The following is a 53602-nucleotide window of genomic DNA, read 5'->3' as shown; positions in this document are numbered from 1 at the left end:
CAGGGCTGTTACATAGAGTTACAAATGTTTGATTTATAATATATTAAATTCATAAGTTCTTTGAAATTAATGATACTCCATTCCATAGCTGACTTGATAGAGTCTTTTCCATTAAGACGAAATAGGTTAATTGATATATTTCTCATTATTGAAAGATTCTCAGGAGCATTACCTGATTTAGTCTTACTCTTGTCCTCTTTCATTTGTACATCTTTCACCCAGTGCAAACGATTTTCTATACCCCAATGAGAACGTATGTGATTAGCAAAGAAATCAGCCTTATTCTTAGCTACACTGCTAATATGGTAAACTATCTCTATTGTCTGACCTTTCTTTGTTTTGACATAACGTGTTGTTTCTATAATTCGCTTTATACCAAACCATTCAGGAGAAATACCCTCTAAATTTTTATAAACTTTGGTAATACGCAATTCATCACGACCTCTTAGCAAAGAACACTCTTGGTAAGTGTGCATTAAATACTTTTTTGTAGCAACATTTGCTTTTATTTGCTCAAAAAGCTTTTTTTGATTACCTTTTACTTGTACTATGTAGTCATTTTTTGACTTTATAATAGTTTCAAGAGTTTTTTTGACAATGTAAGGCATCTAAAGTGATTATTTCACCTTGAATGTCTAAGGCTTGTAAGAGTCTTTGAACGGTATAAATTTCAGATTCTTTTTTGTTCTCTAATTTATCACAAGCTAATACAATGCCTCTTTGTGAAGCAAAAACACTTATCAATGAAACAAAATTCTGATAGTTATTTTGAGTGTCTTTAATAGTTCCTGCAATAGCCTTTCCATCAACAGCAAGTGTTTCACCTTGACACATTGGTAAAAATTGGGCAGTCCACTGATTGAATTTTTGGGCAAAATCATCAAAATCAATTTCCATAAATATCCTTCTAATAGAGCCATATGTAGGTACTTTACAGAAAGTTAGATACTTTTTAAACTCCCATTGGTTTTCTTTGAGGAAACGGCCTATTTCTCGATAACCAGTATAACCTGACATTATTGCTGTTAGGCACATAATCAGGAAGTTAGGCATTTTATGGCGGATACCGCGTCTTTTTCTAGTATCCTCTATACTAGATAACATTTCTATCAGTGTCATAGACTTTTACATTTTATTGGAATGCAAAAATAGTAATTTAAAATAACTTACAAAACTTTGTAACAGCCCTGCTCCAAAGGGGGACAATCCGCAATCATACCTATTTAAAACTTTTTGCATATTCTCAATGGAGGAGAATCCGTTAAATGTAAATGCTATAAGGATTATATGGGTGATTTTGGTAAATTAGTTTTTTTTGTTACCTTTGTGCTTTCATTGCTTATTAGCTTTCGCTTTTACTTATAAGTTATGGTATCAGAAAAAGATTTAGAAGCCTTAATGGCTCAGGTAGATGGTGCTGTGGATAGGCAGTACGACTTCATTAAAGAGATGAAGCAGATAAAGCAAACGCTTTGGGAACTGAAAGCCCAAATGCGCGCTACTTCGGTATTAAGTTCGGCGGTACCCGCAGAAACGGCAGTGCCTGAGGGTACACGTGAGGCAGTAACAGAGACTCCCCCTGTGGAAACGGCAACTCCTGTTGAAGAACAAACCGTAATAAATACTGTGGCTGAGGAAATGACGGCAGCTGTTGTAGAGAAGCAAACGCCTATTGCGACGGTTGCTGAACCGGTGCAAGAAACTTCGCAACCGAAACAAGAGACCCCTCCGATTACCTTTACACCAAAAACGAATCCGTTTGCGCCTAAAAAGAAGGTGAGAAATCCGTTTGAGCCGAAGCAATCTACTAACTGGGAGCGATTTATCGGTGAGAATTTGTTTGGCAAGATAGGGATAGTGATTATTATTATTGGGGTGTTTATAGGGGTGAAATACTCTATTCAGCATAACCTTATCAGCCCTGCAATGCGCTTGGTTTTAGGTTACTTAATGGGTATAGGGCTTTTTGTAACGGGGGCTATGCTCAAGAAAAAATATGAGAGTTTTAGTGCTATCTTGGTGAGTGGAGCAATGACGATTTTTTACTTCGTCACCTTTATTGCATATGCTGTTTTTGGTTATTTCCCGCAATCTCTTGCCTTTGTGCTGATGTTCCTCTTCACAGCCTTTACGGTACTTGCTTCGTTGAGCTATAACCAAGTGGTGATAGCTATTATAGGGCTTGTGGGAGGCTATGCGGTACCTTTTCTTTTGAGTAATAACTCGGGTCAGGTAGAAATCCTATTTGCGTATACAGCAATTATTAATATAGGTGTGCTGATACTTTCGTTTTATAAGCAATGGCGTTCACTGTACATTTCGGCGTTGTTCCTCACTTGGCTATTGTTGTTCTCGACGTGGGCATCGGCTTATCAGTACGACGATTTTGTGCCTTACTTTGTATTTAATTTGGTAACGTTCCTCACTTTCTATGTTGCTTTTATAGTTCAGAAAATACACAGGGTACAGGAATTGGAAGCGGTAGATGTACTTTTGTTCTTGTTTAGTAGCTTGTCGTTCTACGCGATGGGTGTTTGGCTTATATTGGATTATTATCCTAATAATCGGACTTTTGTGGCGATGTTTACATTGCTTAACGCTGTATTTCACTTTTTGGTGGGGTATTATTTTCACCTCAAAAAGACGCCTTCTCAGGCTTTGAAATACCTAGTTTTGGTGTTGGCACTCTCATTTGCTACTTTGGTAATCCCGATACAGTTTAAAGGAACGTGGATAACTATTTTCTGGATAGCCGAAGCAGCGTTACTCTTTGGGTTTGGGCGTACTAAAAAAATGCCTGTGTACGAGCGAATTTCATACGCAGTAGTGATTTTGGCTACTTTCAGTTTGCTGATAGATTGGGGGAAAGGCTCTTATAGTATCTTTGATATGGAAGACGCGAGTGCGTATATCACGCCTTTTGCTAACTTGCTTTTTATTACAGGGTTACTTTATAGTGTGGCGGTAGGAGCAATGGCTTATATCAATGATAAATACAAAGAGATAGGGACGCTTAATAAAGTGTTGAGCTTTTTGTTCAATATTTTTTCGGTACTTATTTTGTATTGCACTTTTTACAGAGAGATAAGCGTGTTTTGCGATATGAGGGCTTTACATCAAGACCCTGAGATTTACAGCCATTATGAGGCATATCAAGACCTGAACACTTTTAAAGGGGTATGGCATATTATATACAGTGTGTTGTTTATCTCGGCTTATAGTTTCTTGAATGTGAAGTATCTGAAAGAGAAATTGTTGGCAGAACTACAAATAGGATTAAACTTCTTCTTACTGACTATATTTATGACCTTGGGGCTTTACTATTTCAGTGAGTTGCGTGAACGTTATATGGAAGAAGCGCAGAAAGGAGGACAGTTATCACTTTGGTTTTTAAATATTAGATATGTGGGCTTGCTCTCGCTGGTGATATTAGGCAATAGCATTTATGCCCTCAGTAAGTTTTTGGAATTTAAAACAAGGGCAAGGCGTGTATTGGAAATGTTGTTGCATCTGGTTATTTTGTGGGTTGCTAGCAGTGAATTACTGCACTGGACAGATATATATGAGTCGGTAGCTAATTATAAATTAGGTCTTACAATTTTATGGGGAGGTTATGCTATTTTATTGGTAGTATTGGGTATTTTTAAAAGGAAGAAATACCAGCGAATATCGGGTATTATACTGGTAGGTTTTACGCTCTTGAAGTTATTCTTTTACGATACTACCCACCTCGATACGCTACATAAGACCATAGTGTTTGTACTGCTTGGGGTATTGCTACTGATAGCATCGTTCCTCTATAACAAATATACCAAGGAGATAGAGGGAGAGCAAAAATAAGAGGGTGGAAGATTAAAAAGAGAGAGAAAAAATGCTAAATGTATATTATTTTTCCAGAGAAAAAGAGAGAGATTAGAGGAGTTAGTTTTATTATAGTAAGCTGTAAATCAAACTAATAAAAGGCGAAGATTGTTGTAAGAAAAATTTTTTGATAAAAAAATACATATAATTAAAATAAAAGCATTACTTTTGTGCCATAATAACCAAAATTTAATTTTGTAATGATTAGAGATTATAGAGACATTAAGCTTACTGTACAACGTCCTACTCCTATTGACAAGGAGGTGAACTGGAATAAATCGTTGGTAGTGATTAGTGAAACTGATATTTATGGTCGTATTACCAATGTAAACGATGTGTTTTGCAATGTTTGTGGCTATAGTGCTGCGGAAATGGTAGGGCAACCACATAGTATCATTCGCCACCCTGATATGCCTAAACTGATTTTTAAACTGCTTTGGGATAATCTTAAATTGGGGAATAACTTTATTGGGGTGATTAAGAACTTAGCAAAATCAGGAGAGTATTATTGGGTAATCACCGATTTTGAAATGCGTAGAGATGCGGATGGGAATATCACACACTACATTGCACGCCGTAGATCGGTGCCCAAAGGAGTAATAGACAACTATGTAGCACCGTTTTATGATACGCTTTTGAAACTTGAGAAGATAGGAGGAATGGAGCTTAGCACCCGTTTTTTCAAGAACTACTTAGCTAAACAAGGCAAAGATTATATTGATTTCATTATAGATATAATGAATGAAAATAGAGAAAATGTGTCTTTCGAAGAAAATCAAGTATCATCAGTAGATACTACACAAGTGATTTCAGATGATATTGTAACTATGAATGAGGCTCAAAACGAGAAACGCAAGAGTTTCTTTGGTAGATTGTTTGTGCAATAACTATCTAGCAACTTATGTGATTAACTAAAAAATTTAAAATAATATGTCAGAATTTAAAAGTGCTGTACCTACAATTGCAAGACCCACTCCTATTGACCGTGAAGTACAGTGGGATAAGACCAAAGTACTCATCAGTGAAACAGATGCGATTGGTACTATTACCAAAGTGAATGATGTGTTTTGTGAGGTATCACACTACACTGCTGAAGAACTCATAGGACAACCTCATAACTTGATACGCCACCCCGATATGCCAAAACTTATTTTTAAGCTTCTTTGGGATAACTTAAAGGCGGGGAATAACTTTGTGGGTGTGATTAAGAACTTAGCTAAAACAGGAGAATACTACTGGGTGGTTACTGATTTTGAAATGCGTCGTGATGCATCGGGTAATATTACACATTACATTGGCAGAAGAAGATCGGTGCCTGAAGCAGCGATTAAAGACTATTTGGCACCTTTCTATGATTCACTTTTGAAAATGGAGAGAATAGGAGGTGTAGAATTGAGCAGTCGTTTCTTTAAAAACTATTTGGCTAAGCAAGGGAAGGACTATGTTGACTTTGTGATTAGTATTATGTCAGAGGGTCAAACTAAATTTACAGCTGAAACTGTATCGGGTGTTGATAATAACAACGTGACAGTATCTGACGATATTTACCAAATGGATGACTCGAAGAATGAAAAGCGCAAGAACTTCTTCGAGCGTTTGTTTAACTAATAAAAATATTAGAGAGAGATAAGAGAGGAATAGAGGTAGACTCTATTCCTCTTTTTTGTGGCATAGGATTTGTTATTTATTGAGCGTGGATTGTGAATTGAAAATTATTTTATACTTTTGCCCCGACTAATTAATTCAATAACGAAATGGACTTAACAGCCTATCACTTTGTATCGCTGTTTCGCAATAATGTACAGCAATACCCACAGAAAGATGCTTTGATGGGAAGAGACGCTTCTTCTCATTGGAAAGGTATTACGTGGGAGACCTTAGGCAGTACCACAACCCTTTTATCTAAATCTCTGCTTTCATTGGGTATCCAACCCCAAGAAACTGTAGGGATTCTTGCACAGAACACCCCACAATGGTCGCTTGCTGACCTTGCTTGCTTGCAAATACGTGCCATTCCGGTACCCATATATACTACAAATACCGCTGAACAAGCCCTCTACGTGATGAATCACGCTGAGGTGAAAGTGCTGTTTGTGGGCGATGAAAAGCAGTACCACAAAGCTCTTGAAGTAGCCTCTCAGTGCCCCACCTTGCAAATGATTGTGGTATGTGATAACGAAGTGCCTCTTACTGAAAAACAGTATTCCATTCACTGGAATGACTTTTTGGCACTCGGTAATAGTCCGCAGTATGATACAGAGTTAGACAAGCGCATTGCAGAACGCAATTTAGACGACCTTTTTACGATTATCTACACTTCGGGTACTACGGGTGAGCCCAAGGGAGTAATGCTCACTTATGAGAATTTAGCTTTCCAGATGGTAGGACATACCGAGCGCTTATCTACCGTAGATAACACTGATACGTCATTGGCTTTCTTGCCACTATCGCACGTATTTGAACGCGCGTGGACGTACTTCTGCCTTTACAAAGCAGTTACTGTTTATTACTTAGATGATACTAACTTAGTGCGCGAAGCCCTTGCTGAGGTACGTCCTACCTTGATGTGTGCTGTACCGCGCTTCTACGAAAAGATATTTGCCACCGTACACGACCGAGCTGGCGCATCGTCATTTGTAAAGCGTAAGCTCTTCCGCTTGGCAATAGCTACTGGTAAACGAGTATTGGCATTACGCGAACAAGGTAAGAAACCCTCGTTTGTCTTACAGAAAGCTTATAACCTTTTTGATAAAATGGTGTATAAGAAACTGAAAGAGGCTCTTGGTGGACGCATTAAGTTTATGCCTTGTGGAGGGGCAAACCTCGAACCTAGTATCGGACGTTTCTTTCAGTCGATAGGAATTAACCTAAAATTAGGTTATGGGATGACCGAAACGACTGCTACTATATCTTGTTGGGGCGACGATCGTATCAACCCACAATCGGTAGGGAATGTGATGCCTAATGTACAAGTGCGGATAGGAGAGGAGAACGAGATATTGGTAAAAGGAGGAATGGTGATGAAGGGTTACTACAAGAACCCAGAAGAAACCGCCAAAGCTTTTACTCCTGATGGTTATTTACGCACGGGAGATGCGGGTAATTTGGACGGGAATAACAATCTCTTTATCACCGAGCGCATTAAAGAACTGATGAAGACCTCTAACGGCAAATACATTGCTCCACAGATGATTGAAGGCAAGGTTGGGAAGTATAACCTTATAGAACAAATAGCCGTGATTGCTGATGGTAAGAAATTTGTTTCTGCCCTTATTGTACCTAATTACGAGATGCTCTCACAAGCACTAAAAGATCTCAATATTAAGTGCAAAAACACGGCAGATATGATAAAGCATAGCCAAGTGATTGAGTACATAGGTAAGCAACTACAAAAATTTCAGAAAGACCTACCCGACTACGAGCAGATTAAGAAGTTTACGCTTCTGCCTTCGGCTTTCACTATTGAGCGTAATGAGATTACTCCTTCGCTCAAACTCAGAAGAAAAGTGATTTATGCCAATTATAGTCGTGAAATAGAGGCAATGTACAGATAAAGATATTAGAGACTATCCGTAAAAGCATCGTTGTATTTTCTTATTTTGTACCTTTGCGCCCGATTTTTAATATTATCTGCTAATCGAAGAACAATTTTTATGAAAAGATTTTTATTTATGGCAATATTAAGTTGCCTTGGTCTTGTGTCTGTACAATGTACCAAAGTCGACACAGAACGTGTAGAAATTAAAGGAGAACGCGGTGAGCGTGGCAACTTAATCCTCTCAGGAATAGGCGTGCCTGATGCTTCTCAAGGAACGATAGGCGATTATTATCTCGACCTATCTACAGCCAATCTTTATGGAGCTAAAACAGCAAAAGGCTGGGGAACTCCTATTTCTTTAAAAGGCTTAAAAGGTGATGCGGGAGCCGATGGTGCCAATGGTACCAACGGTCAAAACGGAAAAGATGCTCCTGTACCTCAAATAAAAAATGGCTTTTGGTATATAGGTGAAACGAATACTCATATTAAAGCCCAAGGAGAAAAAGGTACTGATGGTACTAATGGCACCAATGGTCAAAACGGTCAAAATGGTATTACGCCTCATATAGGAGAGAATGGTAATTGGTTTATAGGCAATCAGGATACTCATATAAAAGCTCAAGGAGACAAAGGAGAAACAGGTGCTACGGGTGCTACGGGAGCACAAGGGCTTCCCGGTAAAGATGGCTCTAAAATATATTCAGGACAAGGCAAACCCGTGAGTCAAGGAGTAGAAGGCGATTACTATATCGATACTGAGGCTAAAATATTCTATGGGCCTAAAACTAATATAGGTTGGCCTTCTACCGGTATTTCTCTTACCGCTCAACAAATGAGTGACACAGACTATGAACTTAGCACTGACGGAAAGACCTTAGTAAAATGGAAAAATGAGAAAACACTTTTTATCGATATGAATACTGACCCTAAGCTAAAAGATGTAGAAATCATAGCTGACAATGCTTTTAACGCAGAAATAAATAAACTCACATACCAGTTGAGAACTTTCGTCATTGGGGATAAAGTAAAAGATATAGGGGCTAAGGCTTTCTATCTATGTACTAAATTGACAAGTGTAGAAGTATCGAATGAGAATATAAGAAGAGAGATTACAAAAATAAAAACGCAAACCTTTGCTAATTGTACTCATCTACAAAATGTAGATATTCCTTCAAGCGTTACTACTATTGAAGCAAGAGCTTTCACAGGTTGTAATAGACTTACAAGTGTTATACTTCCTGAAACAGTAAACAATATAGTAAATAATGCCTTTGCAAAGTGTGACAATTTGCATACCGTAATCATACGTAACCCTAATGCTTTTAGTATAGGCACTATGGCATTTAATCAAACTCTGTTACGCAACATTTATGTCCCTTCCGGGAAAGTAGAGGAATATAAAACATTAAACCCTCAATACAAAGATTTTATCAAATAAGATATAAACAAAAAAAGCTACCAATTCGGTAGCTTTTTTTATTACCTTTTATTTTTTACCTGTTACCTGAATAAACGCTTCTTCCAAATTAAATGCTTGCACTTCGGTAATAAGGTTTTGAGGTGTGTCTTCTTTTAGCAATTGTCCTTCATTTAAAATACCTACACGGTCACAAAAATCCTGTGCCTCTTGTAAATGATGGGAGGTGTAAAGTATCGACATTCCTCCTCTGTTCAATTCCTTTAAATAATCGATAATAATATTTTTGGATTGCACATCCACCCCCACCGTAGGTTCGTCTAAGAAAAGTACCTCAGGGCTGTGCAATATACCCGCCACCAAGTTGATACGGCGTTTCATTCCTCCCGAAAAATGAGCAATCTTCTTATTGGCAACTGAGGCTAAGGCTACTCGCTCAAGAGCTTCGTCAGTGAGTGCTTTTAGTTGTTTGCCTTTGAGTCCATACAGGCTACCGAAATAATGCAAGTTTTCGCGAGCGGTAAGCGTAGGATACAAAGCGTATTCTTGCGGAACCACCCCTATTTTATACCTAAGGCTTGTATCTTTATAAGTAAGTCCTACAATAGAAAAACTCCCCATCGTAGGTTTGATACTCCCAAAAAGAATAGACATCAAGGTAGTTTTCCCCGCTCCATTAGGTCCTAAAATACCATAAATTTCTCCTCTTCTCACCTTAAACGACACATCATTCAAGGCAAGGCTGGTGGCTTCTTTATATTGTTTGCTGAGGTGGGTTACCTCGATGGCATTGGGGGGTGTACTCATATTCTCAAAAGCTGAAAAGCGGGGCAAGATAGTCAAAATATTGCAATTAGCAAAGTTTTTTGTACATTTGCAGGGTTTTAATAGGTAACAAGTAACACAGTGAACGAAAATGTAACGCTTAGAATAGCAATGCCTGAGGATACTTCTGCTATTTGGGCAATCCTATCTGCTGCTATTGAGCGTCGCAAAGCCGATGGCAGTAACCAGTGGCAAGACGGCTACCCTAATGAAGAGGTTATAGCTAATGATATCGCCCATCAATATGGCTATGTACTCACAGAAGACAACGAAATATTAGGCTATGCTGCTCTCCTCATCAACAACGAACCTGCTTATGAGGCTATTAAGGGCAAATGGCTTACCAATGCCGACTTTATGGTATTTCATCGCGTAGCAATTTCGTCTGACCATTTGGGGCGTGGCTTAGCAAAGTTTCTTCTTCAAAAGATAGAAGAAATAGCTCACAATAAAGGCATTCCTTCTTTGCGAGCCGATACTAATTTCGATAATGCCCCGATGTTACACCTATTCGAAAAATTAGGCTATAAGTACTGCGGTGAAGTTACTTTCAGAGGTACTCCCCGCAAAGCCTTTGAGAAAAAACTATGAATCAAGAATTACTCACCTATTTAGAACATTTTATTACCGAAGAACGCAAGGAACGTTTTTTACAGGTAATAAGCGCGCGTACCAATCACTTTACGGTAGCGATGGAAGATGTATTCCAAATGCATAACACCAGTGCCGTAGTGCGCACTTGCGAAGTCTTTGGCGTACAACAAGCACACAGCATAGAAGGACGATTTGGCAAACGCATCGATGCCAAAATAGCAATGGGTGCTCAAAAATGGGTAGACGTCTTCCGCTATAACGACACCCAAAGTTGTATCGATGCCCTCCGTGCCCAAGGTTACCAAATTGTGGCAACAACCCCACACAAAGACGCTTATTTCCTCAACGACTTCGATATTAGTAAAAAGAGTGCTTTCTTCTTTGGTACAGAAAAAGAAGGGCTCTCCCAGCAAGTACTCTCACAAGCTGACACATATTTAAAAATTCCAATGGTAGGTTTTACCGAAAGTTTAAATATCTCGGTAGCGGTAGCCATTGTCCTGCAACAGCTTACTGATAAACTCCGCCGTAGCCAAGTAGCTTGGCAACTCACCGACGAAGAACGCCTCAGCACTCTTATCAATTGGACAAAGAAATCCATTCGCAACGTAAAAGATGTGCTAAAACGCTACGAAGAACTCACCGCTCAAAAATAAAAACCTTCAATAAACTTCCTCCTATCTTCGCATTAACTACAAGAAATCTTCATCATTTCTTTGTTCATTCTTTTCCTACTTGCCTGCCCTGCTACGACTGCCCGTGTGGCTCGCATCGTCTTTTGTATGAACTTTGCCTAAGTTTCAAACATTGCCAAAGTTGAACTCCACTAATAACCTTCTTTTTATCTCTATCTTAGATTCGTCTTACCTTCATCGTAGGTTCGTTTTCTGTTCGTCATTCCTTCGTCTTTTGTTCGTTGTAGAGCCACTGTAGACCCACTGTAGAGCCACTGTGGAGCCACTGTAGAGCCACTGTAGAGCCACTGTAGAGCCACTGTAGAGCCACTGTAGAGCCACTGTAGACCCACTCATCATTCGATTATCCCATAAACTTTGTATAATCCTCTCCCAATTTCACCATTAACCATTCACCATTAATCATTCACCATTAATCATTAACCATTAATCATTAATCATTAATCATTAACCATTAATCATTAATCATTAACCATTAATCATTAACCATTAATCATTAACCATTAATCATTAACCATTAATCATTAACCATTAATCATTAACCATTAATCATTAACCATTAATCATTAACCATTAATCATTAACCATTTGCTAATTTTCTGATTTTTATTTCGCATTTCTGGTATTTAAGGTATTACAATTTCTTCACTCATTTTTTTCATAATTCGTAATCCGTAATTCGTAATTATTTTTTACCTTTGCACCGAGAAGAGATTTTTAACCATTTACAGAAATGAATACTATAACAAAAACAAACTTTAAATTCCCTAAACAAAAATCCGTTTACAGAGGGAAAGTGCGTGATGTGTATCAACTTAAAGATGATACCCTCATTATGATTGCTACCGACCGTATTTCGGCTTTCGATACCATTCTACCCAAAGGTATTCCTTACAAAGGTCAGATATTAAATCAAATGGCTGTAAGTTTCTTGCAACAAACTGAAGATATTGTACCTAATTGGCTTATTGCTTCTCCTGACCCTAATGTTTCTATTGGTCAAGTGTGCGAACCACTAAAAGTGGAAATGGTCATTCGCGGTTATCTTGCAGGGCACTCGGCTCGTCTCTACAAAAATGGCGTGCGCAAACTATCGGGCGTCCCCTTACCAGAAGGCTTGCGAGAGTTCGATATGTTCCCACAACATCCCATTATTACTCCGGCTACCAAAGCCGAACAAGGCTTGCACGACGAAGATATTTCCCGTGAAGACCTCATTCGCAAAGGAATTGTAAGCGAGGAAGACTATCGATTGATGGAAAAATACACCTACGCACTCTTTGCTCGCGGTACTGAAATCGCCTCTAAACACGGACTCATCTTGGTAGATACTAAATACGAATTCGGTAAAACTCGCGATGGCGAAATAGTGCTCATCGACGAAATTCACACCCCCGATTCCTCTCGTTATTTCTATAAAGAAGGCTATGACGAACGACAAGAAAACGGTGAACCCCAAATACAACTCTCCAAGGAGTTCGTACGCCAGTGGCTCATTTCGAAGGGCTTTCAAGGTGAAAAAGGGCAAAAAGTACCTACGATGACTGATAAGTATGTACAATCCGTTTCTGAGCGTTATATAGAGCTCTACGAGAATATTATGGGTGAGAAATTCCTCCCCGCCGATACTTCCGATATAGAGAACCGCATCTACGACAACATAATGCGATTTTTGCAGAATCGATAATCAATGAAAAAAGGTCGCTTTTGCGTCCTATACTTTGCCAAAGTTGAATAGCGCTCGTTAATTGTTAATTGTCAATTGTCAATTGTTAATTGAACCACGATGTCTACATATCATTAGGAAGTAACTTAGGAAATCGTAAAGCTTACCTGCAACAAGCCATTGAAGGCATTGCGATGCGGGTGGGTACTATTGTCGATATAGCCCCTATCTACGAAACACCCTCGTGGGGTTTTTCGGGGGAAGCTTTCCTAAACACCTGCTTGCTATGTCGTACCTTTCTATCACCTGAGGAAGTATTAGTACAGTTCTTGCAAATAGAACAAGAACTCGGGCGAGAGCGTATGCCTCATTCCAAAGGCTACCAATCACGCACTATCGACCTCGATATTCTTTTCTACGACGATAAAGTTATTAATACCGAAGTGCTCACCGTGCCTCATCCTCTCTTGCACCGCCGTAAGTTTGTGCTGAAACCTTTAGCAAATATCGACGATCTCAAAGTACACCCTGTACTCAAAAAAACGGTTGCCGAACTCCTCCGCACTACCGATGATACTTCACCCGTGCAACGTCTTACCGACCAGCTGTCGTTTCCTGCACAAAAATCGCCTTTCTTGAATTATAAGTACATTGCTATTGAGGGAAATATAGGTTCTGGAAAGACCACTTTGGCGACTAAAATAGCCGAAGATTTCAATGCAAAGCTCATCTTAGAGCAGTTTTCTGATAATCCTTTCCTGCCTAAATTCTACGAGAATCCCAAACAATACGGTTTTACGTTGGAGATGTCGTTCCTTACTGAACGCTACCAGCAAATGTGTGAACAGTTGGCACAAATGGACTTGTTCAAGGAGTTCGTCGTCTCCGATTATGATATCTTCAAATCACTTATCTTTTCTAAGGTAACTCTTACCGATGATGAATTTGTGTTGTACCGCAAACTCTTCTATATTCTCTATAGCCAAATCATCAAACCCGATTTGTATGTATTCCTCTATCAAAATACCGACCGTCTTATTGAAAATATCAAGAAACGTGGTAGAACATATGAGCAAAACATTTCTCCCGATTATCTGAAAAAGATACACTATGGCTATTTAGATTTCATACAGAAGAATACCGCTATGAATTCTCTTATCATTGATGTAACCGACCTCGATTTTGTAAAACACTACACTCATTACGAGTATATTATAGAAAAGATACGCGAGAATTAATTTTCAGTATGTACTTTGCCAAAGTTTTAAATTTTGGCAAAGTTGAATAACTTTTATTTTGATAAATCTACTCTAAAAATACGGTTTTCTATGCATTATAAGTATCCAAATGAAGAAACACAATATGGTTTATACCAATTGGATAGTTTATAAAAGAGTAGACAAAATACTATTTCTCCTAATTAGCTAATTCACAAATTAGCTAATTTGTCAATTATTCGTATCTTTGCCCCCGATTTTTAAACTACAACAAAATGTCAGCAGTTAGAAAAGAATACAAACGAGTAACTACCAAATCGGTAGTAGAGATGAAAGCCAATGGCGAAAAGATTTCAATGCTTACCGCCTACGATTATACATTTGCTAAGCTATTAGATAGTGCCGGTATCGATGTGCTATTGGTAGGCGACTCCGCTAGTAATGTAATGGCAGGTCACGAAACTACCCTCCCTATCACCTTAGACCAAATGATTTATCACGCCTCATCAGTAGTACGTGGGGTGAGTCGCGCCCTTATAGTGGTAGATTTGCCTTTTGGTACTTACCAATCCGACCCTAAAAAGGCGTTGCGCTCAGCTATTAGAATAATGAAAGAAAGTGGGGCTCACGCAATTAAATTGGAGGGAGGTAAAGAGGAAGCCGAGAGCATCAAGCGCATTGTAAATGCGGGTATTCCGGTAATGGGACACTTGGGGCTCACTCCTCAATCTATTCACCAGTTTGGTTCATTCGCTTTGCGTGCTAAAGAAGAAGCCGAAGCCCAAAAACTCAAAGAAGATGCTAAGTTATTAGAACAATTGGGTTGTTTTGCTATTGTATTAGAGAAAATACCTGCTACATTAGCTGAAGAAGTAGCCAAGAGTGTGCATATTCCCATTATAGGGATTGGGGCTGGTAGTGCAGTAGACGGACAAGTATTGGTGATGCAGGATATGCTCGGTATGAGCAATGAATTCCAACCTCGTTTCTTGCGCAAATATGCTAATTTGCAAGAAGTGATTACTAATGCCGTATCGCATTACATCGAAGACGTAAAAAGCGTCGATTTTCCTAACGAAAAAGAACAGTATTAATGTTCCGTCATCAAGGTAAAAAACGTACCGCCAAACATAATCTACAAATAGCCGTAGTGCTCTCATTCGTCGCAGGAATGGTGAACGTTACCGGCTTTTTGTTTGTGGGTAAACTTACCACCAATGTTACGGGACATTTTGCATATTTTATCTATGATGTGTCGGTAGCTGAGTTTTGGAAAGGGCTCATTTACTTTCTCTACATCTTCGCTTTCCTCATAGGTTCCTTCACTTCGGGCTTGCTCATCGAGAATGCTAATTATCATCGCACTCAGAACAAGTATCTCAAGCCTACACTCTTGGAGTGTTTAGCTTTGTTATCGGTAGTAGGGTTACACGCTTTTTCTTCCAATGATATTTCCGCCGATGTTACTGCTTGTATCTTGCTCTTTGCAATGGGCTTGCAGAATGCTTTTGTGACTAAAATCTCTAACTCGGTAGTGCGCACTACCCACCTTACAGGTCTTTTCACCGATTTAGGTATCGAACTTGCCCAAAGAATTTACCTTAATCGTAATCACTACGAGCAGCAACACACGCATTTGAGAAACACCATTCGTCTGCGACTATTTATCATTGCGTTCTTCTTTCTAGGGGGATTTAGTGCGGGGTATTTTTATATTGAACGAGGTTTTTCAATATATACTCTGCTCATTTCGGTAGCCATTCTTCTCTTAGGTCTTTTCTACGACGGAATGCGCTTTTTCTATTTCACTAATAAACGACATTATGAAACTTATCACAAACGCCGAAAACGTAGACGTGCTTTACGAAGACAATCACGTTATCGCCGTAAACAAGCGAGTAGGCGACATAGTTCAGGGCGACAAGACGGGGGACACTCCGCTTAGCGATATTGTCAAACAATACCTTAAACAAAAATATAACAAACCTGGGGAGGTATTCCTTGGGGTAGTACATCGCTTAGATCGCCCTACTACGGGAGTGGTGCTCTTTGCCAAAACCTCTAAAGCTCTCGCACGCCTCAATACGATGTTTGCTAATAAACAGGAAGTACAGAAAACCTATTGGGCGTTAGTAGATGCAAAACCTCCTGTCGAGGAAGATACACTTACCCATTGGTTGGTACGTAATGAAAAACAAAACAAGTCAGTAGCATATAATAAAGAAATGCAGCATAGCAAGAAAGCGGTATTGCATTATAAGTTATTGAAATCTTATGAACGTTATTACCTATTAGAAATCGACCTTATTACGGGGCGTCATCACCAGATAAGAGCACAATTAGCTGCCATAGGATTGTATATCAAAGGAGACCTGAAGTACGGCGCTAAACGTTCCAATCCCGATGGTGGTATCTGTCTTCACGCTTATAGCTTAAGCTTTGTTCACCCTGTAAAGAAAGAGCCTATTAAGATTATTGCAGAAGCCCCTTTCTCTTTCTTGTAGTTAATTGCTAATTCGTATAGCTTAGAGTCATAAAATTTTTACAATTTCATTTATACTTTCTTCTTCAGTAAGATTATCCATAGGGATAATATAGTTAGCTTGCATATAAAAAGGGTTGCGTTCAAACAGATGTTTGCGAATAAAATCCTCTAAATCAGCATCATTAATTTCAGAGAGTAGAGGACGATGCGGTTTTTCTTTAATAAGGCGTTGGGCTAAGGTTTTAGGTTGGTATTTTAGATAAATAGATAAGGAAGTAGCTTGTTTTATTAAAGCCATATTATTGCCAAAGCACGGTGTTCCTCCTCCTAAGGATAATATAAAGTCTTCTTCTTTTTGTAATAACTCCTTTAAATAAAGAGTTTCTTTTTTTCGGAAATAAATCTCTCCTTTACTACTAAAAATCTCTTGTACTGATAGCTTTTCACTTTCAGCAATATAAGAATCAAGGTCAATAAAAGGAATGTTTTTAAGGTGAGCTATAGCTTGTCCAAGAGTAGTTTTACCGCTTCCCATATAGCCAAGTAAAATTATTTTCATATATAAGGTATTGTATAATAGATGTTTGAAATGTAATGCTAAAAATAAAGTGCAAAAATAATACTTTTTTTCTTGTTACATAAGAAATTTGTTATATCTTTGCACCCGCAAAACAATAAAGACACCGAATTGTTATAATGACTCGGTAGCTCAGCTGGTAGAGCACGACACTCTTAATGTTGGGGTCCAGGGTTCGATCCCCTGCCGGGTCACAAGGGTTATACAATTTGTTTTTTTTATTTTTAAGGGACTTGGTAGCTCAGTTGGTAGAGCACAACACTTTTAATGTTGGGGTCCTGGGTTCGAGCCCCAGCCAGGTCACAAGGGTTATACAATTTGTTTTTTTATTTTTAAGGGACTTGGTAGCTCAGTTGGTAGAGCACAACACTTTTAATGTTGGGGTCCTGGGTTCGAGCCCCAGCCAGGTCACAAACACGTAAGCCTACGTGGAGAAATTGGTAGACTCGCCATCTTGAGGGGGTGGTGCTCGTTAGGGCGTGCTGGTTCGAATCCAGTCGTAGGCACAAAAAGATAAGACTACTTTATTGATAAAGTAGTCTTTTTTATTGTCTATATTTATATTTTTTTAATTATAGTACTTTTAAAGCACTTTCTTTAGTCCACCCTATTTTTCCATTAGCTAAACGAATTTTTATCCAGTCATTATTCTTTTCTATAATTTCTACTTTAGTACCTTCGTGAAGCTGCACTACTTCATTGCTATAAGAATTGGCTTCAGAAAATACCCGTACCGTTTTATCGAATAAGATAGCGTATTTTTCACCGTCTACTTGCCTTTTGTGAAAATCGGCGATGAAATAAGTGCCTACTGCTACTGCTACTGATATGAACATCAAGGTGAAAAAGAGCCGTTTGAGGGCAGTTTGTTCTAAAAAGTAGTAACAAAAGAAACTCAATACAAATACTATTACTCCTATTATAGAGAGCACTGCCCACGTTTGCAAGCTAAACAAACCTGTAATAGCATCGGAGAGCTGGCGTAACCATGTTTTAGGTAGGGGTGTAATAGCATCTACCTTCATTTGGTTTGCCAATAGGAGTCCGTTTTTAGCTTGTTGGTTTTTGGGGTTTAGCTGGAGCGCTTTCTCATAATAATAGATACTTTCAGGCACGTGATTCAGTTTGTAATAAGTATTTGCTAAATTATAGTACAAAGCTGATGATTCTTTACCAGACTTCAAAATTGATTTGTATTGGTCAATTGCATTTTGGTACTCTCCTTGGTCGTAATATTGGGTTGCTTTCTCGAAAGGATTTTCGTTAGTTTGAGAGAAAACAGAGAAAGAGAGCAACAGCAAGAGTGATATGATGTTGTTTTTCATTTTATTACTTGTTTTTCACTTGTTTGTCGAGGGTAGAGATTACTTGTACTGCCTCGCTAAAATCTTTTTCCATAGAAGCATTGGTGTGATGCTGAGAGTAGCGTGCCATTTCGCAATTAGCGAGTAATGCCATAAACTGAGCTACAGTAGCTTCAGTAGCTTTTCGGCTGAGCAATAGTTCAGTGATTTTATCTTTGCTCATTTCAGCTGTTTCAATTTTTAATTTGGCTTTTAAGTAATTGTGCAAGGCGCGTTCTAACGCTTCGTAGAAAGTACCTTTATCACTTAATTTACGTTTAGCTTCTCCTAGATATTTCTTCGCTAATCTATTGGCTACTCTTACTTTATTACCTTCGATATCTCCGGCTCTTTGCATTTTGATATGCCACCAGATAAGTACAATAGGGATAAGAAGCAAAGGCAAGAACAGCCATAAATAGTAAGCTGTAGAACCAAAGAATACGGGTTGGTGCATTGGCTGAAGGTCAGCATTGGTTTGAAGACCTTCTGGTTTTAAAGGAATGTTATTACTATTAGCCGTGTCATTAGGCTGGTTTTCGGCTGTAGGACCTTCGGTTACATCTATCCAAATATCTTCGGTTTTTACAGTTTCATATTTCTGAGTATTAGGGTTGAAATACGAGAAAGAGAGTCCTGAAATAGGATATTTCCCTTTGTATTCAGGAACGATAGTATAGGTTTGCTCTAAGCGTCCTTTCATTCCGTTAAGAGAAGTGTTGATGTCTTCTTTTTGTTCGGGAGCATACACTTCTAACGATGATGGGAAAGTAGGCTTAGGTAAATCAAACAGTTTAAAATTGCCATTACCTGATACTTCTATTTTTAGTTGAGTACTTTCATTAGCTTTGAGTGTTTGTTTTGTAGTATTTACGGAAAAAGAGAAGTTACCGACTGCTCCTGAGAAGTTTTCGGGTTTCCCTTCCTCAGGCAAGGGTTTTATGTTTAAAACACGACTGCCAGAGCTTACTTTGCGTGATATTTCTTCATAGAAAGGGCGTCCAAAGAAGTCTCGTTGTCCTGTAGGAGCATTGATAATAGCTTCTACAGACAGAGGTTCGAGAGTGATAGCACCTGTTTTTTGAGGGTAAAGCACTATTCTTTTTACTACAATACAACGGTAGGAACGACCTTGATAAGAGCAATTTTCTACCTCATAATTTTGCAGACGTATATCTTGACTCCAGAAGTTAGGGTATTTTGGTACATCTAACAAACGCAGGTTACTAAGAGATATTTCTCCTCCTACATAAAGCCGATATACCACACTTACAGCTTCGTTAAGGTATGGGTTGGGCTTTGAAACTTCGGCAAGAAGGAATAGGTTTTCACGTGCAATATCGTTAGTATTTCTGTCTATTGAGGGAGTTTTTACTGCCTCGGTAACAGTGATAGCTATGGGGTTTGTTTTATATGTTCTACCGTCAATTTCTATACTTGCTTGTCCTATGGTAAACTTACCTTTGGCAGTAGGTTGGAGAATGTAAATATAAGTTTTGGAGAAACTACTTACTCCATTAATCCACGATCTTGAAACCGATTGCGAAGGTCCCATTACTATGGTAAAACCGTGAAAGTTAGGCGGAGTAAAGTTATCGCCGTCTTTATTCATAGAGAACTCTATGCGCAAGCGTTCGTTAGCCCCTAATTGATTTTTACTCACTTCGGCTTTGAACTCTACTTGTTGTGCATAGAGACTTTGGATTAAGAAAGTTATAAAGAATATTATCTTGTATTTCATTTTAGCTTTTACTTATTAAAAGGGCGAATAGCCATTCGTCCCTACTACTACCAATCTTTTTCAGTTTTAGCGCGTTGACCTTTTACTTTTTGGGCGTTAATTTTCTCTTGGGTTTTGCGCTCTTCGTTGTTCATTGCCTCCAAGATACGCTCCATTTGTTGTGGCGAAAGAGAAGAGGGACGTTGTTCACCTTGTCCTTGTCCGCTTTGGTTTTTATTCTGCTGGTTGTTTTGGTTAGGGTCTTTTTGGTCGTCGCCCTTGTCTTTGTTTTTATCCTGTTTATCGCCTTGATCTTTTTTATTATCTTTATTGTCTTTGTTGTCCTGATTATTCTTGTTGTCTTGGTTTTTATTCTGGTTATTTTGGTTCTGTTGATTATTTTGATTATTCTGATTTTGCTGGTTCTGTTGATTGTTTTGGTTTTGTTGGTTGTTTTTATCTTTATTGTTTTTGTTGTTTTGAGGTGGAGGTGGGTTTTGTTTAAGCATTTCTTTGGCTACTGCCAAATTGTAACGGGTTTCTTCATCTTTAGGATTATGACGCAAGGCTTCTTTATAAGAGAGCACCGCCTTTTCGTACTCTTTGTTCTTCATAAAGGCATTGCCTAAATTGTGGAAAGCCTTGTGTTTTTCTTCTTCAGTTATCTTATCGGAGGTTGAGGCGTTTTTAAGTCGGGAGAAAGCCTCGTCATAACTCTTTTGTTGATAGTACATCGTACCGAGATTATACTGTGCAGTAGCGTTGTTTTTATCTTCGGCTATTGCTTTGCGATATTCTACTTCGGCTTGTACGGGTTTATCGCCTTTGAGAGCGGTGTTGCCCTCGTACGTATATTTTTTAGAGTTGGCAATTGCTTTTTGCGCCTCTTTTTCGGCTTTGGTTTGTGCAAAAGCAGAGAGGGATAGTAAGGATAATGTTATGTATAGAACGTTTTTCATAGTAGATTGTTTGTTTTCAACTTTGCCAAAGTTTTAAACTTTGGCAAAGTTCGGGACGCACTATTTGTCTTTTTCTTTTTCGTTGAATAGATTCAATTTCTTTACCCATTGGGTTTTGCGTTCAAAGATAGCGAGGTCTAAGATGAGCAAGAGCAAAGCTCCGCCTAAAAACCACTGAAATTGGTCTTTGAAATCTACGAACTTTTGGGTATCGAACTGACTTTTTTCAGTACCGTCTAATATCTTGTTAATTTGGCTTACTACTTTTTGGGTATTATCGCCGTCGAGGTATTCACCTCCTGCATTGATGGCTATCTGTTGCAAGAGTTCGCGGTTGAGTTTGGTAATTACTACCTCGCCATTGCGGTCGCGCTTATACGTTTGTTCGCCTTCGTCTTTAATAGGGATAGGAGCGCCTTTTTCGGTGCCGATACCTATGGTGTAGATATGTACTCCTTTTTCTTGTGCTTCGGTAGCGATTTCGGTAGCACCCATTTCGTGGTCTTCGCCATCGGTGAGGATAAAGAGCAAGCGCGCGGTGGGAGTATTCTCATCGAAATAGTTGCTTGCCATACGTATTGCTTCCTGAATGGCAGTTCCCTGAGAGGAAAGCATATCGGTGTTCATACCTTGTAGAAACATCTTAGCGGCAGAATGGTCGGTAGTGAGAGCGAGCTGAGGATAAGCGCTAGCTGCATAAGCTACGATACCTACACGGTCGCCTTTTAGCTGACTAATGGTTTCGAAAGCGATGCGTTTTGCCTTTTCCAAACGATTGGGGGCTACATCTTCGGCAAGCATACTTTTAGAGACATCAATAGCAAAGACGATATCTACCCCTTCGCGTTTTACGGTTTCAATTTTTGTACCTATCTTGGGGTTAGCGAGGGCGATGCTCAGTAGCACAAGCACTACTGCCAAGACACTCCATTTCACCCAGAGTTTGAATCGCGAACGGTCAGGAGCTAAACGCCTAAGGGCAGGGGAGGAGGCAAATTGTCTTTGCAACCGACGTTTGCGAAGCATTGAAAGGGCAAAGATGATGAATAGCGGGATGAGTACCGCTATGAGCCAAAGATATATTTTTTCGTCGATATGAATCATAATTAGTTAAAAGATAAGAGTTAAGAGTTAAAAGTCGCAAAGGCTTTTATTATTAACTTTTAATTCATAGCTGTTAATCAAATACTGCGCCAAAACGATGCAAAGATACAAAATAATTTATAAAATTAGAAAATGAGAGAATTAGGAAATTAGAAAATGAGGAAATTAGAAAATTAGAAAATGGGGTGCGAGCTACAAGAAACGCGCCAGCGGAGGGTTTGTCAGTTTATTCAACTTTGCCAAAGTTTCAAACTTTGGCAAAGTGTGTACCGCAAAAGCGATGTGTTGGAACTATTAGGAGATTTCGGAAGGAAACGGAATAGTTCGGAAGTGGGTCGAGAGGGATTTTAGTGAAAAAAGGGTGTAAGGAGGGTGGGGTTAGCTTATAGAGAGCTTATAGGAAGCTTATACGAATCTTGGACGATTGGTATAGAAAGGGTATATAAAAAGTTGATTCATAATATAATACAACAACGCTAAAAATGTTAAAAACGGGGTTTCGAGGCGAAAGAAAGAGGAAGAGGTGCTAGGCCATAGGCCATAGGCACTAGGGGGGAGTATGACGGAAACTTCTCGCTGGCTATCCTCAAAGGGGGAGATGCAATACAAAAGCGACAATTGAGACTTTGATGAATCTTAGGGGATTGTTATACAAAGGCTGTTGGAGCATTTAATAATCAGTGAATTATATTTTAAGGTTTTAGATTTTAATTATTTAGTTTGTCAATTCGAAAAATAGTTGTACCTTTGCGCCCTGAAAAAATTACGTAATAAAATTAGCATTGCAATGAAAAAAGAAATTCACCCAGAATCTTACCGTTTGGTGGCTTTCAAAGATATGTCGAACGACGATATCTTCATCACAAAGTCTACCGTAGAGACAAAAGAGACTATTGAAGTAGAAGGGGTTGAGTATCCATTAGTAAAATTAGAGATTTCTCGCACTTCGCACCCTTACTACACTGGTAAATCTAAACTTATCGACACAGCCGGACGTATTGATAAGTTTAAAAACAAATACGCTAAGTTCCAAAAATAACATAGCAACTTTTAAAAACCTCCTCACGGAGGTTTTTTTTCTTATGAAAATACTTTCGGTCTCTCTTCATAATATCGCTTCTATAGAAGGTCCCTTTACGCTTAATTTGGAAGCTGAACCCCTTAAATCGGTGGGGTTATTTGCTATTACAGGAGCGACAGGGGCAGGCAAATCTACCATTTTAGATGCTATTTGCCTTGCGCTTTATAACGATACCCCTCGCTTGGCAACTACAAAAAACTCGGTTGCTATTGCTGACGGCTCGGCTGAGGTGCAGGTGAATAATGTGAAGAACCTCTTGCGCAAAGGGGCGATTTCGGGCTATGCCAAAGTGGTATTTCAGGCGGTAGACGGCAAGACTTATGAAGCGGAATGGCAGGTACGCAGAGCCTATAACAAACTTTCGGGGGCAATTCAGCCTGAAACTTTGCAACTTACTTGCCTGACGGATAACCAACTGATTGCTGAGAACCGCAAGACATTGGTGCTCGAAAAGATAAAGGAATGCGTAGGCTTGACTTTTGACGAGTTTACCAAATCGGTGATTTTGGCACAAGGAGACTTTACGTCGTTCTTAAAAGCGAATGATGATAAGCGGTCGGATATCTTAGAAAAACTCACAGGTACGGAGATTTATACGCGCATTTCTAAGCAAGTGTACGAACTCAACAAGCAACATAAAAACGAACTCCAACTTTTAGAAAAACAGCTCGAAAACATTGTTTTTTTAACGGAAGAAGAGCGCAGTGCCTTAACCGAGCAACTTACAGCCGATGAAGAGAGGTTAAAAACCTTACAAGCATCGCTCGCTTCTTTAAAAGAACAACAACAGTGGTTTGACAATCAGAAGTTGTACACTCAGCAATGGCAAGAGGCTGTTGCCAATAAAGAAAAAGCCGAACAAGAGAAAACCTCGCAAGCGGAACGTTTTGGAGAGCTTGCCATCATAGAGCAATTACAAGCCATAAAAGGGGATATCCTCACCGAGCAAAGGGAAAAAGAACTATTAGCAACCGCTCAGCAACATTTGAAGGAAGATACTACTGAAAAAGAAAGGCTTACTGCTGATAAGGCTAAGATATCCGAGCGAAAATCGCTAACCGAAAACGATTTGGCTACTGCCAAAAAGGCTTATGAAACTGCCAAACCTGTTATTGCCAAAGCAAAGGAATTGGACGTACGACTTGCAGAACTAACGCAGATTTTTGAGCAAAAACAGCAACAACAAGAGGCGAAAGAGACTGCTTTGCAAGCTAAAAAAGAGTCGCTTGAAAAAGTAACTGAACACATACAGAAAGGGGAGAGGTACATTCAGCAAGAAGAACAGTGGCTCAACACTCACCCTGATGAAGCGCAGTTGTACCGCAATGCGTTGTGGCTCAAACAGCTTGTGGAAGAACAGCAACAACTCAATGAAAAACTAACCGCCCATAGCCAAGCAGAAGAACGCCTTACGCAACAACTCAATGAGCTGAAAGCACAATACCCTATACAGGCACTCCCTTCAACTGATATGGAGACGCTTGCCAAACAGCAGAAGGCCTATCTCACCGCCCTGCAAGTGTATCAGGCGGATAGAGAGATTGCCAAACATATCAAGCAATATACCGACGCAAAGGTTCAGGGAGAAGCGCTCTTACAAGAGATGCAAAACACCCAAAGTCAAATATTGGAAACATTGCAACGTTTAAAAACAGAGAAGATAGCCACCCAAATAGCTTGTGATACAGCGGAACGCATTTACCAAAGGGCACAAATAGAAAATACCAAAGATGTAGCGTTTTTGAGAGAACATTTGGTGGAAGGAGAAGCCTGCCCCGTATGTGGTTCGGTACACCACCCCAATGCTCATAAGGCAGTGGCTGAACACCTGATAGATACAGTACAACAAGAGTTTCTAACGGCTAAAAAACAATTAGAAACGCTTACCAAAGAGGTTATCACCAAAGAAACGGAGCTCAAAGAACTGCAAAAGCGTATAGAGAGTCAGACAGCAGAAAACACAGAACGTACGGATTTATGGCAACAAGAGAGCGAACGCTTGTCGCAATCGGTGTATTATACGACCTATCCTTCTGTGAAAATAGAAGAATATATCACGGATAAGATAGCAAAAACAGAACATCTTTTAGCGGAAAACGAGCGTCTTTTTGAAGTGCTTAACCAACTCAAATCACTCACCGATGAGCTGAATACCCTTGCGAAAGACGCTGAAAATTACGAGCAACAACGGCAAAAATACAGTCAGCAATTACAGAGCTTACAACTTTCGGACGCTTGGATTATCCTTTGGAAAACCGATATTGTGCAATTTCAAAACCAAATTACCACTGCTAAAACCGACTGGGAAGCGCATTCGGCTTGTATCGAAAAATACAAAAAGCGCCTTGCTGAACTCACCCAAGAGCGCACCGAGCTCGCCTCCTCACAACAAGTACTCCGTCAGGAGCTCACCGAATTGACAGTGGCAATCGATAAAGAGCAAGCACAATTGCAAACGCTAAAAGAAGAACGTGCGGGATTGTTAGAAGGAAAATCGGTTCAAGTAATAGAAGAGAGTTACCAACAGCAGTTAGAGCAATTAACAACTCTTTTAGAGCAAACGCAACAGCAATATAACGCTATTTTATTAGAGATGACGGCTAACGAAAAAACCTTAGAGACCTTAGCGATGCAACAACAGCAATCGCAAGCTCATATAGCCGAAGCAACTCACAAAATAGAAGAATGGCTTACAGCCTATAAGCCTGCTCAAATAGAGCATATAAGAAGGAAAATGCAAGAGTGGGCGAATCGTTCTCACGAATGGCTACAATCAGAGCGCCAAGCCCTTCAATCCTTAAATGACCGCATTGCACAATACAATACCATTGCGAATGAAAAACAGCAAGCGCTTGAAACACTAAAAGAAAAAAGACCACTCAACTTTACAGAAGAAGATATCGTCCAACAGTTGGCAGAACAGACAGCAGAAGAAGATACCTTGCGCGATACGGTAGTCACTCAAAAGAGTCGGCTTTTAAATGATGAGCAACAGCGAGCAACAGCAGTTGAGTTGCATACAGCCAAAGAAGAAAAGGAAAAACTCGCTCATCGCTGGAGCTTACTCAACGACCTGATAGGAAGTAGTACAGGTAATGCCTTTCGCAAATACGCACAAGAATACACTTTGGATATGCTCTTGCAATATGCTAATGTGCAGATGCGCTACCTCAATAGGCGCTACACCCTGCAACGCATTCCCAATTCTCTTAGTCTGCAAGTGATAGACAACGATATGGGAGCTGAGGTACGCTCGGTATACTCACTTTCAGGAGGAGAATCGTTTTTGGTGTCCTTGGCTTTAGCTTTGGCACTTTCGTCTCTTTCATCTACTAAAATGAACGTAGAGACCCTCTTTATAGACGAAGGTTTTGGTTCTTTAGACTCTGAGACACTTTCAGTAGCCTTAGATGCCTTAGAGAGTTTGCAAAATCAAGGGAAGAAAGTGGGAGTTATCTCTCACGTGCAGGAGATGGTAGAGCGTATTGCTGTGAAAGTAGTGGTACAAAAGGAAGGCAATGGAAAGAGTAAGATAGTGGTTAGTAATTGATTATGAAGAGAATATATACTATAGGACATTCTACACATACATTGGAAGAATTTATAGAGATGTTACAATCGTTTGAGATACAACATTTAGTTGATATCAGAGGGTTACCAGGCTCTAACAAATATCCGCAATTTAATAAAGAAAACTTAGAGGTAGTATTACCCGAAATTGGGATAGCCTATACCCATCTCACGTTATTAGGTGGTAGACGTAAAGTACATAAAGATTCTAAGAATACTCGTTGGCATAACGAGTCTTTCCGAGCTTATGCTGATTATATGGAGACTTATGATTTTGAAAAAGGTATTGCTCAACTCATTACTATAGCTGAAAAAGAAACTACTGCTTATATGTGTGCAGAGGCTGTTTGGTGGCGTTGTCATAGGTCGATGGTATCAGATTATTTGAAAGCCAAGGGGTGGCAAGTAAATCATATTATGGCAATAGGTAAGGAAGAACCTCATAGATACACCGCTCCTGCTCGTATTATAGGAGACAGAGTAGTGTATTACGATGATGGAGAGATTTTAAATCTCTAACACAATAAATCAGATATAGAAAAAGATTAGAGAAAATCTTTATTAAAAGAACTGTGAAAAAGTATGTAAACATTAAAATAATACAATGAAAGTAAAAGACATAACTAAAGTTCTAGAAACTCTTGCACCGCTTGATTATGCTGAGAGTTTTGACAATGTAGGCTTATTGGTAGGTGATGCCAATGCCGAAGTGACAGGAGTGCTCATCACCTTAGATACATTAGAAGCTGTGGTAGAAGAAGCTATTGAAAAGAATTGTAATCTCATTGTTAGTTTCCACCCGATTATCTTCAGTGGGCTTAAATCGCTTACAGGGAAGACCTATGTGGAACGAGTAGTGATGAAAGCGATTCGACACCAAATAGCTATTTATAGTATGCATACGGCTTTAGACAATCAGCTGTTAGGAGTGAATGCTTCTATTGCTGACCGTTTAGGATTACACAATCGCTCCATACTTATTCCACAGCCTAATGTTATTAGAAAACTTATTACCTATGTTCCAAAAGCTAATGCTGAAAAGCTACGTAAAGCACTCTTCGAAGCAGGAGCGGGGAATATTGGCAACTATGCGGAATGCAGTTTCAATCTTGAAGGGAAAGGCACTTATAAGGGCAATGAATCTTCGCGCCCAACTATTGGTGAACCCAATGTATTTCACACAGAAGATGAAACACAAGTAGGAGTTATTTTTCCCAAGCACTTACAATCTCAAATCCTAAAAACACTTCGCCAAAATCACCCCTATGAAGAGGTGGCTTATGAGATATATATACTCGAAAACGAGCACCAACATATAGGAATGGGTATGATAGGGGAGTTTGAAACCCCGATGAGTGAGGCAGATTTCCTTGTTTATTTAAAAGAAAAAATGGAGGCAAGCTGTATTAGGTATTCAGCATTCAGGGGAAAAGAAGTGAAAAAAGTAGCTGTATTGGGAGGAAGTGGAGCTTTTGCAGTAGAAGATGCTAAGCGAGCAGGAGCAGATGTTTTTGTGAGTGCAGACTTTAAATACCACGATTTTTTCAGGGCTGAGGGGAAAATATTATTAGCAGATATAGGTCATTTTGAAAGTGAACAATACATAAAATTTATTTTATTTGAGTATCTTTCAAAAAAAATTCCTACTTTTGCCCTCTCAATATCAAATGTAGATACAAATCCTATCAAATATTATTCATAGATATGGCACAAAAAGTGGATATAACCGTAGAAGAAAAATTAAGAGCATTGTATGATTTACAGCTTATCGATTCTAAGATTGATGAGTTACAAAACACTCGTGGTGAGCTTCCGTTAGAAGTTTCAGACCTTGAAGATGAGGTAGAGGGTTTAAAAAAACGTCACGTAAAGTTTAAAGAAGAGTTAGACGAATTGCAGGCAGGAATTGCTGAGAAGAAGGCAAAAATTGAAGAGGCAAAAGCCCTTATCAAAAAATATACTACCCAGCAAAAAAATGTACGTAACAATCGTGAATATATTTCTCTTTCTAAAGAGATAGAATTTCAAGAGTTAGAAGTACAGTTGGCAGAAAAACGCATTAAAGAAGGTAAAGCGCAAGTAGACCAAAAGAAAGAGGCTATCAAACAAGTAGATGAGCGCAAAGCCCAACGTGATGCGCACCTCAAGCACAAAAAAGCTGAACTTGATTCTGTTTTGGCAGAAACTGAGAAAGAGGAGGAATTTTTAAGAGAAAAAGCAGAAGAGTATGCGGCTAAAATTGAAGAGCGTTTGCTAAAAGCCTATCAACGCATTCGCAGTAGTGTGATGAACCGTTTAGCAATAGTGCCAATTCAGCGTGGAGCATCTGGAGGTTCTTTCTTTGCTATTCCGCCACAAGTACAAGTAGAAATTGCTTCTCGTAGAAAGATTATTACTGATGAACACAGTGGAAGAATCTTGGTAGATGCAGCTTTAGCTGAAGAAGAAAGAGAAAAGATGGAAACTTTGTTTAAAAGTTTTAAATCTTAGAGATAAGTAATGAGGAAACTAATTATATTAAGAAAAATGAGTCCAGCAATCACTGGACTCATTTTGTTTTTATTTAATATTTAATAAGCTTTAGCAAATAACACTCGCTTGTTTGAAGGCTTGCCTGAGTAGATGCAAGACCCTGATTCTTCCTTGATATCCAAAGGTATACAACGTATAGTTGCTTTGGTTTCTTCTTTGATACGCTCTTCTGTTTCGGGAGTGCCATCCCAGTGGGCTGAGAGAAAACCTCCTTTAGTTTCTAGCAATTCCTTGAACTCATCATAGCTGTTTACCTCGGTAATATGGGTATTGCGGTACTCCAAAGCTTTGTTGTATATATTAGTTTGAATATCTTCCAAAAGCTGCTGGATATGTGCTACGATTTGGTTGCCTGCTACAGTTTCTTTGGTAAGGGTATCGCGACGGGCTACTTCAAAGGTGTTATTTTCTATGTCGCGTTGCCCTACGGCTAAGCGCACGGGAACGCCTTTGAGTTCGTACTCGTGAAACTTGAACCCTGGCGATTGGGTATCGCGATCGTCGAATTTTACGCTAATACTACATTTTTTAAGTTCTTCTACTAAAGGTTGTATGTGTGTGCGCACTTTTTCTAATTGTTCTGCTCCTTTGTAGATAGGCACGATTACCACTTGTATAGGAGCTAATTTAGGAGGAAGTACTAATCCGTTGTCATCGCTGTGGGTCATAATGAGTGCTCCCATCAAGCGAGTAGAGACACCCCAAGAGCTCGCCCATACGTACTCTTGTTTACCTTCTTTGCTCACATATTTCACGTCAAAGGCTTTGGCAAAATTCTGACCTAAGAAGTGTGATGTTCCTGCTTGCAGTGCTTTTCCGTCTTGCATAAGGGCTTCTATACAGTAGGTATCATCAGCCCCTGCAAAGCGTTCGCTTTCACTTTTTACACCTTTTATTACAGGCACAGCCATAAAGTTCTCTACGAAGTTGGCGTATGCGTTCATCATCTTTTGAGCTTCTTCTATGGCTTCCTCTTTTGTAGCGTGAGCGGTATGTCCCTCCTGCCATAAAAACTCAGCAGTGCGCAAAAACAAGCGGGTACGCATCTCCCAGCGCACTACATTTGCCCATTGGTTGATGAGTATAGGCAAATCACGGTAAGACTGTATCCAGTTTTTGTAGGTGTTCCAAATAATCGCCTCTGAGGTAGGACGAACTATCAGTTCTTCTTCGAGTTTTGCTTCGGGGTCTACCATTAGTTTACCCTTTTCATTAGGGTCGGCTTTAAGACGATAGTGGGTTACTACGGCACATTCTTTAGCAAAACCTTCAGCATTCTTTTCCTCTGCTTCAAAATAACTTTTGGGTACAAATAAAGGAAAATAAGCATTGGTGTGACCAGTTTCTTTAAACATACGGTCGAGCTCTGCTTGCATTTTTTCCCAAATAGCATAGCCGTAAGGTTTGATTACCATACAGCCACGCACGCCTGAACTTTCGGCTAAATCGGCTTTTACAACCAATTCATTATACCATTTAGAATAGTCTTCACTGCGTGATGTTAAATTCTTGCTCATAAATTTTTTAAACTCTTTTTATAGGTTTTTTGGCTTTTCTCCTTACCACTTTAGTAGGATTTTCAGTGCCATTTTTAGGGTGTTTTTGTTTGTAGTAGTGTAGACAGCTTTCTATGTAAAAATCTCCTTGATTCCTGATAAGCCCTGCTACATTATCGTTAAACCATATCTCAGCTAAGTTAGCTTTTAGATATTTTGATATATCATTGCTGTTTCGTTTGAAATCTATGTTGATTTTACGCTCTTTTAAAAACTTTGAAAAGGCGTTGAGCATTTCTTTGGGCACTTTGTATCCCCCTATGAAATAAGACTTTTGTGGCTTATGGTTTTGAGAAGGGTGACTATCTAAATATTCAAACAAAAAGAAGTTCGTAAGTCCTGAGTTTAGCACTTCATTTACCATATAGGTTTCCGGTTTCATATCTATCGGTACATATACATCAGGGTAGATACCACCACCACCATACACTACTTTTCCTTTAGGAGTTGTAAACTTTAAAGAATCGGGGACTGTAGCATTATCTATTTGGAAGCTTCTGCGCTGGTGACGCAAGTTGTAGGGCTTTTGTATAGAGCGTCCTGTTGGAGTGTAGTAGCGAGCGGTAGTAAGGCGTACTGCCGAACCATCAGGTAGAGGCATTTCGCTTTGTACTAATCCCTTGCCGAAAGTTCTACGTCCTACTATCACACCTCTATCGTTATCCTGTAAAGCTCCTGCTACAATTTCACTAGCTGAGGCGCTATTTTCATTAACAAGTACAAATATAGGTTTATTTTCGAATAACCCACCAGCAGTAGAATAGGTTTCTTCTATTTCTTTGCGATTATTTTTGGTAAATACAATCATCTTATCCTTTGCTAAGAACTCATCGGCTATCTGAATTCCTACATTGAGAAAGCCACCAGAATTATTACGCAAATCTAGAATTAAACTGTTAATACCTTCTTTTTCTAAAGCTTTAAGTGCTGAGTCAAATTCGTCATTAGTAGTTTCGGCAAACCTATTCATACGTATATAGCCTAAAGTATCATTTACTTTGTAAAAACAATCAATACTTTTAATAGGAATAAACTTTCGCTCAATACCTATCTTAAAAAGACTATCTTTACTTTTTCGGTAAATAGTTAAATCTACTTTTGACCCCATTTCTCCTTTGAGAATATTTTTGATTTTATCAGTATTTAAGTGCTTTTTAAACAAGGTGTCTTTCCCTGCTATTAAAATACGGTCACCAAAACGAATACCTTTGTGCATTGCATCACTTCCCTCAATAGGTTTGATTACAGCAATGGTATCTTTGTACATATAAAAGCTAATGCCCACACCTACGAACTTACCACTCATCGTTTCGGCTACCTCTTGGATATCACTTTTAGAGATATAAGTGGAGTGAGGATCTAACTTGCGCAAAATACTGTTTATTGTGAGGTCTACAATACTATCGGTATTTACTTTATCTACATAGTCCTCTTCTATATAATCGATAAGTCTGTTTAATTTCACTTTATAAGGATTCTCTTGCACCGTATCTATATCAGTAATAGGCATAGGTATAGGTGGAGGAGGCTTGGGAATGTAGAAATTCGCAAGCTGTCTTCCTAAAACAAGCCCTAATGCTAAACTTAAGCCTATAAATATGGGGAGTATGTAGTGTTTGTTTTTCATCAAATAATTTTATTTACCAAAGGCAGTAATCCCCTGTTTTATCCATTTGTAAAACTCATCGGGGTCATCGGTATCAAGGGTATATCCTATTGGGTCTACTAAGTTCTCTCCTTGGAGATTCATCAGCACGTAAAAGGGTTGTGTATTGGCTTTGTAATGGAGGGTTTGGAACTCACTCCATTTTTGTCCAATGGTTTTTATCATCTTGCCTTCTCTAATTTGTGAAGGTCTCACTTCGCTTTCGGGCAACGGACGTTTATCGTCTACGTACAAGGAAATCAATACTACCTCATTTCTAAGAGCGTCGAGCACTTGGGGATTAGGCCATACGTTTTGCTCCATTTTACGGCAGTTCACACAAGACCAACCAGTAAAGTCTAATAATACGGGTTTGTTCACTTGTTTGGCGTAAGCTAATCCTTTTTCATAATCATCAAAAGTAACGATATTGTGAGGTTTGAACAAGTGCGCTCCTTCAGGAAGAGTACCTTCATCTACACTAGCACTACCTCCCCCAGCTGTATAGCCTACACCATAAGGTGATTCGCTGTAATGTTGAGGAGGAGGGAAAGCATTGATAAGGTTGAGCGGTGCCCCCCATAAACCTGGAATCATATAAACGGTAAAACTAAGGGTTAGTAACCCTAATAGCAATCGACCTACAGAAATGCGATCGGTAGCATCGTCGTGAGGTAAACGTATTTTTCCAAAAAGGTAGAGTGATAAGGCTCCAAAAACTGTAATCCAAATAGCGATAAATACTTCGCGTTCTATCCAATGGTATTGCAATACCAAATCGGCATTAGAAAGGAATTTGAACGCTAACGCTAATTCTAAAAATCCTAACACCACTTTCACAGTGTTCATCCAGCCACCTGATTTAGGCAAGGAGTTTAACCAGCCTGGAAAGGCAGCGAACAAGGCAAAAGGTAAGGCAATTGCCAATGAGAAACCTAACATCCCTATAATAGGGGCAATTCCACCTTCGGAAGCAGCTTGTACTAACAAAGTACCCACAATAGGGCCTGTACAAGAGAAAGATACTATTGCCAAAGCTAATGCCATAAAGAAGATACCTATAAAACCGCTGCGGTCGGCTTGAGCATCAACTTTGGTACTCCACGAGCTGGGCAAAGTAATTTCGAACGCTCCTAAGAATGAAATAGCGAATACTACCAATATCAAGAAAAAGATGAGGTTGAACCAGAAATTACTTGCTAAAGCATTCAAGGCATCTGCACCAAAGATAGCAGTAATAGCTGAGCCCAACAATACGTAAATCACAATGATAGAAATACCATAGATCACAGCATTCTTCACACCTTTAGCTTTAGTTTTACTCTGTTTGGTAAAATAACTCACCGTCATAGGAATCATTGGGAATACACAAGGAGTGAGCAAGGCGGCAAAACCTGAAAGGAAAGATATAAAGAATATTGCCCACAGACCTTGACGTGAGATAGGGGTAGTAGTAGGAGCTTTTGCTGTTGTAGTTTGACTTACACTAGTTGTAGGAACTGGATTATTTCCGTCGGTATTATTACCAAAAGTAAACTGAGGAGTTACCACTTTGCTTGCAACGGGAGCTCCCGAAAAGAAAAACTCTAAATCTACTGTGTCAGGAGGCAAACAGTTGCTATCGTCACAGCTCATAAACTCTACCGTTGCTTTTATAGAAGCTATAGATTTTACTATTTTGATGCGTTGTTTGAACACAGCTTGATTGTGAAAATAAGCAATTTCCATATCAAAAACCTTGTCGTGTTTTTGTATAGGTTTACTTTCTTCGGTTTTACCTATAAGCTCGAAGTTTGTACTTTTTTCAAAGGCAAAGGAAGTAGGAATAGGTCCTTTGGGCGGAATGTTTTGTGCGTAGAGCTTCCAGCCTGCCTCAATGGAAGCTGTTGCTACCAAATAATATTCGTTATCGCTGATTTTTTCAACCGCTGTTTTCCATTTTACAGGGTTGTGTATCTGAGCGTTTGCTATTGCAACAAGTACTACGAATATCAGTGTTATTATTTTCTTCATTCGTTATTGAGTTTATGAGTGATAAATTTTAGAGTGCAAAATTACAACAAAATAATGATATGTACAATTTTTAATGATTAGAGAAATCATTAATCATTAATAAGTCTTGCCATATAGAAACCATCATACCCCGATTGATGGGCAAAAATCACTTCCTCAGCTTCTAAGCGATACTCTTTTCCTGCTTCCGAAGCTAAAAACGTCTGTACTTGTTGATGATTCTCAGAAGGTAATATGGAACAAGTAGCGTATACAAGTTTGCCTCCTTTTTTTAGCAATTTACTATACTGTTGTAAAATTTCTTGTTGAGTAGTGCGTATTTCGTACAAGAATTCAGGTCGCAATTTCCATTTTGCATCTGGGTTACGGCGCAGTACGCCGAGTCCGCTACAAGGGGCATCAATGAGTACGCGGTCGAATGTGCCGTGCATACGTTTGAGCTGTTTGGGTTCTATGAGTTTAGTTTCTATGTTAAAAACCCCGTTACGGCGTGCCCTGCGTTTGAGCTCTTGCAATTTCTGCTCGTAGATATCCATCGCTATAATCTGACCTTTGTTTTGCATTAGGGTAGCGAGGTGTAAGGTTTTACCTCCTGCTCCAGCACAAGTGTCGATTACACGTTTCACCTTGTCGTCTATCTGCATAAAGGGTGCTACTTTTTGAGAGGAAGCATCTTGTACCTCAAACAGTCCATCGGCAAAAGCTTGGGTTTTAAAGATATTGCTACGTTCTACTAACTGCAAAGCATTGGGGTAATCGCGCAAAGGGTAAGTTTCTACTCCTTCTTGTCGCAAAAACTGTTGCAAGTGTTCCAAAGAAATTTTAAGGGTATTCACGCGCAATACTACGGGAGCTAAACTGTTAAGAGCGTGCAATTCATCTGTCCACAACGTTTCTCCTAATTCTTGTGCGCCCAAAGTATCTAACCAGTCGGGTACAGATTCACGTAGTTTTCTTACCTTAGAGAGTTCGTCGAACTTGCCTTTGATACGACGTGCAGGAGTATCTTCAAAGTAGTTTCCCCAATCGGGCAAGGCAATACTTTTGAGAGTCGCCCACACGGCAAACATACGGCGTAGGTTATGCACTGTAAAGGGTTCGTACACTTCGGCAATCTCGGCATAAAGTCGTTTCCAACGCACAATGTCATAAATAGTTTCGGCAATAAAAGCCCTATCGCGGGCGCCCCAACGCTTGTCTTTTTTCAGTTGTTTTTCTACTACCTTATCGGCGTATTGCCCTTCGTTAAAAATAAAGGTAAGTCCCTCTATTACGGCATCTACTAAGTTTCTGTGTAATTTCATTATATTAAAAATAAGACGGTAATTTTTGTATTACCGTCTCTTTACTACTTTATCTTTTTGAAGGGCGAATTACAATTCGCCCCTACAATATGATGCAAAAGTAACTTTAATAATTATTTGATTAAAAGAGCTGTGCAGTAAAGGTAAACAAGAAGTTACCGTAAGTTGATTTTATTTGAGCACTATCGGTAAGTATTGTTTCGTACATTTGGTATAGGTTTGTTTGTTTAGCAATGTCATAAGACGCATCTAAACGAATACCTCCTAAAGTAACTCCTGCTCCAAACGAATAGCCGGTGAGGTCGCCTACTGTAGCCACCTTTTTGCGATATGGACTTTGCTCGTAACGATAACCTCCACGAAGGCTTACGTAATTGGTAGTTTCACCCGTTTTAAATGGAATACGAAACTCAGTTCCTATGCGTACAGTAGAGGTTTCTCCTAACTGATTTTCTATAACATCATTTTCAGTATTTTTTGCAGCAGACCTAAAGTGAAGATTTTTATAATCTTTATAAATATAATCTACACTTAGCATAGCATATCTACCAAATAAGTAAGCTGCACTTGCTGTCCAACTGCCTGGTGTACGAAATTTGTAGTCAGGAAGAGTAACAATCACTCTTGGATCCGCATAATTAGTACGGTTGTTAGTACTTAAATATTGTGTATACTCTTGATTAAAGGTATACCACGTAGGAGAAGTATAAGTTACTCCTAAGCGCAAGCTTTTAGTAGCTTTTACTATAGCTCCTAACTGAAAAGAAAATCCACTACCTGTAGTAGTATAATCATTTTCAAAATAAGCATTTGTTATAGTAGAAGTGCTTGCGTAAGTTTCCCAATGTGATAATTTGTCCTTTTGATTGATACGATGTGCATTTAGGTTAAGTCCTAAGTATAGAAAATCTTCGTATTGAGTTGAAAAATTAAAATTATACTTTGATACACCTCCGCTGGTAACACGCTCAAATCGTTGGTCAGCTCCGTTACTTACATTCTTATCATACTGTGTTTCTTGCAAAATAGCATCTGCAACAGCATCAGAATCTGTTGGTTTAACCTCATCTCTTCCTATGTGTGGACGAATAAGCCCTACATAATGCCCTAAGAGTGCATTTCTATAACGGAAAGCTCTATCTCCTGCTAATCTTCCCATATCAAAATAAATATCTTGGAGAGTATTTCTCTCTATTACTCGTTTATTTTGATAGGTTTCTAATAACAAGTTTTGTTGCTTTATACCATCAGCAAAATATTTAAAATAATCTCCCAAATTTTGGTTTGCTTTTCCAAAAAATGAGAAGTTACTAGCATCAAAATTTTTAGTATTTTGGTAATTAAAACCAAAAGAGAATTTTCGCCATCCTGAAGAAGCAACTTCAATTGGAAAAACGACTCCAAACTGATTTACATTAAAGTCAGTATCTCTATTATTAGTTTGAGTGCCATTATAAGTAATATTATTTTTAGTAACATTACCTCCTAAAGTACCACCTATTTGAGCTCCCGAAAAAACAGAACTTCCAGCAGGATTGATATTGATAGCTGAAAAGTCACCCCCTATAGCTCCAAAGGCACCACTCATTCCCTTAAAGCGAGCTGTTCCTGTAAGGTCTTCTGTTGAATAACGCAAGGCATCTTTATAATTTTGAGCTGATACGTTATAAACTACCAAAGACAATATTGTAAATAGTATTTTTTTCATATAATTTTACTTTTTAAGTTAGTAATCTCTTCTTGTAGTACCAGCTCCTGAAGATTGATTGTTATTTCCTCCAGAATTGCCACTTCCATAATTTCCTCCTGAGTTGTATCGACCGCTGTCATAACTTCTTCCTGAATCATACTGAGGGGAAGAATAACCACGATTATAATTATTGTTTTGATTGTAGTTATTATTCTGGTTGCTACTGCGATACCTTCCTTCATCATAAGGACGACTATAAGTATTTCTTGAACGATTATCATAAGAAGGATAGTCTCTGCGATTATCATCACGTGGTGTGTCACCTGTGTATGATCTTCTATAACCTCTTTCTCTTACGCGATAATCGCTATCATAGTATCTTCTGTCGTAATAATGTCTGTCATAGTATCCACCATAAGGATAATACCCATATCCATAGTATGGGTATCCGTAATATCCATAATAATAAGGATAACCATAGTAACCGTAGTAAGGATAGTAGCCTCCATAGTAACCACCCCAATAAGGGTCGTAGTAATTACCCCAGCCCCAACCTAAGGAAAAGCTCCAGCCAGAGCGATAAGGGCGATAGTAAGGGTAGTCGTAATAGCCGTAATAGCCGTAATAATTAGGATACCAAGCTCCGTAGCCCCAATAGTTATTCCAGCCGTAATAAGGATTTACCCAACCGTTATTATACACATTTACATTCACTCGTGAAGGGTTACTACCCCAACCTCCGTAAGAGGAGTTGCCTGTATAGGCATTGGAGCGATAGCTATTCACATCGGTAAAATGCGTAAAACTACTGTCAGTTTTTTGTTGATATTGTTGTGCTTTCTCACTGAAAAAATCCTTATATTTATTAGGTGTATAACGGTTTTCAGGAGGATAGTCATAACGTTCAGGATAGCTTTCTCTCTCCACATATCTTACCCTTTCGGGTACAGGGTCGTTATAGATACCATCGGCATAGTAATAACCTACGCACGAGGTAAGTGCTAATGAGGCTACCAGACCTAAGGTGAGGTATCTCATCGTTTTTCTGAGGTTAAAATTCTTTTTCATCGTCAATCGTTTTTAGTTAATAGTGTGTAATTAATGGTTTGTGGTCAATGGTTAGTGCTTAACGAATGTAAATCAATTTCTGTGCCAAAATCTATCTACTTCTTACTCTTCACTTTTTACTTCTTTCAGTTGGGTGCCCCAAAAGAGAACCTTTTCGCCAAAAGTTTCAGCAGACTGTTGTAGAAGTTTAGGAATAGTGTGCTCAATGAAATGCAATAACTGTGCGGGTGAAGTAGTTTCGTGATGAATGGCATAGTGTTTTTCAGGCACGTCCAATACTTTAAACACTCGTACTCTCTCTATGGTTTTATTAGTGTTTATAGTAGGTAAATAAACGTTTTGTAGCCATTCTTGCCACTTGGTGAATACCTCATCGCTTATCACCACTGTTAAATTATATACATACATTACGCATTTATTTTTTGCAAAGATAATAAATAATTCATAACTTTGCAACCAATTTATAAATAAATTAAAAACGTATGGCAAGTATTCGCAATTTAAAAAAGGACATTAACTACGTGTTGGGTGATATTATCGATGCAGTGTATTTCACAGGAAAGATGCAAACAGAGGAAGGTAAGGCTCTTGTAACCGAAATTCTCAACGATTTTGATATGCTTATCGATAAAGTAGCCGATAAAACAGTGGAAAACAGAGGCGCTCACCTCAAACAAGTGAGAAGAGACTTTGAACAAAAAGCAGGGGCTCTTATCGAGAAACTCAACGCATTACCGTAAGTTAGAAATACAGCTTAAACACTGAAAAAGTTTATTTGTAAGAGTATTGCAAAATACCCTTATGGGGTTGTTTGTGTCTGTTTTTGAGAAAGAGATACAGAAGATAAGTTTGGCAAAAAGTATGCAATAAGTCCCATCAAAGGCAAGAAAGAACATAGTTTATAAACGAAGTCAATATTGGTTATGTCTATCAATTTGCCTAATACTGCCGAAGCCAATCCGCCCATACCAAAAGCAAAACCGTAGAAAAAGCCTGAAATCATTCCTATTTTCTGGGGCAAAAGCTCTTGTGAATAGACTAAAATAGAGGCAAAAGCCGATGAGATGATAAAACCTATCAGCACGATGAGTACTGCCGTAGTGGTAGCATCGGCGTAAGGCAACCAAAGCGCAAAGGGGGCAGCCCCTAAGATTGAAAACCAAATAATAAATTTTCTTCCTACTTTATCACCTAAAAACCCTCCAACAAGTGAGCCCGCAGCTACCGCTCCTAAAAAGTAAAATAGGTATACTTGTGCCTCAGCATTACTAAATCCGAATTTTTTAATAGTATAAAACTGAAAATAATTGTTGATAGCTGCTGTATAGAAGTTCTTGGAGAATACTAGCAACATCAATATAATCATAGAGTTGCGTATTTGTGCACGGGTGAGATTAGGCAACACTACAGGTTTTTTAGCTTTCTTTTTGAGCAATTTAAGCAGAATGCTACGCCATTTGCCTATGAGGAGCAGTATGAGCATTGCAAAGATAGAGAACCCTGCAAACCATATTAAATTGCCTTGATGACTTTCTTCTACAACTCGTCCGTCGATTACTTTTTTGCTGAACAATAGTAATATCACCAATAGAGGAGCTAAGGCTGTCCCAAAGTTACCACCCAACTGGAAGATAGCTTGTGCGAACGAGCGTCTGCCTCCTGAGGCTAAAAATGCTACTCTGGACGATTCGGGGTGGAATACCGATGAACCTACCCCTATGAATACTACCGAGCACAGTATAGCTGTATAGCTACTCGCCAACGATAAACTCACGATTCCCATAGTAGTAAAAGCCATTCCCAATACTTGTGAGTAGGGCTTAGGGTGCTTATCGGTATAATTGCCTACTAAGGGTTGCAATATAGAGGCTGATAGTTGGTAACAGAGTGTAATAACCCCTACTTGCGCCATTGTGAGAGCATATTTGCTTTGCAGAGCAGGATAAATAGACGGAATGACCCCTTGAATGAGGTCATTGAGTCCGTGTGCTAAGGCGATAAGCAGTAAAATGCGATATTGTGGTTTGTTTTTTTGATACATTTTAAGCGTAGAACAACTGTGTGAGCACCGAGTTAGAAAGGATAATCACTATACTTGTCCATACAAACGAAACGGTACTTGCTTTCCCAACGTCCAGTGCACCTCCTTTCATATAATAGCCGTGATAGGACGGGATAGTAGCCAAGAAGAAGGCAAATACTATCGTTTTGGTGAAGGCGTATATCATACTGTAAGGTTTGAAGTCGTATTGTACTCCTTGCACAAATTCGGCAGAGGTGGTATAACCACTCATCACCGCTGAAGCCCAGCCTCCTAATACCCCTAAGTACATACCTAAGGCGATAAGAAAAGGCATTAACATTAGGGCTACTATTTTTGGGAATACTAAATAATTCACTGAGTTTACTCCCATAATATCAAGAGCATCAATCTGTTCGGTTACGCGCATCGTACCTATACTGGAAGTGATAAACGACCCTATTTTTCCTGCCAAGATGATAGCTGTAAAGGTGGGGGCAAACTCCAATACAATAGATTGGCGAGTGGCGAAACCTATAAGGTATTTAGGAATAAAAGGGTTATCGATATTTAGAGCGGTTTGTACTGCTACTACCCCTCCTACAAAGAAAGAAATAAAAGTCACGATACCTATTGACCCAAATATTAAATCGTCTATCTCACGCAAGATAAGGTCTTTCATTATCGACCAGCGGGTGCGTTTGCGAAAGACATCATAAAGCATTATAAAATAGCCTCCTACGGCTGCAATGTGTTTCATACGTTGTTTAAAAAGCGTTTATTTAGTGTTTAAAATGTCGTATTCCTGTGAACACCATTCCCATTTGGTGTGCATCGCAATAATCGATGCTGGCTTGGTCTTTGATAGACCCCCCAGGTTGTATCACCGAGCGGATACCTTCGTTGTGAGCGATTTCTACACAATCGGGGAAGGGAAAGAAAGCATCGCTTGCCATTACTGCATCGCTGAGGTCAAACTGAAATTCTTTAGCCTTTTCAATAGCTTGTTTAAGAGCATCTACACGACTGGTTTGTCCTGTGCCACTTGCAATGAGCTGTTTATTCTTTGCCAATACAATGGTATTCGATTTGGTATTCTTACATATTTTAGAAGCAAAGAAGAGGTCTTCGAGCACTTCAGCTGAGGGTTTTACAGCAGTTACGTATTGTACATCTTCTATGCTATCGGTTTTGAGGTCTTTTTCTTGTACCAAATAGCCGTTGAGACACGAGCGCACACTTGTTGTAGGCATTTTGGCTTTCTTCTGTACTAAAATAATACGATTTTTCTTCTGTTCGAGTACTTTTAGGGCTTCATCGCTGTAAGAAGGTGCAATGATTACCTCAAAGAACAGCGAGTGAATGGTTTCGGCAGTAGCTGAATCTATCTTAGTATTAGAGATGAGAATACCACCAAAAGCCGATACGGGGTCGCCTGCGAGAGCATCTTTATATGCCTCGTGTATCGTTTTGCGAGTTGCTACGCCACAAGCATTGTTGTGTTTCAGTATGGCAAAAGTAGGGTCGTCACCTACAAATTCAGCCATTAAGTTTACGGCGGCATCTACATCTAACAAATTGTTGTAAGAGAGCTCTTTGCCGTGTAGTTTATCGAAAAGAGCATCGAAATTACCGTAAAATTCTCCTTTTTGATGAGGATTTTCGCCGTAGCGTAATACTTGTCCGTCGCACTCGCTAATTGCTAAGGTAGGAATTTCTTCTGTTTGATTAAAATAGTTGAAGATAGCGGTATCGTAGTGTGAGGATACTCGGAAAGCCTTAGTAGCAAAGGAGTGGCGCTCTTCCAAAGTAGAGCTACCGTGCTGTTCGTTTAAGATGTACAAAAGGTCAGCATATTGGTTTACCGATGCCACACAAAGTACATCTTTATAGTTTTTGGCAGCTGCACGAATAAGCGAAATGCCTCCTATATCTATCTTTTCAATAATCTCTTGCTCGCTGGCACCGCTGGTTACTGTTTTTTCGAAAGGATATAAGTCTACAATCACTATATCGATTTGAGGGATAGCATATTGCTTCATTTCTTCAGTATCTTGTGCATTATCCTGACGGTTGAGGATACCTCCGAAGATTTTAGGGTGGAGCGTCTTGACGCGTCCGCCGAAAATGGGAGGATAATCGGTGATAGATTCGACGGGAACTACCTCTACGCCTAATTTCTTGATAAAATCTTCAGTACCTCCTGTGGAGTAAATAGTAATTCCTAAGGTTTTCATTCTGTGAATGATAGGCTCTAATCCTGTTTTGTCGAAAACAGATATTAAGGCAGATTTTGCTTGTTTTGCAGTGCTCATTTGGAAAAAAAGGTTTCATTTTAGGCTACAAAAATACTACTTTTTATCAATACCAAGCAAACAAAAGATTAAAAAAATGCTGATAATACCAGGAAATGAGGAAATTAGAAAATGAGGAAATTGGAAAATGAGGAAATTGGAAAATGAGGAAATGAGGAAATGAGGAAATGAGGTGCGAGGTTGAGTTAGAGGAATGAGGCTGTGCCTCAGAAATTAAACAAAATCAAGGCTACGCCTTGTAAACCAGCAGAGGGATTGTTAGTTTGAGATGAAAAAGCGATGTGTTGGGACTGTTAGGAGAATTCGGAAGGAAACGAAGATTTTCAGAAGGAGACTAGGAGGTCTTTTGATGAAAAAAGGGTGTAAGAAGGGTGGGGTTAGCTTATAGAGAGCTTATAGGAAGCTTATACGAATCTTGGACGATTGGTATAGAAAGGGTGTATAAGTAGTTGATTAATAATATGATACAATAGGGTTAAAAATGTTAAAAAGAGGGTTTCGAGGCGAAAGAAAGAGGAACAGGTGATAGGCCTTAGGCCATAGGCAATAGGAGGGAGTATGACAAAAAAGGGAATTAGCAAATTTGTGGGAGGAGTTTAGTAGGGGTGTGGTGACGGAAAAAAATGATAAAACATCCCCCTTTATACATACCCAGCTGTCGCTGGCTACCTTCAAAGGGGAATGTAGCGACGGAAAAAGTGAAGGAAATGTGTAGGAGATTTTAACTTTACTAAAGTTTTAAATTATGGAAAAGTTTGCGATGCAAAAGCGATTTTGAGACTTTCCAAGTACCTCCGGGGTAACGGCACAAAGAAAAAGAGGGAAATGTGGCAAGGTTATAGTGAAGGGCTATTGTTTGTAAAATCTTGTGTTTTGGGAGTTGATTTTTTCGTAGATAGCAGTTAATTCAAAAAAAAGTTGTATTTTTGACCCCTCAATAAAACTATACAGAAAGAACTTTGTTACATTATAAACGTCAACTCACTTTCATTATCAGCTTATTAGTGGTAAGCTCCTGTCTTTGGTATGCGGAATCATTCGCCTTTAAGTCGGGAGGTTTTCACTATACAACTCCGTGGGCAGTGCGCGATACTATCAAAAAAGATACTGTAGAGCCTAAAAACGACCGCCGTGGGCGACGTATTAAGCCTAAGAAACCTTCGGAAAAAGCTAAAGATTCCCTTAAAAACGATACGATTAAAAAACCTAAGAATGCCTTGGAAGACATTGTGAAATACAAGGCTAAGGACAGTATTGTGTTCAACAAGGTGAAGAACGAAATCATTTTATACAACGAAACTAATGTGCAATATACTGATATTGACATCACTGCGGGAATAGACGTGATTAACTATGAGAAAGGCGAAGTGTATGCCGGACGCCTAAAAGACAGCGTGGGAGAATATACCCAACACCCTGTATTTAAGCAAGGTAGTGATGTAATAGAGCCCGATTCGATACGTTTTAATTACCGCAACCAGAAGGCGATTATCCGCAATGCTTATACCAAGCAGGACGAGAATAACATAAAAGGCGAAATCATCAAGAAGGAGAATGACTCTACTTACTTTATGAGAAACGCGATTATCACTACTGCCGAAGACCTCGACGACCCTGATTATTACATCAGAGTGCGCAAAGCGAAGTTCGTGCCTAAGAAGAAGGTTATCGCAGGGTTTAGCAATATGTATATCGTGGATATTCCTACGCCTTTGGCTATTCCGTTTGCTTATTACCCTATGGTATCGGGACGCACTTCGGGGCTTATCTTCCCTACCTTTGGAGAAGTGAATAACCGTGGCTATTTTTTGCAGAACATAGGTTATTACTTTGTAATTAGCGACAATTTTGACCTTTCGCTTACGGGTGACTATTATACCAATGGTAGCTATGGGCTTAGGGCACAATCGGCTTATGTGAAGCGCTACAAGTATTCAGGAAACTTCAATCTTTCATTTGAGAATAACATATACAGTATGAAGGGTTTACCTGACTATTCAGGCAGCCGTATGTACAATATCCAGTGGTCGCATTCCAAAGACGGCAAAGCTAACCCTAATTCCAACTTTTCGGCTTCGGTGAACCTATCGAGCAACAGTAGATATTATCAAGAATCCTACAATCAAGCGAATACGTCGAACTTTTTAAACAACACGATGATGTCGTCTATCTCGTATTCCAAGACGTTCCCAGCATATCCTTCGATTAACTTATCGCTATCGGCATCGCATTCACAAAATACGAATACGAAAAGTATTGATATGACACTCCCTTCGATGCGTGCGAGTATGGAGCGCATTTATCCTTTTGCTCGTGAAGGACAAACGAAGAAAGGACTTATCAAGAGTTTGAATTTCCAGTACAGTATGCAAGCTGATAACCGTTTTTCGACCTATGACAGTTTGTTCTTTACTAAAAAGATGTTTGACGAGGCGAGAAACGGGGTGCGACACTCTATACCAGTGAGTACAACTGCTAAGCTATTTAAATACGTTACCTTAGGGTTGAACTCATCAGTAAACGAGACGTGGCAATTTAAGACAATTCGCCGTAAGGACTTCAACAGCAATACGGGTAAGGTGGGCATTGATACCCTCAGCGGTTTTGACCGTTTTATGACGTACAACCTCGGGGCGAGTCTCGGTACAACTATCTACGGTACTTTTCGTTTTGGCAAGAATGCTAAAATACAAGCTATTCGACACGTGATGCGACCCTCGGTGAGTTATGGTTATAATCCTTCTTTTGACCAGTATTACGATTATTACATTTCGGACGCTTATGGCAACCGCTCACAATACACCCGTTTTGAGGGGGGTATCTACGGTACGCCAAGTTTGGGTGAGTCGCAATCGATAGGGTTCTCATTGGCAAACACCTTTGAAGCCAAAGTGAAACAGAAAGATAGCACTGATGCTGAGCCGAAAAAGGTAATGCTCTTGAACAGTCTCAATTTCAGTTCTAACTACAACTTAATTACCAAGCAGTTTAGTCCGCTGAACATTACAGGGGGTACTTCGTTCTTCAACGGGAAGCTTGGGGTGAACTTTGGGGCAACACTCAATCCTTATGCAATAGACAACAACGGACGACAAATGGAGAAATGGAATATAGACAACGGCGGTAGCCTTTTTAGACTTACTAATGCCAATATTTCTACCAACTATTCATTCTCGAACAAAGATAAAAAAGACAAGAATAAAGACAAACAGACGGGTAACGTAGCGGGAGGACGTACTGATGACCTCTTTGGGTCGTCGAAACCACTAAGCGAAGTACAGGATATGGATAAGAACCGGAAAGAAGGCGAGGATAAAGATGAGAAGAAGACCTTTTACAAGGCAGTTATCCCTTGGGACATAACCCTAGCACACTCGCTTACTTATAGCAATCAGGCACGCGAAAATAAGATATCCAACAACTCGCTAATGTTCTCAGGGAACGTATCGCTCACGCCCAAATGGCAGGTAGGAGTTTCGAGCGGTTATGATTTTGTAAACCAAGGATTCACCTATACCCAATTACGTTTTGAGCGCGATTTGAGCAGTTTCCGTATGAGTTTTCAGTTTACTCCGTTCGGTTATCGCAGTTCGTGGTATTTCTTTATCGGCATCAAAGCCTCAATGCTTTCAGACCTAAAATGGGAGAAGAACAAAGAGCCGGATAGGGTCTTAAGGTAAAAGGTAAGAGGTAAAAGGTAACAAAGAAAATTATGAAAGAAAAGATACAACAACTTCGGGAGGAACTTAATGAGCACAATTATAACTACTATGTGCTGGATAATCCTACGATTTCGGATTATGAGTTCGACCAAAAGCTCAAAGAACTACAAGCCTTAGAGCAAGCATACCCAGAGTTTTACGATGAGAATTCGCCTACTGTACGCGTGGGAGGTTCTGTTACTAAAAGTTTTCCAACCGTAGTACACGAATACCGTATGTACTCGTTAGATAACTCTTATTCTAAGGAAGACTTAGAGGAATGGGAACAGCGTATTATCAAGACGTTGGGCAGTGACCAAATTAACTTTACTTGCGAACTGAAATACGACGGAGCTTCTATAGATTTGTTGTACGAAAATGGCAAGCTCAAACAAGCTACTACTCGTGGCGATGGTATTCAAGGTGACGATATTACCGCCAATGTGCGTACGATTCGTTCAGTACCCTTGCAACTAAAAGGCGATTACCCTGAACGTTTTTACATTCGCGGGGAGATAGTAATGCCTAAAAAAGCCTTTGAAAACCTCAATAAGGAACGTATAGCAGCTGGCGAAGACCCTTTTATGAACCCTCGTAACACCGCCAGCGGTAGTCTCAAATTGCAAGATACTGCCGAGGTTGCTAAACGAGGTTTGGATTGCTTGTTGTACTTTTTGGTAGGGAACACAGGTATAAAGAGTCAGTTTGAGAGTTTAGAAAAAGCGCGTGAATGGGGCTTTAAAGTACCTAATATTTCCAAATTGTGCCATTCTACTGCCGAAGTGATGGACTTTATCAACGAATGGGATACCAAACGCCACACTTTGCCTTATGAAACTGATGGAGTAGTGGTAAAAGTAGATAGTATTGCCCAGCAAGAAGAGTTAGGATATACTTCAAAATCACCGCGTTGGGCAATGGCTTACAAGTTCAAAGCAGAACAAGTAGATACTGTTTTAGAGAGTATTTCCTACCAAGTGGGACGTACAGGAGCTATTACTCCGGTGGCAAATCTCAAACCCGTGTTATTAGCGGGAACCGTAGTAAAACGCGCTTCATTGCATAATGCTGACCAGATTGAAAAGCTCGATATTCGCATAGGCGACTCGGTATATGTAGAAAAAGGCGGGGAGATTATCCCTAAAATTGTAGGCGTGAACTTAGATAAGCGCGAAGCAGATGCTCAGCCCGTGAAATATATCACCCATTGTCCCGAATGTGGTACCGAGTTGGTGCGTAACGAAGGCGAAGCGCAACACTACTGTCCTAATGCTTATGGCTGTCCGCCCCAGATTACAGGTAAGATTCAGCATTTTATCTCACGCAAAGCAATGGATATAGAAGGCTTAGGTGAAGAGACAGTAGAACAACTCTTCCGTGCCGGTATTATCCATACTTATGCTGACCTCTACGAGGTAACCGTAGAGAAATTGCTCCCGTTAGAGCGTATGGCACAAAAGAGTGCTGAGAATATTGTTAAAGGTATTCAGAAATCAAAAGAAATACCTTTTGAACGCGTGCTTTTTGCTTTGGGGATTAGGTATGTAGGAGAGACTGTTGCCAAGAAACTGGCACGCCACTACAAAACGATTGAAGCCCTAGAAAATGCCACTGTCGAACAGTTGGTGGAAGTAGATGAAATAGGAAACCAAATAGCTAGCAGTATAGTAAACTTCTTTGCTGATGACTACAACTGTCAACTCATCGATAGGCTGAAAGGCTATGGCTTGCAGTTTTCGATTAAAGAACAAGCCACCGAAGGTCAAACTGATACCCTCAAAGGACTTACCTTTGTGGTCTCTGGGGTCTTTCACTTGTATTCACGGGAGGAACTCAAAGCCCTTATTGAACAACACGGAGGTAAAGTAGGGTCGTCTATCTCTTCTAAAACTAATTACGTGATAGTAGGCGATAATATGGGACCAAGTAAGAAAGAAAAAGCCGAACAATTAGGTGTGAAGATGATTAGTGAAGAAGAATTTAATGCAATGATTTTGTAAGTAGAGTTGCATATCCTTTTATGCTATAGTCTTCTCTTTGTTTGTTAAAATAAATAATCCTTCTCATAAAAAGCAATGCCCCCAAAAGTACTATCTTTTGGGGGCATTTGTCATTATTATTCTAAGCGATTATACTTACTATTTCAATTCAAAAGTTGTTTTACGAGCTAACTGACGTGCTCTTGAAGAGTTCTTATCAACACTTGCATCTACGCCTTTTCCTTCGGCAGTAATACGAGAGCCATCAATACCTGCTTTCACAAGCAAATCTTTCACAGCATCAGCACGTTTTTGTGATAAAGTTTGGTTGTACTGAGTACCTCCTAATTCATCAGCGTAACCATTAATATTAATGTGTGCATTAGGATTAGATTTCATATATTTAGCTACAAAATCTACAGCCCAAGAAGATGATATCTGTGGTTTAGATGAATTAAAATCGAAGTAAGCATTGATATAACCTTTTCTGATAAGGTCAGCAGCTACATCATCATCTTTTACTTCTCCGTTTTCACCTACTTTATCTTTTGCTTTGTAATTATCGTTTAAGTAGCTTTCAATTTCATCAGGAACGTTGTTGCCATTGGCATCGTTCATTTTGTTTTGCTTGTTAGCCACTTCGCTCTTCAAGTCAGCAACGTTATTTTCAAGGTTAGCTACGCGTTGAGCCACTTCTTCTAATTCGTCTTTTTTAGAAGCTGCTGCCCAATCGGCGTGTTTACCGTGTTTACCGAGAGCAATATTTAAACCAGCAGTAAGAGTAAAGTGGTTTCCTTGGAAGCCTTGTTGTCCATTAGCTGATTTTGTGTCATAAGTAAGTTGTTGCTTACTATTGATGTATATTGAGGCATCAAGCAAAAAGGCTATACGGTTAGAAATTCTCAGCTGAGGAGTAAGACCTACTGTAAGAAATGCTATTTGGTCGGGTTTAGAAATATAATCACTATTAAGCTGTGAATATCCAAAACCTGCGTGCAATAGTAATCCTAAGTCACTAGTCCATTCTTCAAAGCTAAGAACACTCGCAAGGTTTGCAACCCCTTGTAAATTTACATTCCAAAGTCTAGATTCAAAATTAGGCGTATCGTCATCATTCTTAAAAACGTCGTAACCACCGCCTAAGCGAACCCCAAACTTGTTGTTTGCCATATAGCGCACACCTGCATTTGTGCTCCATAAATTAGGCGTATTAGTACTATACCCACTTGTAAAAGGAGTGGTAGGTTTATTAAACCCTCCATTTATATCAATAGACCATTTGTTATAGTCATTCTGTTGTGCTTGGACTCCAAAGAAAACCAATGAAGCCAATAGTAAAATGCTTCTTTTCATTACTTTCTGATTTTATAATTATACAAAAACTGGGGCAAAGATATAACTTTTTTTTGTATTCAAAAAGTTTTTAACAAACTTTAAAACTTCTGCTCTTCTCTATTGCATAAGTTTTTAGTGTTTATCTTTGTGTTTTAATAACATTCTTTCCAATGGTGTGATAGCACTATCAACCCCTTCTTCAAAAGTCTTAAACTGTTTCTTTACCACAAGACTTTCTCCTGGGATATGTACTTTCACTTCTACTATTTTATTTTCTTTGGTATTGGTATTTTCCAACTTCAAATGCACATCTGCTTCGATAATCCTATCGTAAAAATTATCGAGCTTATCAAGTTTTTTCTGAATAAAGTCTACTAATTTTTGGTCGACTGTAAAATCAACTGGGTGTACGTGTACTTTCATAATGTTTACAAATTTAAGGTTTAACAATTCAATTATTCTTCCTCATTGCTATTGCCTTTTGCCCGAGGGTGTGCTTTCTTATACTGCTTTTTGAGTTCAGCCAAGCTGGTGTTCGTATACACTTGGGTAGAAGCCAAGCTGGAATGCCCCAGTAGTTCCTTCACAGTATAAAGGTCTGCTCCATTATCTAACAAATGACTCGCAAATGAGTGTCTCAATACGTGAGGACTCACATCTTTCTTTGTTGTTACAACGCTAAAATACGAATTAATAATTCTGTATACCAGCGTCGAATATATCTTTTTACCATTCTTTACTAAAAATAGATAATCCTGGCTTTTTTCATTCTTTACCTCTTCTCTTAAAACTAAATATTCTTTAAGAGTATTTTCAAGCTCAGGAATAATAGGTATATACCGCTCTTTATCACCTTTCCCAAGCACTTTTATTTGTTTTTGCTCAAAATCCACATCGCTTACTTTCAGTCCAGACAACTCTGAGCGACGTATACCCGTAGCATAAAGCGTCTCAATCACTGCCCTATTCCTCACTTCATCAAATGAATCCTTCGATGAAAAAAAGGACAACACCTTTTCAATCTCAGCTTCCGAAAAAGGCAACTTGTGCTTCTTCTCCGTTTTCAATAAAAATATGCCTTTCTCAAACGGACTTATTTCTATCTGTTTCGTCTTCTTCAAGAAATTGTAATAAGTCTTTAAAGCCGATAACTTCCTATTGATACTCCTAAATGAAATAGTTTCATCCGATAAGTGTATAATCCATTTCTTTATATCTTCTTGGTCAGCTTGTTCCAAACAGCAATCTTCCCCTTTTTCCTCATATAGATTCTTAATAAACTTCTCAAAACTCCTAAGGTCGTGTTTATAAGCCTCAACTGTATGGTCAGAATATTTCATCTCTATCGAAAGATAAATAATAAAGGCGTTGATAGACATAGGTTAAAAATTTAGTTGATTAGTAAACTCAGTTTTTCAAGCAAGGTTTTCACCTTTCTTCGCTACAAAATAAGTAAATATTTTTGACATACTCCATAAAAAAAGTGTTAAATTTTAAGATGAATTGTTAATTATTTTTTTACTTGTAGAAAATGAGAGAGTTATATTTCTCTTTTTCTTCCTATAAAATTTCTTTTCTTACTAAATATATTGAAATCACTTTACATTACTGTCCGGTTCTAATCGCTTCCACAGGATTGAGCCGTGCAGCCGACGATGCAGGTATAATACCCGAAAGTAAACCTACTACAAACGAGATTCCTAAGCCTATCGCTACGTTCTTAAACGATAGCACAAAATTAAACCCATCACTACTGCTCGGAATTATAAAGGTTAGTAACCACACAAAGAACAACCCAAAAAGTCCACCGATAATAGCTAAAAGCACCGCTTCAAACAAAAACTGAAACAAGATAAACTGGTTTTTAGCTCCTAACGACTTTTGTACTCCTATAAGGCTCGTGCGTTCTTTCACGCTCACAAACATAATATTAGCAATACCAAAGCCCCCTACCAAGATTGAAAAGCCTCCTATAATCCAGCCCACCACATTCATCATACTAATCGTCTCGTCTATCATATCGGTAAACGACGATATTTTATTGACAAAAAAGTTATCTATATCCTCAGGTTTGAGTCCGCGATAAGTACGGAATTTCTGGCGCAATACCGCTTCATACTCCGCCATATCTACTCCTTTTTTAGGCTTTAACACTACTCCACTGGGTAGCCCTTGTGGACCTGTGTTCATAAATCCTCTTACGAAATTAGCTGGCACATAAGCATTATCATCGGGACCTCCCCCCAGTTCGCCATATTTTTTCAGTACCCCAATAACTGTGAGTCGGCGACCAAAAATGCGTATCTCTTTATTCATAGGGTCTTCCTCACCAAAAAGCTGTTTAGCCAGATTATGCCCTAATATAACTACCGCAGTACCAGCATTAGCTTCAGCTTCGTTGTAAAACCTACCTTTTTCTATCCTAATATCACTTATTTGTTCAACTCCTGCCGAAGTAGATTGTATAGTAGGCGACGGAATCGTTTTGCCATTGTATTTTATCGTCGAAAATACCCCAAACAATTCATACACCACAGCTTCAGTATTAGGTATTTCACGCTTCATAAATTCGTATTCCTGATAGCTAACTTGCGGAAAGTTCAAGCGTTGCCAGCGGGGCACATCGGTAGGAGCAAAAGAGAATTTAGAGACGTTTATCATATTCTTGTCTAACCCCGAAAGGCTCTCCTGAATACTTCTATTCAGTGAATCAACCGCCGCCAATACCGATATAATAGAGAAAATTCCCACCGTTACACCCAATAACGAGAGGAAAGTGCGGAGCTTATTGTCTCGCAACGATTTGATTGCGAAGTTAAAACTCTCCTTTAATAGCTGCAAATAAATAAACATAGGTCAGTTATACTTGTATTTCTTTTTTGCAAATGTACATTATTTTTTTAATTAAATACGAAATATTTTTTTCTTTCCTCCGCTTCTTCTTCACTACACTCCCCCTTTTGAAGGTAGCCAGCGAGAAGTTTTCACCACATTACTTTCATCTTTGCCGTCACTACATTCCCCCTTTGAAGGTAGCCAGCGACAGCTGGGTATGTGTAAAGGGAGATGTTTCATCATTTTTTCCGTCGCTACATTCCCCCTCTCCTTGGGAGAGGGACGGGGTGAGGATTCTTTTTCTTTCGCCTCGAAACCCCGTTTTTAACATTTTTTACATCGCTGTATTATATTATGAATCAACCACTTACATACCCTTTCTATACCAATCGTCCAAGATTCATATAAGCTTCCTATAAGCTCTCTATAAGCTACCCCCACCCTCCTAATAGCCTTTTTTCATCAAAAACCCTCCCTCCCTTCTTCCGAACTTCTCCGATATCTTCCGAAAACTCCTATACGTCATTTTTGCGATATACACTTTGCCAAAGTTAATCGCCCGTCGTGCTACGACCTTTGGCAAAGTTAATTATTGGCATTATTGACATTTTTTTTTTGTAATTCATAATTATTTTGTAATTTTGCATCTTGAAAACTATGAAAAGACAATCGTTACACACGCGCATCTTCGCCTTTCTGCTACTGTCTTGTATGCTGAAAGTAGCTTTTCCGGTGGGTGAATTCTTTCATAATCACCACACTCAGGAAGAGTTATGTGCTATAGCTACCGGAGATAAGTGTCATCACAACACTCACCTTTCAGCGGTAGACACTCATCACGATTGTATTTTTGTACAACTGCATCAATTCTTTGCTCCTTCATTTTTTATCTTTCAATTCTTAGAGCAAAGTGCAACAGCAGTATTCTTCTTTATCGAAAAAGGCTTCCCTCAAAAC

43 protein-coding genes, 4 tRNA genes and 1 pseudogene (1 of these 48 running past the window's edge) are annotated in these 53602 nt (G+C 39.2%); 25 read left to right on the top strand and 23 right to left on the bottom strand.

The genetic code is table 11. The features are described 5' to 3' along the window. Window positions 1-8: 8 nt before the first annotated feature. Window positions 9-1104, bottom strand: a pseudogene (locus ACSQ7D_RS01885) (ISAs1 family transposase). A gap of 264 nt (window positions 1105-1368) precedes the next feature. On the opposite strand from ACSQ7D_RS01885, the gene ACSQ7D_RS01880 reads away from it, so the two are divergent. The 5 genes from ACSQ7D_RS01880 to ACSQ7D_RS01860 all read left to right on the top strand — a co-directional run bounded on the left by ACSQ7D_RS01880 (window position 1369) and on the right by ACSQ7D_RS01860 (window position 8837). Beyond that, on the top strand, window positions 1369-3840 hold the full coding sequence (locus ACSQ7D_RS01880; protein ID WP_437135170.1) for a DUF2339 domain-containing protein: 2472 nt from the start codon (window positions 1369-1371) through the stop codon (window positions 3838-3840). Window positions 3841-4061: 221 nt separating this feature from the next. After that, complete coding sequence (locus tag ACSQ7D_RS01875; RefSeq protein ID WP_009422490.1) at window positions 4062-4748, top strand: PAS domain-containing protein; 687 nt, start codon at window positions 4062-4064, stop codon at window positions 4746-4748. A gap of 43 nt (window positions 4749-4791) precedes the next feature. Then, on the top strand, window positions 4792-5469 hold the full coding sequence (locus tag ACSQ7D_RS01870) for a PAS domain-containing protein (protein ID WP_009418630.1): 678 nt from the start codon (window positions 4792-4794) through the stop codon (window positions 5467-5469). 146 nt (window positions 5470-5615) lie between these two features. Further along, window positions 5616-7415 (top strand): AMP-dependent synthetase/ligase, encoded by a 1800-nt coding sequence (locus tag ACSQ7D_RS01865; RefSeq protein ID WP_437135169.1) that lies wholly within the window; start codon window positions 5616-5618, stop codon window positions 7413-7415. Between the two features lie 99 nt (window positions 7416-7514). Continuing rightward, on the top strand, window positions 7515-8837 hold the full coding sequence (locus ACSQ7D_RS01860) for a leucine-rich repeat protein (RefSeq protein ID WP_437135168.1): 1323 nt from the start codon (window positions 7515-7517) through the stop codon (window positions 8835-8837). 48 nt (window positions 8838-8885) lie between these two features. Here ACSQ7D_RS01860 and ACSQ7D_RS01855 read toward each other — a convergent pair whose 3' ends face one another. Further along, window positions 8886-9623: an ABC transporter ATP-binding protein gene (locus ACSQ7D_RS01855; protein WP_002671156.1), complete on the bottom strand. Its 738-nt coding sequence runs from the start codon at window positions 9621-9623 to the stop codon at window positions 8886-8888. 99 nt (window positions 9624-9722) lie between these two features. On the opposite strand from ACSQ7D_RS01855, the gene ACSQ7D_RS01850 reads away from it, so the two are divergent. After that, window positions 9723-10232: an N-acetyltransferase family protein gene (locus ACSQ7D_RS01850; protein WP_437135167.1), complete on the top strand. Its 510-nt coding sequence runs from the start codon at window positions 9723-9725 to the stop codon at window positions 10230-10232. Further along, window positions 10229-10891 carry a TrmH family RNA methyltransferase gene (locus tag ACSQ7D_RS01845; protein WP_002671154.1) on the top strand — a complete coding sequence of 221 codons (663 nt, stop codon included), beginning with the start codon at window positions 10229-10231 and terminating at the stop codon, window positions 10889-10891. The genes ACSQ7D_RS01850 and ACSQ7D_RS01845 overlap by 4 nt, the downstream gene beginning before the upstream one ends. Before the next feature lie 191 nt (window positions 10892-11082). On the opposite strand, the gene ACSQ7D_RS01840 is transcribed toward ACSQ7D_RS01845, so the two are convergent. After that, on the bottom strand, window positions 11083-11262 hold the full coding sequence (locus tag ACSQ7D_RS01840) for a hypothetical protein (RefSeq protein ID WP_437135166.1): 180 nt from the start codon (window positions 11260-11262) through the stop codon (window positions 11083-11085). A gap of 401 nt (window positions 11263-11663) precedes the next feature. Between ACSQ7D_RS01840 and ACSQ7D_RS01835 the strand changes: the two genes are divergently transcribed. The 5 genes from ACSQ7D_RS01835 (at window position 11664) to ACSQ7D_RS01815 (ending at window position 16317) form a co-directional block, all read left to right on the top strand. Beyond that, entirely contained in the window at window positions 11664-12617 is a 954-nt protein-coding gene (locus ACSQ7D_RS01835; RefSeq protein ID WP_437135165.1) for a phosphoribosylaminoimidazolesuccinocarboxamide synthase, read from the top strand. A gap of 89 nt (window positions 12618-12706) precedes the next feature. Continuing rightward, window positions 12707-13834 carry a 2-amino-4-hydroxy-6-hydroxymethyldihydropteridine diphosphokinase gene (gene folK, locus ACSQ7D_RS01830; RefSeq protein ID WP_437135164.1) on the top strand — a complete coding sequence of 376 codons (1128 nt, stop codon included), beginning with the start codon at window positions 12707-12709 and terminating at the stop codon, window positions 13832-13834. A gap of 254 nt (window positions 13835-14088) precedes the next feature. Further along, on the top strand, window positions 14089-14907 hold the full coding sequence (gene panB, locus ACSQ7D_RS01825) for a 3-methyl-2-oxobutanoate hydroxymethyltransferase (RefSeq protein WP_002671148.1): 819 nt from the start codon (window positions 14089-14091) through the stop codon (window positions 14905-14907). Next, a complete protein-coding gene (locus tag ACSQ7D_RS01820; protein WP_437135163.1) occupies window positions 14907-15758 on the top strand; it encodes a YoaK family protein in 852 nt (283 codons plus the stop codon). Before panB ends, ACSQ7D_RS01820 begins: the two co-directional genes overlap by 1 nt. Continuing rightward, complete coding sequence (locus ACSQ7D_RS01815) at window positions 15670-16317, top strand: RluA family pseudouridine synthase (RefSeq protein ID WP_437135178.1); 648 nt, start codon at window positions 15670-15672, stop codon at window positions 16315-16317. The genes ACSQ7D_RS01820 and ACSQ7D_RS01815 overlap by 89 nt, the downstream gene beginning before the upstream one ends. A 27-nt stretch (window positions 16318-16344) precedes the next feature. On the opposite strand, the gene ACSQ7D_RS01810 is transcribed toward ACSQ7D_RS01815, so the two are convergent. Continuing rightward, a complete protein-coding gene (locus ACSQ7D_RS01810) occupies window positions 16345-16857 on the bottom strand; it encodes a shikimate kinase (RefSeq protein ID WP_437135162.1) in 513 nt (170 codons plus the stop codon). Between the two features lie 139 nt (window positions 16858-16996). Here ACSQ7D_RS01810 and ACSQ7D_RS01805 point away from each other — a divergent pair. From ACSQ7D_RS01805 to ACSQ7D_RS01790, 4 genes are all read left to right on the top strand, one after another. Next, window positions 16997-17069, top strand: a tRNA-Lys gene (locus ACSQ7D_RS01805). Between the two features lie 36 nt (window positions 17070-17105). Further along, window positions 17106-17178 (top strand) — tRNA-Lys (locus ACSQ7D_RS01800). A 35-nt stretch (window positions 17179-17213) separates the two neighbouring features. Further along, window positions 17214-17286, top strand: a tRNA-Lys gene (locus ACSQ7D_RS01795). An 11-nt stretch (window positions 17287-17297) separates the two neighbouring features. Continuing rightward, window positions 17298-17381: transfer RNA gene (locus ACSQ7D_RS01790), tRNA-Leu, on the top strand. 66 nt (window positions 17382-17447) lie between these two features. Here the strand turns inward: ACSQ7D_RS01790 and ACSQ7D_RS01785 are convergent. From ACSQ7D_RS01785 to ACSQ7D_RS01770, 4 genes are read right to left on the bottom strand one after another with little or no spacing between them, the layout of a single operon-like run. Continuing rightward, a complete protein-coding gene (locus ACSQ7D_RS01785; protein ID WP_437135161.1) occupies window positions 17448-18200 on the bottom strand; it encodes a tetratricopeptide repeat protein in 753 nt (250 codons plus the stop codon). A 4-nt stretch (window positions 18201-18204) separates the two neighbouring features. After that, window positions 18205-19959 (bottom strand): BatD family protein, encoded by a 1755-nt coding sequence (locus ACSQ7D_RS01780; protein WP_437135160.1) that lies wholly within the window; start codon window positions 19957-19959, stop codon window positions 18205-18207. A gap of 47 nt (window positions 19960-20006) precedes the next feature. Continuing rightward, window positions 20007-20897, bottom strand: coding sequence for a tetratricopeptide repeat protein (locus ACSQ7D_RS01775; RefSeq protein WP_015782634.1), 891 nt, complete (start codon window positions 20895-20897; stop codon window positions 20007-20009). 60 nt (window positions 20898-20957) lie between these two features. Then, window positions 20958-22001 carry a VWA domain-containing protein gene (locus ACSQ7D_RS01770; RefSeq protein ID WP_009420658.1) on the bottom strand — a complete coding sequence of 348 codons (1044 nt, stop codon included), beginning with the start codon at window positions 21999-22001 and terminating at the stop codon, window positions 20958-20960. Window positions 22002-22788: 787 nt separating this feature from the next. Between ACSQ7D_RS01770 and ACSQ7D_RS01765 the strand changes: the two genes are divergently transcribed. The 5 genes from ACSQ7D_RS01765 (at window position 22789) to ACSQ7D_RS01745 (ending at window position 29142) form a co-directional block, all read left to right on the top strand. Beyond that, window positions 22789-23040: a type B 50S ribosomal protein L31 gene (locus tag ACSQ7D_RS01765; RefSeq protein WP_002671135.1), complete on the top strand. Its 252-nt coding sequence runs from the start codon at window positions 22789-22791 to the stop codon at window positions 23038-23040. 43 nt (window positions 23041-23083) lie between these two features. After that, entirely contained in the window at window positions 23084-26632 is a 3549-nt protein-coding gene (locus ACSQ7D_RS01760; protein WP_437135159.1) for an AAA family ATPase, read from the top strand. 2 nt (window positions 26633-26634) lie between these two features. After that, a complete protein-coding gene (locus tag ACSQ7D_RS01755; protein WP_437135158.1) occupies window positions 26635-27171 on the top strand; it encodes a DUF488 domain-containing protein in 537 nt (178 codons plus the stop codon). A gap of 85 nt (window positions 27172-27256) precedes the next feature. Beyond that, on the top strand, window positions 27257-28354 hold the full coding sequence (locus tag ACSQ7D_RS01750) for a Nif3-like dinuclear metal center hexameric protein (protein ID WP_437135157.1): 1098 nt from the start codon (window positions 27257-27259) through the stop codon (window positions 28352-28354). A gap of 2 nt (window positions 28355-28356) precedes the next feature. Further along, a complete protein-coding gene (locus ACSQ7D_RS01745; RefSeq protein ID WP_437135156.1) occupies window positions 28357-29142 on the top strand; it encodes a zinc ribbon domain-containing protein in 786 nt (261 codons plus the stop codon). 80 nt (window positions 29143-29222) lie between these two features. On the opposite strand, the gene proS is transcribed toward ACSQ7D_RS01745, so the two are convergent. The 7 genes from proS to ACSQ7D_RS01710 all read right to left on the bottom strand — a co-directional run bounded on the left by proS (window position 29223) and on the right by ACSQ7D_RS01710 (window position 38868). Continuing rightward, window positions 29223-30701 carry a proline--tRNA ligase gene (proS, locus tag ACSQ7D_RS01740; RefSeq protein WP_437135155.1) on the bottom strand — a complete coding sequence of 493 codons (1479 nt, stop codon included), beginning with the start codon at window positions 30699-30701 and terminating at the stop codon, window positions 29223-29225. 7 nt (window positions 30702-30708) lie between these two features. Beyond that, the gene (locus ACSQ7D_RS01735; RefSeq protein WP_437135154.1) at window positions 30709-32367 is read right to left on the bottom strand and encodes a S41 family peptidase; all 1659 of its coding nucleotides are present in this window, start codon (window positions 32365-32367) and stop codon (window positions 30709-30711) included. A gap of 9 nt (window positions 32368-32376) precedes the next feature. Further along, window positions 32377-34398, bottom strand: a complete 2022-nt coding sequence (locus ACSQ7D_RS01730) for a cytochrome c biogenesis protein CcdA (RefSeq protein ID WP_437135153.1) — start codon at window positions 34396-34398, stop codon at window positions 32377-32379. Between the two features lie 89 nt (window positions 34399-34487). Further along, on the bottom strand, window positions 34488-35702 hold the full coding sequence (locus tag ACSQ7D_RS01725; protein WP_437135152.1) for an RsmB/NOP family class I SAM-dependent RNA methyltransferase: 1215 nt from the start codon (window positions 35700-35702) through the stop codon (window positions 34488-34490). 121 nt (window positions 35703-35823) lie between these two features. Next, window positions 35824-37410, bottom strand: coding sequence for an OmpP1/FadL family transporter (locus ACSQ7D_RS01720; RefSeq protein WP_437135151.1), 1587 nt, complete (start codon window positions 37408-37410; stop codon window positions 35824-35826). Between the two features lie 18 nt (window positions 37411-37428). Then, entirely contained in the window at window positions 37429-38460 is a 1032-nt protein-coding gene (locus ACSQ7D_RS01715; RefSeq protein WP_437135150.1) for a hypothetical protein, read from the bottom strand. A gap of 102 nt (window positions 38461-38562) precedes the next feature. Next, complete coding sequence (locus tag ACSQ7D_RS01710) at window positions 38563-38868, bottom strand: DUF4286 family protein (RefSeq protein WP_278589135.1); 306 nt, start codon at window positions 38866-38868, stop codon at window positions 38563-38565. A gap of 74 nt (window positions 38869-38942) precedes the next feature. On the opposite strand from ACSQ7D_RS01710, the gene ACSQ7D_RS01705 reads away from it, so the two are divergent. Continuing rightward, a complete protein-coding gene (locus ACSQ7D_RS01705; protein WP_278589133.1) occupies window positions 38943-39200 on the top strand; it encodes a hypothetical protein in 258 nt (85 codons plus the stop codon). Window positions 39201-39259: 59 nt separating this feature from the next. Here the strand turns inward: ACSQ7D_RS01705 and ACSQ7D_RS01700 are convergent, their stop codons facing one another. The 3 genes from ACSQ7D_RS01700 to purH are packed head-to-tail and all read right to left on the bottom strand — an operon-like array spanning window position 39260 to window position 42795. Beyond that, complete coding sequence (locus ACSQ7D_RS01700; protein ID WP_437135149.1) at window positions 39260-40501, bottom strand: MFS transporter; 1242 nt, start codon at window positions 40499-40501, stop codon at window positions 39260-39262. A gap of 1 nt (window position 40502) precedes the next feature. Continuing rightward, window positions 40503-41240, bottom strand: a complete 738-nt coding sequence (locus ACSQ7D_RS01695; RefSeq protein ID WP_009411747.1) for an MlaE family ABC transporter permease — start codon at window positions 41238-41240, stop codon at window positions 40503-40505. Window positions 41241-41262: 22 nt separating this feature from the next. After that, window positions 41263-42795, bottom strand: a complete 1533-nt coding sequence (purH, locus tag ACSQ7D_RS01690; RefSeq protein ID WP_437135148.1) for a bifunctional phosphoribosylaminoimidazolecarboxamide formyltransferase/IMP cyclohydrolase — start codon at window positions 42793-42795, stop codon at window positions 41263-41265. A gap of 1004 nt (window positions 42796-43799) precedes the next feature. Here purH and ACSQ7D_RS01685 point away from each other — a divergent pair. Both ACSQ7D_RS01685 and ligA read left to right on the top strand, forming a co-directional pair. Further along, window positions 43800-46475, top strand: a complete 2676-nt coding sequence (locus tag ACSQ7D_RS01685; RefSeq protein ID WP_437135177.1) for a putative LPS assembly protein LptD — start codon at window positions 43800-43802, stop codon at window positions 46473-46475. 32 nt (window positions 46476-46507) lie between these two features. Further along, window positions 46508-48496, top strand: coding sequence for an NAD-dependent DNA ligase LigA (ligA, locus tag ACSQ7D_RS01680; protein ID WP_437135147.1), 1989 nt, complete (start codon window positions 46508-46510; stop codon window positions 48494-48496). A gap of 138 nt (window positions 48497-48634) precedes the next feature. Here the strand turns inward: ligA and ACSQ7D_RS01675 are convergent, their stop codons facing one another. The 5 genes from ACSQ7D_RS01675 to ACSQ7D_RS01655 all read right to left on the bottom strand — a co-directional run bounded on the left by ACSQ7D_RS01675 (window position 48635) and on the right by ACSQ7D_RS01655 (window position 52888). Next, window positions 48635-49828, bottom strand: a complete 1194-nt coding sequence (locus tag ACSQ7D_RS01675; protein ID WP_009411751.1) for an OmpA family protein — start codon at window positions 49826-49828, stop codon at window positions 48635-48637. A 114-nt stretch (window positions 49829-49942) separates the two neighbouring features. Further along, window positions 49943-50233 (bottom strand): ribosome hibernation-promoting factor, HPF/YfiA family, encoded by a 291-nt coding sequence (hpf, locus tag ACSQ7D_RS01670; RefSeq protein ID WP_002671089.1) that lies wholly within the window; start codon window positions 50231-50233, stop codon window positions 49943-49945. 32 nt (window positions 50234-50265) lie between these two features. Beyond that, a complete protein-coding gene (locus ACSQ7D_RS01665) occupies window positions 50266-51189 on the bottom strand; it encodes a tyrosine-type recombinase/integrase (RefSeq protein ID WP_015782650.1) in 924 nt (307 codons plus the stop codon). A 226-nt stretch (window positions 51190-51415) separates the two neighbouring features. Further along, a complete protein-coding gene (locus tag ACSQ7D_RS01660; RefSeq protein WP_437135146.1) occupies window positions 51416-52663 on the bottom strand; it encodes an ABC transporter permease in 1248 nt (415 codons plus the stop codon). A 93-nt stretch (window positions 52664-52756) separates the two neighbouring features. Continuing rightward, window positions 52757-52888 carry a hypothetical protein gene (locus ACSQ7D_RS01655; protein WP_437135145.1) on the bottom strand — a complete coding sequence of 44 codons (132 nt, stop codon included), beginning with the start codon at window positions 52886-52888 and terminating at the stop codon, window positions 52757-52759. Window positions 52889-53356: 468 nt separating this feature from the next. Here ACSQ7D_RS01655 and ACSQ7D_RS01650 point away from each other — a divergent pair, with 468 nt between their 5' ends. Next, window positions 53357-53602: the 5' portion of a hypothetical protein gene (locus ACSQ7D_RS01650; RefSeq protein WP_437135176.1), read on the top strand. It continues 36 nt past the right edge of the window; only the first 246 of its 282 coding nucleotides appear in the window; its start codon is at window positions 53357-53359; the stop codon falls past the right edge of the window.

The organism is Capnocytophaga sp. G1920 (assembly GCF_051417515.1).
Note: the sequence above shows the minus strand (reverse complement) of the source record. Positions and strands in the feature narration are given on the sequence as shown.

Coding starts and splice junctions, on each gene's coding strand:
- ACSQ7D_RS01705 (WP_278589133.1), top strand. CDS start 38,943: ATGGCAAGTATTCGCAATTTAAAAAAGGACATTAACTACGTGTTGGGT.
- ACSQ7D_RS01655 (WP_437135145.1), bottom strand. CDS start 52,888: ATGATGAAACATCTCCCTTTACACATACCCAGCTGTCGCTGGCTACCT.
- ACSQ7D_RS01835 (WP_437135165.1), top strand. CDS start 11,664: ATGAATACTATAACAAAAACAAACTTTAAATTCCCTAAACAAAAATCC.
- ACSQ7D_RS01880 (WP_437135170.1), top strand. CDS start 1,369: ATGGTATCAGAAAAAGATTTAGAAGCCTTAATGGCTCAGGTAGATGGT.
- ACSQ7D_RS01735 (WP_437135154.1), bottom strand. CDS start 32,367: ATGAAAAACAAACACTACATACTCCCCATATTTATAGGCTTAAGTTTA.
- ACSQ7D_RS01725 (WP_437135152.1), bottom strand. CDS start 35,702: ATGAAATTACACAGAAACTTAGTAGATGCCGTAATAGAGGGACTTACC.
- ACSQ7D_RS01785 (WP_437135161.1), bottom strand. CDS start 18,200: ATGAAAAACAACATCATATCACTCTTGCTGTTGCTCTCTTTCTCTGTT.
- ACSQ7D_RS01865 (WP_437135169.1), top strand. CDS start 5,616: ATGGACTTAACAGCCTATCACTTTGTATCGCTGTTTCGCAATAATGTA.
- ACSQ7D_RS01820 (WP_437135163.1), top strand. CDS start 14,907: ATGTTCCGTCATCAAGGTAAAAAACGTACCGCCAAACATAATCTACAA.
- proS (WP_437135155.1), bottom strand. CDS start 30,701: ATGAGCAAGAATTTAACATCACGCAGTGAAGACTATTCTAAATGGTAT.
- ACSQ7D_RS01695 (WP_009411747.1), bottom strand. CDS start 41,240: ATGAAACACATTGCAGCCGTAGGAGGCTATTTTATAATGCTTTATGAT.
- ACSQ7D_RS01770 (WP_009420658.1), bottom strand. CDS start 22,001: ATGATTCATATCGACGAAAAAATATATCTTTGGCTCATAGCGGTACTC.
- ACSQ7D_RS01855 (WP_002671156.1), bottom strand. CDS start 9,623: ATGAGTACACCCCCCAATGCCATCGAGGTAACCCACCTCAGCAAACAA.
- ACSQ7D_RS01860 (WP_437135168.1), top strand. CDS start 7,515: ATGAAAAGATTTTTATTTATGGCAATATTAAGTTGCCTTGGTCTTGTG.
- ACSQ7D_RS01660 (WP_437135146.1), bottom strand. CDS start 52,663: ATGTTTATTTATTTGCAGCTATTAAAGGAGAGTTTTAACTTCGCAATC.
- ACSQ7D_RS01700 (WP_437135149.1), bottom strand. CDS start 40,501: ATGTATCAAAAAAACAAACCACAATATCGCATTTTACTGCTTATCGCC.
- ACSQ7D_RS01745 (WP_437135156.1), top strand. CDS start 28,357: ATGGCACAAAAAGTGGATATAACCGTAGAAGAAAAATTAAGAGCATTG.
- ACSQ7D_RS01870 (WP_009418630.1), top strand. CDS start 4,792: ATGTCAGAATTTAAAAGTGCTGTACCTACAATTGCAAGACCCACTCCT.
- ACSQ7D_RS01730 (WP_437135153.1), bottom strand. CDS start 34,398: ATGAAGAAAATAATAACACTGATATTCGTAGTACTTGTTGCAATAGCA.
- panB (WP_002671148.1), top strand. CDS start 14,089: ATGTCAGCAGTTAGAAAAGAATACAAACGAGTAACTACCAAATCGGTA.
- ACSQ7D_RS01875 (WP_009422490.1), top strand. CDS start 4,062: ATGATTAGAGATTATAGAGACATTAAGCTTACTGTACAACGTCCTACT.
- ACSQ7D_RS01665 (WP_015782650.1), bottom strand. CDS start 51,189: ATGTCTATCAACGCCTTTATTATTTATCTTTCGATAGAGATGAAATAT.
- ACSQ7D_RS01775 (WP_015782634.1), bottom strand. CDS start 20,897: ATGAAAAACGTTCTATACATAACATTATCCTTACTATCCCTCTCTGCT.
- ACSQ7D_RS01780 (WP_437135160.1), bottom strand. CDS start 19,959: ATGAAATACAAGATAATATTCTTTATAACTTTCTTAATCCAAAGTCTC.
- ACSQ7D_RS01715 (WP_437135150.1), bottom strand. CDS start 38,460: ATGAAAAAGAATTTTAACCTCAGAAAAACGATGAGATACCTCACCTTA.
- ACSQ7D_RS01720 (WP_437135151.1), bottom strand. CDS start 37,410: ATGAAAAAAATACTATTTACAATATTGTCTTTGGTAGTTTATAACGTA.
- ligA (WP_437135147.1), top strand. CDS start 46,508: ATGAAAGAAAAGATACAACAACTTCGGGAGGAACTTAATGAGCACAAT.
- ACSQ7D_RS01675 (WP_009411751.1), bottom strand. CDS start 49,828: ATGAAAAGAAGCATTTTACTATTGGCTTCATTGGTTTTCTTTGGAGTC.
- hpf (WP_002671089.1), bottom strand. CDS start 50,233: ATGAAAGTACACGTACACCCAGTTGATTTTACAGTCGACCAAAAATTA.
- ACSQ7D_RS01750 (WP_437135157.1), top strand. CDS start 27,257: ATGAAAGTAAAAGACATAACTAAAGTTCTAGAAACTCTTGCACCGCTT.
- purH (WP_437135148.1), bottom strand. CDS start 42,795: ATGAGCACTGCAAAACAAGCAAAATCTGCCTTAATATCTGTTTTCGAC.
- ACSQ7D_RS01845 (WP_002671154.1), top strand. CDS start 10,229: ATGAATCAAGAATTACTCACCTATTTAGAACATTTTATTACCGAAGAA.
- ACSQ7D_RS01760 (WP_437135159.1), top strand. CDS start 23,084: ATGAAAATACTTTCGGTCTCTCTTCATAATATCGCTTCTATAGAAGGT.
- ACSQ7D_RS01810 (WP_437135162.1), bottom strand. CDS start 16,857: ATGAAAATAATTTTACTTGGCTATATGGGAAGCGGTAAAACTACTCTT.
- ACSQ7D_RS01710 (WP_278589135.1), bottom strand. CDS start 38,868: ATGTATGTATATAATTTAACAGTGGTGATAAGCGATGAGGTATTCACC.
- ACSQ7D_RS01755 (WP_437135158.1), top strand. CDS start 26,635: ATGAAGAGAATATATACTATAGGACATTCTACACATACATTGGAAGAA.
- ACSQ7D_RS01765 (WP_002671135.1), top strand. CDS start 22,789: ATGAAAAAAGAAATTCACCCAGAATCTTACCGTTTGGTGGCTTTCAAA.